This window comes from Curtobacterium sp. PhB172 (genome assembly GCF_003752545.1).
GTDB lineage: Bacteria > Actinomycetota > Actinomycetes > Actinomycetales > Microbacteriaceae > Curtobacterium.
In genome coordinates, this window is record NZ_RKIF01000005.1 from 505,582 (window position 1) to 562,570 (window position 56,989).

General features: G+C 70.7%; 56 protein-coding genes, 1 tRNA gene and 1 riboswitch (2 of these 58 running past the window's edge). Of the genes, 31 read left to right on the forward strand and 26 right to left on the reverse strand.

Going from position 1 to position 56,989, the window contains the following annotated elements:
- From EDF42_RS03490 to EDF42_RS03515, 6 genes are all read left to right on the forward strand, one after another.
- On the forward strand, nt 1-115 hold the final stretch of the coding sequence (locus tag EDF42_RS03490) for a DUF6350 family protein (protein WP_123671460.1). Its footprint begins 1,868 nt before the window's first position; only the last 115 of its 1,983 coding nucleotides appear in the window; its start codon lies beyond the left edge, outside the window; its stop codon occupies nt 113-115.
- A 41-nt stretch (nt 116-156) separates the two neighbouring features.
- Entirely contained in the window at nt 157-750 is a 594-nt protein-coding gene (purN, locus tag EDF42_RS03495; protein WP_123671461.1) for a phosphoribosylglycinamide formyltransferase, read from the forward strand.
- A complete protein-coding gene (gene purH, locus EDF42_RS03500; protein ID WP_123671462.1) occupies nt 747-2,381 on the forward strand; it encodes a bifunctional phosphoribosylaminoimidazolecarboxamide formyltransferase/IMP cyclohydrolase in 1,635 nt (544 codons plus the stop codon). Before purN ends, purH begins: the two co-directional genes overlap by 4 nt.
- 606 nt (nt 2,382-2,987) lie before the next feature.
- Nucleotides 2,988-4,796 carry an ABC transporter ATP-binding protein gene (locus tag EDF42_RS03505; RefSeq protein WP_123671463.1) on the forward strand — a complete coding sequence of 603 codons (1,809 nt, stop codon included), beginning with the start codon at nt 2,988-2,990 and terminating at the stop codon, nt 4,794-4,796.
- A gap of 110 nt (nt 4,797-4,906) precedes the next feature.
- The gene (locus EDF42_RS03510; RefSeq protein WP_123671580.1) at nt 4,907-6,715 is read left to right on the forward strand and encodes an ABC transporter ATP-binding protein; all 1,809 of its coding nucleotides are present in this window, start codon (nt 4,907-4,909) and stop codon (nt 6,713-6,715) included.
- Between the two features lie 37 nt (nt 6,716-6,752).
- Nucleotides 6,753-7,178, forward strand: a complete 426-nt coding sequence (locus EDF42_RS03515) for a DUF805 domain-containing protein (RefSeq protein ID WP_123671464.1) — start codon at nt 6,753-6,755, stop codon at nt 7,176-7,178.
- Nucleotides 7,179-7,217: 39 nt separating this feature from the next.
- On the opposite strand, the gene EDF42_RS03520 is transcribed toward EDF42_RS03515, so the two are convergent.
- A complete protein-coding gene (locus EDF42_RS03520) occupies nt 7,218-7,565 on the reverse strand; it encodes an MGMT family protein (RefSeq protein WP_235035781.1) in 348 nt (115 codons plus the stop codon).
- Nucleotides 7,566-7,579: 14 nt separating this feature from the next.
- The gene (locus EDF42_RS03525; RefSeq protein ID WP_111085338.1) at nt 7,580-8,035 is read right to left on the reverse strand and encodes a GNAT family N-acetyltransferase; all 456 of its coding nucleotides are present in this window, start codon (nt 8,033-8,035) and stop codon (nt 7,580-7,582) included.
- Nucleotides 8,036-8,120: 85 nt separating this feature from the next.
- On the opposite strand from EDF42_RS03525, the gene EDF42_RS03530 reads away from it, so the two are divergent.
- The 8 genes from EDF42_RS03530 to EDF42_RS03565 all read left to right on the forward strand — a co-directional run bounded on the left by EDF42_RS03530 (nt 8,121) and on the right by EDF42_RS03565 (nt 21,751).
- On the forward strand, nt 8,121-9,413 hold the full coding sequence (locus EDF42_RS03530) for an ROK family transcriptional regulator (RefSeq protein ID WP_123671465.1): 1,293 nt from the start codon (nt 8,121-8,123) through the stop codon (nt 9,411-9,413).
- Between the two features lie 116 nt (nt 9,414-9,529).
- The gene (locus EDF42_RS03535) at nt 9,530-11,935 is read left to right on the forward strand and encodes a lamin tail domain-containing protein (RefSeq protein WP_123671466.1); all 2,406 of its coding nucleotides are present in this window, start codon (nt 9,530-9,532) and stop codon (nt 11,933-11,935) included.
- A gap of 123 nt (nt 11,936-12,058) precedes the next feature.
- Complete coding sequence (locus EDF42_RS03540) at nt 12,059-12,901, forward strand: PhzF family phenazine biosynthesis protein (protein WP_123671467.1); 843 nt, start codon at nt 12,059-12,061, stop codon at nt 12,899-12,901.
- A gap of 146 nt (nt 12,902-13,047) precedes the next feature.
- Nucleotides 13,048-14,406 (forward strand): extracellular solute-binding protein, encoded by a 1,359-nt coding sequence (locus tag EDF42_RS03545; RefSeq protein WP_123671468.1) that lies wholly within the window; start codon nt 13,048-13,050, stop codon nt 14,404-14,406.
- A 107-nt stretch (nt 14,407-14,513) separates the two neighbouring features.
- Nucleotides 14,514-15,464: a carbohydrate ABC transporter permease gene (locus tag EDF42_RS03550; protein ID WP_111085332.1), complete on the forward strand. Its 951-nt coding sequence runs from the start codon at nt 14,514-14,516 to the stop codon at nt 15,462-15,464.
- On the forward strand, nt 15,464-16,363 hold the full coding sequence (locus tag EDF42_RS03555; RefSeq protein WP_333925055.1) for a carbohydrate ABC transporter permease: 900 nt from the start codon (nt 15,464-15,466) through the stop codon (nt 16,361-16,363). Before EDF42_RS03550 ends, EDF42_RS03555 begins: the two co-directional genes overlap by 1 nt.
- A gap of 37 nt (nt 16,364-16,400) precedes the next feature.
- Nucleotides 16,401-19,514, forward strand: a complete 3,114-nt coding sequence (locus EDF42_RS03560) for a glycoside hydrolase family 38 C-terminal domain-containing protein (protein WP_123340950.1) — start codon at nt 16,401-16,403, stop codon at nt 19,512-19,514.
- Nucleotides 19,515-19,615: 101 nt separating this feature from the next.
- Nucleotides 19,616-21,751 (forward strand): acyltransferase family protein, encoded by a 2,136-nt coding sequence (locus EDF42_RS03565; protein ID WP_221180997.1) that lies wholly within the window; start codon nt 19,616-19,618, stop codon nt 21,749-21,751.
- A gap of 37 nt (nt 21,752-21,788) precedes the next feature.
- Here EDF42_RS03565 and EDF42_RS03570 read toward each other — a convergent pair whose 3' ends face one another.
- Complete coding sequence (locus EDF42_RS03570) at nt 21,789-22,226, reverse strand: YdeI/OmpD-associated family protein (RefSeq protein WP_123340948.1); 438 nt, start codon at nt 22,224-22,226, stop codon at nt 21,789-21,791.
- A gap of 211 nt (nt 22,227-22,437) precedes the next feature.
- Between EDF42_RS03570 and EDF42_RS03575 the strand changes: the two genes are divergently transcribed.
- From EDF42_RS03575 to EDF42_RS03590, 4 genes are read left to right on the forward strand one after another with little or no spacing between them, the layout of a single operon-like run.
- Nucleotides 22,438-23,580 (forward strand): ABC transporter substrate-binding protein, encoded by a 1,143-nt coding sequence (locus tag EDF42_RS03575; protein WP_123671470.1) that lies wholly within the window; start codon nt 22,438-22,440, stop codon nt 23,578-23,580.
- Nucleotides 23,581-23,585: 5 nt separating this feature from the next.
- Nucleotides 23,586-24,566 carry an ABC transporter permease subunit gene (locus tag EDF42_RS03580; protein ID WP_260235043.1) on the forward strand — a complete coding sequence of 327 codons (981 nt, stop codon included), beginning with the start codon at nt 23,586-23,588 and terminating at the stop codon, nt 24,564-24,566.
- Nucleotides 24,563-25,477, forward strand: coding sequence for an ABC transporter permease (locus EDF42_RS03585; RefSeq protein WP_123671472.1), 915 nt, complete (start codon nt 24,563-24,565; stop codon nt 25,475-25,477). The genes EDF42_RS03580 and EDF42_RS03585 overlap by 4 nt, the downstream gene beginning before the upstream one ends.
- Nucleotides 25,474-26,544, forward strand: coding sequence for an ABC transporter ATP-binding protein (locus EDF42_RS03590; RefSeq protein ID WP_123671473.1), 1,071 nt, complete (start codon nt 25,474-25,476; stop codon nt 26,542-26,544). The genes EDF42_RS03585 and EDF42_RS03590 overlap by 4 nt, the downstream gene beginning before the upstream one ends.
- A gap of 164 nt (nt 26,545-26,708) precedes the next feature.
- Here EDF42_RS03590 and EDF42_RS03595 read toward each other — a convergent pair whose 3' ends face one another.
- On the reverse strand, nt 26,709-27,188 hold the full coding sequence (locus EDF42_RS03595; protein WP_123671474.1) for an NUDIX domain-containing protein: 480 nt from the start codon (nt 27,186-27,188) through the stop codon (nt 26,709-26,711).
- 59 nt (nt 27,189-27,247) lie between these two features.
- On the opposite strand from EDF42_RS03595, the gene nagB reads away from it, so the two are divergent.
- Nucleotides 27,248-28,033 carry a glucosamine-6-phosphate deaminase gene (gene nagB / locus EDF42_RS03600; RefSeq protein ID WP_111085323.1) on the forward strand — a complete coding sequence of 262 codons (786 nt, stop codon included), beginning with the start codon at nt 27,248-27,250 and terminating at the stop codon, nt 28,031-28,033.
- 9 nt (nt 28,034-28,042) lie between these two features.
- Here nagB and EDF42_RS03605 read toward each other — a convergent pair whose 3' ends face one another.
- A complete protein-coding gene (locus tag EDF42_RS03605; RefSeq protein ID WP_123671475.1) occupies nt 28,043-29,230 on the reverse strand; it encodes a MalY/PatB family protein in 1,188 nt (395 codons plus the stop codon).
- Between the two features lie 45 nt (nt 29,231-29,275).
- Here EDF42_RS03605 and EDF42_RS03610 point away from each other — a divergent pair, with 45 nt between their 5' ends.
- A complete protein-coding gene (locus tag EDF42_RS03610) occupies nt 29,276-29,563 on the forward strand; it encodes a hypothetical protein (RefSeq protein WP_123671476.1) in 288 nt (95 codons plus the stop codon).
- On the opposite strand, the gene EDF42_RS03615 is transcribed toward EDF42_RS03610, so the two are convergent.
- Nucleotides 29,505-30,080 carry a TetR/AcrR family transcriptional regulator gene (locus EDF42_RS03615; RefSeq protein ID WP_123671477.1) on the reverse strand — a complete coding sequence of 192 codons (576 nt, stop codon included), beginning with the start codon at nt 30,078-30,080 and terminating at the stop codon, nt 29,505-29,507. The genes EDF42_RS03610 and EDF42_RS03615 overlap by 59 nt on opposite strands.
- A gap of 77 nt (nt 30,081-30,157) precedes the next feature.
- Between EDF42_RS03615 and EDF42_RS03620 the strand changes: the two genes are divergently transcribed.
- Both EDF42_RS03620 and EDF42_RS03625 read left to right on the forward strand, forming a co-directional pair.
- Entirely contained in the window at nt 30,158-31,060 is a 903-nt protein-coding gene (locus EDF42_RS03620; protein WP_148067607.1) for an SDR family NAD(P)-dependent oxidoreductase, read from the forward strand.
- 42 nt (nt 31,061-31,102) lie between these two features.
- On the forward strand, nt 31,103-33,559 hold the full coding sequence (locus EDF42_RS03625) for a GH92 family glycosyl hydrolase (RefSeq protein ID WP_260235046.1): 2,457 nt from the start codon (nt 31,103-31,105) through the stop codon (nt 33,557-33,559).
- Between the two features lie 49 nt (nt 33,560-33,608).
- Here EDF42_RS03625 and EDF42_RS18610 read toward each other — a convergent pair whose 3' ends face one another.
- From EDF42_RS18610 to clpS, 13 genes are all read right to left on the reverse strand, one after another.
- Nucleotides 33,609-34,712 carry a hypothetical protein gene (locus tag EDF42_RS18610; RefSeq protein WP_148053893.1) on the reverse strand — a complete coding sequence of 368 codons (1,104 nt, stop codon included), beginning with the start codon at nt 34,710-34,712 and terminating at the stop codon, nt 33,609-33,611.
- Nucleotides 34,709-35,344 carry an ABC transporter ATP-binding protein gene (locus EDF42_RS03630; protein ID WP_123340939.1) on the reverse strand — a complete coding sequence of 212 codons (636 nt, stop codon included), beginning with the start codon at nt 35,342-35,344 and terminating at the stop codon, nt 34,709-34,711. Before EDF42_RS03630 ends, EDF42_RS18610 begins: the two co-directional genes overlap by 4 nt.
- Complete coding sequence (locus EDF42_RS03635; protein ID WP_221180998.1) at nt 35,341-36,366, reverse strand: peptidoglycan-binding domain-containing protein; 1,026 nt, start codon at nt 36,364-36,366, stop codon at nt 35,341-35,343. The genes EDF42_RS03630 and EDF42_RS03635 overlap by 4 nt, the downstream gene beginning before the upstream one ends.
- 38 nt (nt 36,367-36,404) lie before the next feature.
- The gene (locus EDF42_RS03640; protein ID WP_123340937.1) at nt 36,405-36,818 is read right to left on the reverse strand and encodes a hypothetical protein; all 414 of its coding nucleotides are present in this window, start codon (nt 36,816-36,818) and stop codon (nt 36,405-36,407) included.
- Between the two features lie 116 nt (nt 36,819-36,934).
- Nucleotides 36,935-37,279 carry a hypothetical protein gene (locus EDF42_RS03645; protein ID WP_123340936.1) on the reverse strand — a complete coding sequence of 115 codons (345 nt, stop codon included), beginning with the start codon at nt 37,277-37,279 and terminating at the stop codon, nt 36,935-36,937.
- A 495-nt stretch (nt 37,280-37,774) separates the two neighbouring features.
- Nucleotides 37,775-38,941, reverse strand: coding sequence for an N-acetylglucosamine-6-phosphate deacetylase (gene nagA / locus EDF42_RS03650; protein ID WP_123671481.1), 1,167 nt, complete (start codon nt 38,939-38,941; stop codon nt 37,775-37,777).
- The gene (locus tag EDF42_RS03655; protein ID WP_123671482.1) at nt 38,938-39,345 is read right to left on the reverse strand and encodes a YrdB family protein; all 408 of its coding nucleotides are present in this window, start codon (nt 39,343-39,345) and stop codon (nt 38,938-38,940) included. Before EDF42_RS03655 ends, nagA begins: the two co-directional genes overlap by 4 nt.
- 8 nt (nt 39,346-39,353) lie before the next feature.
- Nucleotides 39,354-40,259, reverse strand: coding sequence for a formyltetrahydrofolate deformylase (gene purU / locus EDF42_RS03660; RefSeq protein WP_395865101.1), 906 nt, complete (start codon nt 40,257-40,259; stop codon nt 39,354-39,356).
- 39 nt (nt 40,260-40,298) lie between these two features.
- Nucleotides 40,299-41,642 (reverse strand): MFS transporter, encoded by a 1,344-nt coding sequence (locus EDF42_RS03665; RefSeq protein WP_221180999.1) that lies wholly within the window; start codon nt 41,640-41,642, stop codon nt 40,299-40,301.
- 100 nt (nt 41,643-41,742) lie between these two features.
- Nucleotides 41,743-42,168 carry a MarR family winged helix-turn-helix transcriptional regulator gene (locus EDF42_RS03670; RefSeq protein ID WP_123340932.1) on the reverse strand — a complete coding sequence of 142 codons (426 nt, stop codon included), beginning with the start codon at nt 42,166-42,168 and terminating at the stop codon, nt 41,743-41,745.
- Between the two features lie 76 nt (nt 42,169-42,244).
- Nucleotides 42,245-43,171 (reverse strand): GNAT family N-acetyltransferase, encoded by a 927-nt coding sequence (locus tag EDF42_RS03675; RefSeq protein ID WP_123671483.1) that lies wholly within the window; start codon nt 43,169-43,171, stop codon nt 42,245-42,247.
- Nucleotides 43,168-43,644, reverse strand: coding sequence for a DUF2017 family protein (locus EDF42_RS03680; RefSeq protein WP_123671484.1), 477 nt, complete (start codon nt 43,642-43,644; stop codon nt 43,168-43,170). Before EDF42_RS03680 ends, EDF42_RS03675 begins: the two co-directional genes overlap by 4 nt.
- Entirely contained in the window at nt 43,641-43,946 is a 306-nt protein-coding gene (clpS, locus tag EDF42_RS03685; RefSeq protein ID WP_185003162.1) for an ATP-dependent Clp protease adapter ClpS, read from the reverse strand. The genes EDF42_RS03680 and clpS overlap by 4 nt, the downstream gene beginning before the upstream one ends.
- 37 nt (nt 43,947-43,983) lie before the next feature.
- Nucleotides 43,984-44,069: riboswitch (ZMP/ZTP riboswitch) on the forward strand.
- A gap of 53 nt (nt 44,070-44,122) precedes the next feature.
- Here clpS and glyA point away from each other — a divergent pair.
- The 3 genes from glyA (at nt 44,123) to EDF42_RS03700 (ending at nt 47,033) form a co-directional block, all read left to right on the forward strand.
- Entirely contained in the window at nt 44,123-45,427 is a 1,305-nt protein-coding gene (glyA, locus tag EDF42_RS03690; RefSeq protein WP_395865046.1) for a serine hydroxymethyltransferase, read from the forward strand.
- Nucleotides 45,424-46,356: a bifunctional 5,10-methylenetetrahydrofolate dehydrogenase/5,10-methenyltetrahydrofolate cyclohydrolase gene (locus tag EDF42_RS03695; protein WP_260235050.1), complete on the forward strand. Its 933-nt coding sequence runs from the start codon at nt 45,424-45,426 to the stop codon at nt 46,354-46,356. Before glyA ends, EDF42_RS03695 begins: the two co-directional genes overlap by 4 nt.
- Nucleotides 46,357-46,529: 173 nt before the next feature.
- A complete protein-coding gene (locus tag EDF42_RS03700) occupies nt 46,530-47,033 on the forward strand; it encodes a hypothetical protein (RefSeq protein ID WP_123671485.1) in 504 nt (167 codons plus the stop codon).
- 144 nt (nt 47,034-47,177) lie between these two features.
- Here EDF42_RS03700 and galK read toward each other — a convergent pair whose 3' ends face one another.
- Complete coding sequence (gene galK / locus EDF42_RS03705) at nt 47,178-48,314, reverse strand: galactokinase (protein ID WP_123671486.1); 1,137 nt, start codon at nt 48,312-48,314, stop codon at nt 47,178-47,180.
- Nucleotides 48,311-49,408, reverse strand: a complete 1,098-nt coding sequence (gene galT, locus EDF42_RS03710) for a galactose-1-phosphate uridylyltransferase (RefSeq protein ID WP_123671487.1) — start codon at nt 49,406-49,408, stop codon at nt 48,311-48,313. Before galT ends, galK begins: the two co-directional genes overlap by 4 nt.
- Nucleotides 49,409-49,472: 64 nt before the next feature.
- Between galT and EDF42_RS03715 the strand changes: the two genes are divergently transcribed.
- Nucleotides 49,473-50,318, forward strand: coding sequence for a DeoR/GlpR family DNA-binding transcription regulator (locus EDF42_RS03715; protein WP_185040745.1), 846 nt, complete (start codon nt 49,473-49,475; stop codon nt 50,316-50,318).
- Nucleotides 50,315-51,247: an aldose 1-epimerase family protein gene (locus tag EDF42_RS03720; protein WP_123671488.1), complete on the forward strand. Its 933-nt coding sequence runs from the start codon at nt 50,315-50,317 to the stop codon at nt 51,245-51,247. The genes EDF42_RS03715 and EDF42_RS03720 overlap by 4 nt, the downstream gene beginning before the upstream one ends.
- Nucleotides 51,248-51,436: 189 nt before the next feature.
- On the opposite strand, the gene EDF42_RS03725 is transcribed toward EDF42_RS03720, so the two are convergent.
- Both EDF42_RS03725 and EDF42_RS03730 read right to left on the reverse strand, forming a co-directional pair.
- Nucleotides 51,437-51,757, reverse strand: coding sequence for a hypothetical protein (locus EDF42_RS03725; protein WP_111085292.1), 321 nt, complete (start codon nt 51,755-51,757; stop codon nt 51,437-51,439).
- A gap of 187 nt (nt 51,758-51,944) precedes the next feature.
- A complete protein-coding gene (locus EDF42_RS03730; protein WP_148053892.1) occupies nt 51,945-52,760 on the reverse strand; it encodes an SGNH/GDSL hydrolase family protein in 816 nt (271 codons plus the stop codon).
- 143 nt (nt 52,761-52,903) lie between these two features.
- Here EDF42_RS03730 and EDF42_RS03735 point away from each other — a divergent pair, with 143 nt between their 5' ends.
- Entirely contained in the window at nt 52,904-53,458 is a 555-nt protein-coding gene (locus EDF42_RS03735; protein WP_185040747.1) for an SGNH/GDSL hydrolase family protein, read from the forward strand.
- 118 nt (nt 53,459-53,576) lie between these two features.
- Here the strand turns inward: EDF42_RS03735 and EDF42_RS03740 are convergent.
- Nucleotides 53,577-53,649 (reverse strand) — tRNA-Lys (locus tag EDF42_RS03740).
- Between the two features lie 53 nt (nt 53,650-53,702).
- Nucleotides 53,703-53,864 carry a DUF2207 domain-containing protein gene (locus tag EDF42_RS18615; protein WP_146249745.1) on the reverse strand — a complete coding sequence of 54 codons (162 nt, stop codon included), beginning with the start codon at nt 53,862-53,864 and terminating at the stop codon, nt 53,703-53,705.
- A 126-nt stretch (nt 53,865-53,990) separates the two neighbouring features.
- Here EDF42_RS18615 and EDF42_RS03745 point away from each other — a divergent pair, with 126 nt between their 5' ends.
- The 3 genes from EDF42_RS03745 to EDF42_RS03755 all read left to right on the forward strand — a co-directional run bounded on the left by EDF42_RS03745 (nt 53,991) and on the right by EDF42_RS03755 (nt 56,675).
- On the forward strand, nt 53,991-54,620 hold the full coding sequence (locus EDF42_RS03745) for a DNA-directed RNA polymerase subunit beta (protein ID WP_123671490.1): 630 nt from the start codon (nt 53,991-53,993) through the stop codon (nt 54,618-54,620).
- Nucleotides 54,621-55,209: 589 nt separating this feature from the next.
- Entirely contained in the window at nt 55,210-55,809 is a 600-nt protein-coding gene (sigK, locus tag EDF42_RS03750; protein ID WP_123340923.1) for an ECF RNA polymerase sigma factor SigK, read from the forward strand.
- A complete protein-coding gene (locus EDF42_RS03755; protein WP_123671491.1) occupies nt 55,806-56,675 on the forward strand; it encodes an anti-sigma factor domain-containing protein in 870 nt (289 codons plus the stop codon). The genes sigK and EDF42_RS03755 overlap by 4 nt, the downstream gene beginning before the upstream one ends.
- Before the next feature lie 224 nt (nt 56,676-56,899).
- On the opposite strand, the gene pstB is transcribed toward EDF42_RS03755, so the two are convergent.
- Nucleotides 56,900-56,989: the end of a phosphate ABC transporter ATP-binding protein PstB gene (gene pstB / locus EDF42_RS03760; protein ID WP_123671492.1), read on the reverse strand. It continues 690 nt past the right edge of the window; only the last 90 of its 780 coding nucleotides appear in the window; its start codon lies beyond the right edge, outside the window; its stop codon occupies nt 56,900-56,902.

Sequence of the window (56,989 nt, forward strand, 5' to 3'; positions counted from 1 at the left end):
CGAGGCCCCCGCCGCCGCTCCCACCCAGGCGGCCCGTCCGACGAACTGGGACGTCACCGACCAGATCCCCGACGAGGAGCTGCCCTGGTGGCGCCGCCCGAAGGACGATCGTTAGCGCCGACGTCACGACGCGCGGGTCCCGGTAGGGTTGGTGCCGTGCTCGAACTGGTCGTCCTGATCTCCGGTACCGGGTCGAACCTCCGAGCCCTGCTCGAAGCGACCTTCGACGCCGAGTACCCCGCCCGTGTCGTCGCCATCGGTGCCGACCGCGATGCCGAGGGTCTCGGTCTGGGCGAGGAGTTCTCGATCCCGACCTTCACGGTGCCGTTCTCCCGCTTCGACTCGCGCGCGGCCTGGGGCGACGAGCTCGCCGAGCAGATCCGCCCGTGGTCGCCCGACCTGCTCGTGCTCTCCGGCCTGATGCGCCTGCTGCCCCCGGCCGTGGTGTCCGAGTTCGCCCCGGGCATCATCAACACCCACCCGGCGTACCTGCCCGAGTTCCCCGGCGCCCACGGCGTGCGGGACGCCCTGGCAGCCGGAGTCACCGAGACCGGCGCGAGCGTCATCGCGGTCGACGACGGCGTCGACGCCGGCCCGATCCTGGCCCAGGAGCGCGTCCCCGTGCTGCCGGGCGACTCCGAGTCGACGCTGCACGACCGCATCAAGCCGGTCGAGCGCCGCCTGCTCATCCAGACCATCCTCGACATCGCCAACGGCACCACCGACCTGAAGGGCACCCCGAGCGCATGAGCGTGCACGCAGCCGACCCCAGCCTCTACCGCGACCGTGACGTGGTGCCGGTCCGCCGGGCACTCATCTCGGTGAGCGACAAGTCCGGCCTGCTCGAGCTCGCCGGCGCCCTCGCCGAGTCGGGTGTCGAGATCGTGTCGACGGGGTCCACCGCCCAGACGATCCGTGACGCCGGGTACGCCGTCACCGACGTCGCGAGCGTCACCGGGTTCCCGGAGTCGCTCGACGGCCGGGTCAAGACGCTGCACCCCTCGGTGCACGCCGGTCTGCTCGCCGACCTGCGCCTCGAGTCGCACGAGCAGCAGCTCGCCGACCTCGGGATCGCGGCGTTCGAGCTCGTCGTCGTGAACCTGTACCCGTTCGTCGAGACGGTGGCCTCTGGTGCCGACACCGCGACCGTGGTCGAGAACGTCGACATCGGCGGCCCCGCGATGGTCCGTGCGTCGGCGAAGAACCACCCGAACGTCGCGATCGTCGTCTCGCCGTCGTCCTACGCCGAGGTCGTCGAGGCCGTCCGCGCCGGCGGCACCTCGCTCGAGCTCCGCAAGCGTCTGGCGGCCCAGGCGTTCGCGCACACCGCGGCGTACGACACCGCGGTGGCGTCCTACTTCGCCAGCGACGTCGTGGCGGCCGCTGCGGCGCCGACGACCAGCGGCGACATCCAGACGCCCGGCGCCTTCGACGAGCACCTCGGCTTCACCGCCGACCTGTCGGCCACGCTCCGCTACGGCGAGAACGCGCACCAGGCAGCCGCGCTGTACACGAGCACCGACGGCGCCGGCATCGCGCAGGCGACGCAGCTGCACGGCAAGGAGATGTCGTACAACAACTACGTCGACGCCGACGCGGCCGTCCGTGCGGCGTTCGACTTCGACACCCCCGCCGTCGCGATCATCAAGCACGCCAACCCGTGCGGCATCGCGATCGCCCCGGCGGACGCCGCCGACCCGATCGCCTCGGCCCACGCCGCCGCGCACGCCTGCGACCCGCTGTCGGCGTTCGGTGGGGTCATCGCCGCGAACCGTCCGGTCACCGTGGCGATGGCCGAGACCGTGAAGGACATCTTCACCGAGGTCGTCGTCGCCCCGGGCTTCGACCCCGAGGCGCTCGAGATCCTGTCGCGCAAGAAGAACATCCGCCTGCTCACGCTGCCGGCCGACTTCGCCCTGGCGCCGCGCGAGGTCAAGCAGATCTCCGGCGGCTTCCTGGTGCAGGACGCCGACCGCTTCACGGCGTTCGACCAGTCCACGTGGACCCTGGTCGCCGGCGAGCCCGCCGACGACCAGACCCTCGCCGACCTGGCCTTCGCGTGGAAGGCGAGCCGTTCGGTCAAGTCGAACGCCATCCTGCTGGCGAACCAGGGTGCGAGCGTCGGGGTCGGCATGGGCCAGGTCAACCGGGTGGACTCGTGCCACCTCGCGGTGAACCGTGCCGGTGACCGCGCGACCGGCAGTGTCGCGGCGTCCGATGCGTTCTTCCCGTTCGCCGACGGCCTGCAGGTGCTGCTCGACGCCGGTGTGCGCGCGGTGGCCCAGCCCGGTGGCAGCGTCCGCGACGACGAGGTCATCGCCGCGGCGACGGCCGCGGGCGTCACGATGTACTTCACGGGCGAGCGCCACTTCTTCCACTGATGCGAGCACTGAGGCGAGCACTGAGGCGAGCACTGAGGCGAGCACCACTTCGTCCACTGCAGTGAACAAATCGCGGCACCCTATTGCGCGCTGAGAGTCACTGTGAATAGTCTGTAAGGCTCCGCGACAGGCAGCCGACGGTCCCTCGGGACCGGTGGCACCGCGGACACAACGGTGACGAAGACGACGACTGGAGTGACGATGGACAACATGACCGGAACCGTGGCGACGGCCGCCCGTGCAGGTCTCGTGTCCGTCGTGGGGACCACTCCCGCACGGCGATCCCTGATCGCACCGCGACCGCGCGTCGCGGCCGCCGTCTAGCCAGGCCGTTCCCACGGCCTCGCGGCGCCGCACGACCAGCGTCCGCGAACCACCCGCCTGAACCCGGGGGACGAGTGTCTCCCGGTGCCCTCCGGCCCGACCGACGTCACGCGAGTGACGGCGGAGGCGCGACCACGCGCTCGGCCGATGATCACCACGCAACGCCACACCGAGCCTCCAGGTCGAGGCCGCGCACGCACCGCACGCCAGCAGCACGCAAGCAGCAGGCGGCCAGGGCGCAGCGCGACCCGGGGACCCGGCAGACGCATGAGGACGCAACGCATGTCCAAGTCGCCCACCACGGCGCGCCCGTCCACCTTCCGCGCGATCGCGCGGATCTACCCCTACGTGAAGCCCTACCAGGGGCGCCTCATCGGCGGCATGGCCGCAGCGATGGGAGCCTCCTTGGTGGCGCTCGCAATCCCCTACGTCCTGCAGTGGCTCGTCGACGGCCCGCTGTCATCGAAGGACGGCGCACAGATCTGGCCCGCCGGCCTCGGTGTGCTCGCCCTCGGTGTGCTCGAGGCGTTCTTCATCGCCTCGCGCCGCCGGATGGTGATGCGGCCCTCGACGCGGATCGAGGCCAGCATGCGGAACTCGCTGTACGCGAAGCTGCAGGACCTGCCCGTCGCGTTCCACGACCGGTGGGAGTCGGGGCAGCTGCTGTCCCGTTCCGTGTCGGATCTGTCGTTGATCCGCCGCTGGCTGGCCTTCGGTGTCGTCCTGCTCGTCGTGAACGTCGTGACGATCGTCGTCGGCTTCGTCGTGCTGTTCACCTTCGGGTGGCTGCTCGGGCTGATCTTCCTGATCGCGTCGATCCCGCTGTGGATCAACGGGCTGCTGTTCGAGCGTCGGTACTCCGTCGTCGCGCGCCGCAGCCAGGACCAGGTCGGTGACCTCGCGACGAGCGTCGAGCAGTCGGTGCACGGCATCCGCGTGCTCAAGGCGTTCGGCCGCGGCGGGTCGAAGCTCGAGGAGTTCAGCGAGCAGGCCGAAGCCCTGCGTGGCACGGAGATCAAGAAGGCGAAGGCCATCGCGAGCATCTGGCTGTGGCTGCTGCTCGTGCCGGACGTCGCGTTCGCGCTGTGCCTGCTCGCCGGCATCTGGCTGGCGTCGCAGGGCGAGATGACCGTCGGTCAGCTGTTCGCGTTCTTCGCGACGGCGACCGTGCTGCGGTTCCCGATCGAGTCGATCGGCTTCCTGCTCTCGATGACGTTCGACACCCGCACGGCGGTCGACCGCTTCTTCGAGGTCATGGACTCCGAGAACACCATCACGGACCCGAAGGACCCGAAGACGATCGCGGAGCCGCACGGTGCACTGTCGTTCAACGGCGTGCACTTCCGGTACCAGGACTCCGCGCCGCAGTACCCGGACCTGATCAACGGCGTCGAGCTGCAGCTGCAGCCGGGCGAGACCATGGCGCTCGTCGGGCTCACGGGCTGCGGCAAAACGACGCTGCTCTCGCTGGTGCCGCGCCTGTACGACGTGACCGGCGGATCGGTGACGATCGACGGGGTCGACATCCGCGACCTCACCCGCGAGGAACTGCGCCGGCACGTCGGCGTCGCCTTCGAGGACGCCACCCTGTTCTCGTCGACCGTGCGTGAGAACGTGCTGCTCGGTCGACCGGACGTGCAGGGTGCCGAGGCCGAGGCACTCATGCGCGAGGCACTCGACATCGCGCAGGCGTCCTTCGTGGACGACCTGCCCGACGGCGTGGACACCCGGGTGGGCGAAGAGGGGCTTTCGCTGTCCGGTGGACAGCGACAGCGTCTGGCGCTGGCCCGTGCGATCGCCGCGCGGCCGTCGGTGTTGGTCCTCGACGACCCGCTGTCGGCGCTCGACGTCGACACCGAGGCGCGGGTCGAGGCCGGCCTCCGCCGCGTCCTCGCCGAGACGACGTCGCTCATCGTGGCGCACCGTCCGTCGACGGTGACGCTGGCCGACCGGGTCGCCCTGATGGAGAACGGCGTCGTCACCGCCGTCGGGACCCACCACGACCTGATGGCCACCAACGAGCACTACCGCTACGTCATCTCGTCGCTCGACGACGACGACGCGACCGCACGACAGGAGGCGATGGCATGAGCCAGCAAGAGAAGAACCTTCCGCTCGACACGTCGGCCGGGCCGGGAGGCGCGGATCCCGTCGTCGACGACATCGCCGACGCGCAGTCTGCCGCGCCCGTCACCGCCTCGATCACCACCCTGGGCGTGCGCGGCGAGGAGCGCGAGGACTTCACCAAGGCGGAGAGCAAGCGCCTGCGGCGTCGCTCCCTCGCCCTGCTCGGTTCCCTCGCGGCCCCGCTGAAGCTCCGCCTGGTGCTGCTCGGGATCGTCGTCGTGGTCTCCACGGCGGGCACCGTCGCGGGTCCGGCGCTCATCGCGTGGGGCATCGACAACGCCCTGCCCGCCGTGATGGACCAGAACGACTGGGTGCCGGCGTTCGGCGTCGTCGCGACGTACATCGTCGTGGCCGTCCTCGGCGCGGTGCTCACCGCCTGGTACACCGTGCTCGCCGCACGGATCAGCCAGGCGATCCTGTTCGACCTGCGCAAGCGGGTGTTCCTGCACACGCAGCGGCTGTCGCTCGAGTTCCACGAGACCTACACGTCCGGCCGGATCATCTCCCGCCAGACGAGTGACCTCGACTCGATCCGCGAGCTGCTCGACTCCGGCCTGAACCAGCTCATCCAGGGCGTGCTGTACATGGTGTTCACCGCCGTGGCCCTGGTGCTGCTCGACCCGACGTCCGGGCTCGTGCTCGCGGTGTCGCTGGTGCCGCTCTGGTTCCTGATCCGCTGGTTCCAGAAGAACTCGCAGACGCTGTTCCGCGCCACCCGCGTCACCTCGGCGCGCGTGATCGTGCACTTCGTCGAGACGATGACGGGCATCCGCGCCGTGCAGGCGTTCCGCAAGGAGTCCCGCAACAAGGACGAGTACGGCGGCTTCGTCGAGGACTACCGGCTGGCGAACACGAAGGTGTTCAACCTGTTCGGGACGTTCGACCCGGTGCTCGTGCTCATCGGCAACGCAACGCTCGCCGCGGTCGTCATCGTCGGCGGGTTCCGGATCGTCGGCGGGACGCTCGAGGTCGGTGCGCTGCTCGCAGTCGCGCTGTACGCCAAGCGCTTCTTCGACCCGGCGCAGGAGCTCGCGATGTTCTACAACGGGTACCAGTCGGCCTCGGCGGCGATGGAGAAGATCTCCGGCGTCCTCGAGGAACGACCGAGCGTGCCGGACCCCGTGAAGCCGACCAAGCTGGCCGACGCCACGGGCAAGATGGACTTCGACGAGGTCGTGTTCGCGTACAACGCGGGCAAGGTCGTCCTGCCGGAGTTCGACCTGCACATCCCGTCCGGGCAGACCATCGCGCTCGTCGGGTCCACCGGCGCCGGCAAGTCGACGCTCGCCAAGCTGATGGCGCGCTTCTACGACCCGTCGCACGGTTCCGTGCGGCTCGACGGCGTGGACCTGCGCGACCTCGACACGAAGGACATGCGCCGCGCGATCGTCATGGTCACGCAGGAGGCGTACCTGTTCTCCGGCACGGTCGCGGACAACATCGCGCTCGGCAAGCCGGGGGCCTCCCGCGCCGAGATCGAGGCGTCCGCCAAGGCGGTCGGCGCGCACGAGTTCATCATGGCGCTCCCCGACGGGTACGACACCGACGTGAACAAGCGTGGCGGTCGTGTCTCGGCGGGACAGCGGCAGCTGCTCTCGTTCGCGCGGGCGTTCATCGCGGACCCGAAGGTGCTCATCCTCGACGAGGCCACGGCGTCGCTCGACATCCCCTCGGAGCGGCTGGTGCAGGAAGGGCTCGAGACCCTGCTCGCCGACCGCACCGCGGTGATCATCGCGCACCGCCTGTCCACGGTCGCGATCGCCCACCGCGTGCTCGTGATGGAACACGGGAAGATCGTCGAGGACGGCACCCCCGCCGACCTCATCTCGGGTACCGGGCGGTTCGCCCAGCTGCACGCGGCCTGGCGCGACTCGCTCGTGTAGGACGCAGCCGGGCTGCACCACGTGGTTGGCTTGCTCCATGAGCAACGACAGCGTGCAGCCCGGCGGCGTCGCCCTGCGCGACCCCTTCTACGGCGCACCCTTCACCGAGGCCGTCCGGCGGTTCTGGCGGAAGTACACCGTGTTCACCGGACGGGCCTCGCGTGCCGAGTTCTGGTGGTGGTGGATCACGTCGCTCGCGATCGGACTGGTGCTGCAGCTCGTCCCGCAGGCGTTCACGCCGGACACCGCGCTGTTCGAGAACCCCGTCGGGTCCTACCTGTTCGTCCTCTGGGGTCTCGCGACCCTGATCGGGTCGCTCGCCCTCGGCGCCCGACGGCTGCACGACGCCGGTCTGTCCGGCTTCTGGCAGTTCCTGCACGTCGTGCCCGGCATCGGCTCGCTCGTCGTGTACGTGCTGTGCCTGATCCCGACCAGCCCGAAGGGCGAGCGCTTCGAGCGCTGACCTCCGGCGGACGGACGGCCGACGTGCGCGGGCCGCACGTCAGAACGGGTCGTCCGCATCCGTGGACGGCGACCAGCGGGCACGACGCATGTCGAGCCTCCAGGCCGCCGTCCCCTGCACGAGCGGCGTCCCCTCGGCGCGGTAGTGCTGGAGCGCACGGGCCTCGTGGTGCAGCGGCGGGTGCCCACCTGCGCGCACCACGCGCCACCAGGGCAGGTCGGCGCCCTCGTGCGCCATCACCTTGCCGACCGCACGCGACGCGCGTGAGCCGAGCGCTGCGGCGACGTCGCCGTACGTCATGACGTGACCCGGCGGGATCATCCGGACCACCTCGGCCACCGCCGCCCCGAAGTCCTGCTCCGGCGCGGGGGCGTCGTCCTCGGGCACGTCGTTGGAGAACGCTAGAGCGTCAGGACCGCGAAGTGGTCGCCGTACTGGGTCTCGCGGACGACCTCGAAGCCCACGGCGCGGAAGAACGCCTCGGGGCTGTCGTCGCCACCGGGCTCGTACACGACCGTCAGGCGTTCCTGCCCGCGGCTGCGCGCTTCGTCGGCCAGGCCGTGCACGGCGAAGCGGCCGACGCCGCGACCCTGCGCGGTGCCGGCGACGTTGACCCGCCAGATGGCGCTGCGCAGCTCTTCCTGCGCGTTGTCCGCGTCGAACGAACCGATGATGAGGCCCAGGACCTCGTCGCCGTCCAGGACCACACGGGTCCACGCGGAGCTCGGCTTGACGTCGGACTCGGCGACCCCGTAGGTGGTCGGCTGCACGAACTGTTCCTGGCCCGGCTTGAGCGTCAGGGAGTTCGCCGCGGCAGCGGTCTTCGCGGAGAGTTCTTCGAGACGCAGGTCGGCCATGCGGCCAGGGTAACGGTGCGACCCGTGTGGGGGCCAGCGCGGACGGCAGACCGAGACCGCACCGTTGCCGCGGTATGGTCGCGGAATGGCAGAACATCGGCGTGGAGCGAACCTCCCGTCGATCGGCGGGTTCAACCGCACGGTCGTGCTCGATGCCGTCCGACGGTCGCCGGACGGCCTGAGCCGCGTCGAACTCGCCTCGCGAACGGGCCTCAGCGCGCAGACCGTGTCGAACGTCACGCGGTTCCTGATCGAGGCCGGCATGATCGTCGAGTCCGGCACCGTCGTCGCCGGTCGGGGCAAGCCCCGCACCATCCTGCGGCTCGAACCCGGCAGCCGCTACGCCGTCGGCGTGCACGTCGACCCGGCCGTCGTCACCTACGTGCTCCTCGACCTGGCCGGTACCGTCGTCGCCTCGTCCACCACCTCGACCCCGACCGCCGACGACCCGTCCGAGGTCGTCCGCACCATCGGCTCCGCCGTCGACGGCCTGATCGCCGACGCGGGCGTGGACGTCGACGGAGTGCTCGGTGTCGGGATCGCCAGCCCGGGCCCCATCGACGTCGACGCCGGCATCGTCGTCGACCCGCCGTTCCTGCCCCGGTGGCGGGACGTGCCCCTGCGCGACGCGCTCGCCGAGGCCACGGGCTACCCCGTCCTGCTCGAGAAGGACGTCACGGCGGCCGCGGTCGGCGAGATGTTCCTGGCGGGGGAGTCGTCGGCGCGGAACTTCGCGTTCGTGTACTTCGGCACCGGGTTCGGCGTCGGGCTCGTCGTCGACCACGAACCCGTGCGCGGCGTCGGGTCGAACGCCGGGGACGCCGGGCACATCATGGTCGACCAGCGATCGCTCGCCGGCACCCCGGACGGGTCCGGCACCCGCGGCGAGGTGGGTGCGGCCGTGGCACCGGACCGACTCGTGCGGATCGCGCGGGAGCGGGGGGTGGCGTTGTCCGGCGGCGGCGCTGGTGCGGTGTCGCCCGTCTCGTCCGCCGGGTCCGTCCCGTCCGACGGGTCGGTCGACGCGGTGAACCGTGCCTGGGACGAACTCGCCGAGGCCATCGCCGACGGCGACGAGGCCGCGACCACGCTCGCCGCCGAGGCCGGCACCGTCATGGGCGACGCCGCCGTCGTCATCGTGAACCTGCTCGACATCGACCGGGTCGTGTTCGGCGGACCGTTCTGGTCGCGCATCGCGAGCGCCGCACTGCCGGCCGCCCGCGCGGCGATCGTCGGGTCGCCGTTGCTCGTGCCGAAGCACGCGGTCGACGTGGTCGAGAGCGACCGTGGTGCCGACGTCGCCGCGGTGGGAGCAGCGTGCCTGGTGCTCGACGCCGCGTTGTCACCACGGGCGAGCGGGCTGCTCATCCGCCGCTGACGTCGAGCGTTGCGGCGTCGAGCGCGACACCTGTCGTTCACCGGGCGGCCACCGGTCGGATGCCCGGGTGCTGAACAGTCGTGCAGGTCTCCCCTCCCCTCCCGAGAAGGACCTGCATGCGCACTCCTGCCCTGCGCCCCCGCTCCGTGCGGCTCGGTGCTGCCATCGTCACCGCGCTGGCCGTCGGCGCCGGCGTCGTCACGGCCGGCCCGGCACTCGCCGCCGTCGGTGACGACGACCCGAGCGTCGGCGCCGCCGCTCGGAACGGCCTCGTCGTCAACGAGGTCGAGTCGAACGGCGACGACACCGACTGGGTCGAGCTGAAGAACACGTCGTCGGCGTCGATCGACCTGACCGGTTACGCGTTCCTCGACGACGACAGCACCCACGACGCCTACGTCCTGCCCGCCGGCTCGACGATCGCCCCTGGCGGGTACTTCGTCATCGACCAGCTCTCGGCGACCGCGCCCGGGTTCGACTTCGGACTCGGCGGCGCCGACACCGCGCGGGTGTACGACCCCGCCGGCGACCTGGTGCTCCGGTACTCGTGGACGAGCCACGCGGTCGTCACGTACGGCCGGTGCGCCGACGGGACCGGTGCGCTGGTCGACACCACCGCGTCGACGAAGGGGGCCGCCAACGACTGCTCCTCGCCCGTGCGCATCAACGAGGTCGAGTCGCAGGACGGCACCCCCGGCGACTGGGTGGAGCTGACCAACGTCGGCAGCACCACGGTCGACCTGGGCGGGTACGTCCTGCGGGACAGCGAGGACGACCACGCGTACACGATCCCCGCCGGCACGACGATCGCGGCCGGGGGCTTCACCGTCCTCGACGAGATGGACTTCGGCTTCGGGCTCGGCAAGGCCGACTCCGCCCGGGTCTTCGATCCGCGGGGTGCGCTGGTCGACTCGTACTCGTGGACGGCCCACGCTGCCGCCACGTACGGCCGCAACCCGGACGGCACCGGCGACTTCGCCGACACCGCCGAGCCGACGAAGGGCACGGCGAACCGGTTCGCCGGAGTCGTCACCGCCGAGCCCTGGCCCGGCGGCCAGGACGAGAACGTGCTCGACGACGAGGACACCTTCACCGGTGACCTGAGCGGCATCGACTGGACCACGTCCAGCACGTCCGAGGACGGCCAGCTCTGGGCCGTGCAGAACGGCGACGGCCTGCTCTACCACCTGACCTCGGACGGTCAGGGTGGCTGGTCTCCGTCGAACGCCGCGGGCACGGACCTGCGGTACGCCGACGGCACGGGGACCCCGGACGCCGAGGGCGTCACCGTCACGAGCGACGACCCGGGCGCCGTGTACGTGTCGACCGAGCGGGACAACGACGTGTCGAAGACCAGCCGTCCGTCGGTCCTGCGGTACGCCACCACCGACGGATCCGAGTCGACCCTGCGCGCCACCGACGAGTGGAACCTCGCAGCCGACTTCCCGGGGCTCGGTGCGAACGCCGGCCTCGAGGGCGTCACCTGGATCCCGGACTCGTGGCTCACCGAGCACGGCTTCGCCGACGAGCACACCGGCGCGGCCTACGCGCCGTCGACGTACGCCGGACACGGCGAGGGGCTCTTCTTCGTCGGCGTCGAGGGCACCGCGAGCGTCTCCGCCTACGCCCTGATGGCGGACGGTTCGTTCCAGCGCGTTGCCACCATCGGTTCGCCGTTCGCGGTCGTCGCCGACGTGCAGTTCGACCCGACCCTCGACGCGCTCTGGGTGGTGTGCGACGACGCCTGCGCCGGACGCACCGCGCTGTACGAGCTGACCGACGGTGTCTTCACCGCCGCGAAGGTCTTCGAAGCGCCGTCGAACGCGAACCGGACGCTCGCCAACGAGGGCTTCGCGATCTCCGGCGTCTGCACCGACGGGGGGCGCGCAACGTTCACCGCCGACGACAACGACACGGACGGGTTCTCGCTCCGCACTGGGACGTACCCGTGCGAGAGCGGCGGCACGGACCCGGGCACCGACCCGACGCCGACGCCCACGCCTGCTCCGGGTGACGGCGGATCGACGCCTGCGCCGACCCCCGGGACCGGTGGATCGACGCCGACGCCGACGCCGACCCCGTCGCCGGACGCTCCGATCGCCCCGGTGGCTCCCTCGGAGACCGGCCTGACGGACACGAACCGTGGGAGCGTCTCGGCCCCGTCGTCGGCCCGCGCGGGGGAGACCATCACGGTCACGGTGGGCACGCGGTACGCCGGTGACCAGGTGAACGTGTGGCTGTACTCGACCCCGACGCTGCTCGGCACGGTGACGGTCGGCGCTGACGGCACGGTGCGCGTCACGATCCCGGCCGATGCTCCGGCTGGCGAGCACCGCATCGTGGTGACCGCTGCGGACGGCACGGTGCTGGGCTGGACCCCGATCACCATCACGGCGTCGGGCGAGCTCGCGTTCACGGGTGCCGAGGGCCTCGGGGCCGGTGCGCTCATCGCGCTCCTGCTGGTCGCGGCGGGTGCCGGCGTCCTGATCGTCCGCCGTCGCAAGGCGGCGGCCGCGGAGTAGCCCCCCACGCCCCACGGGCGCACTTCGTGAGCAGGAATGGTCGGGTTCGCTCAGCGGACCCGACCATTCCTGCTCACCATGCGTGATCAGCAGTCGGCGCTGTCCCCGCAGTAGCGTCGGAGCATGAGCATCGACGTCCTCCGGTACACCGCCTTCGCCGCCGAGCCCGGAGGCGGCAACCCCGCCGGACTGGTCCTCGACGCAGCGGCACTGACCGACGACGAGATGCTCGCCGTCGCCCGCGAGGTCGGCTACCCCGAGACCGCGTTCGTCGTCGGCGCCACGGCGACGGCCCCGCACGTCCGCTACTTCTCGCCCGCCGCCGAGGTGCCGTTCTGCGGGCACGCGACGGTCGCGCTCGCGGTGGCGCTCGCCGAACGGCAGGGGCTCGGCCGCCGGGTGTTCACGACGGCCGCCGGCGAGGTCGCCCTCGACGCCACCACCGGCCCGGACGGGGTGGTCCGGGTCGCGATGACGAGCGTCGAACCGGCGACGCGGGACATCGACCCGGCGCTCCTCGCCCGGTTGTTCGACCTGCTCGGGCTCACGGCCGACGACATCGCGCCGGGCTTCCCGGTGCTCGAGTCCTTCGCCGGCAACTGGCACCCGGTGCTCGTGCTGCACGACCGCGAGCTGTTCCACCAGTTCCGGTTCGCACCCGGCCTCCTCGCCGACCTCAAGCGCGAGGCCGGCTGGCAGGGGACGGTCACGGTGCTGCACCGTACCGGGGAGCGCGAGTACGAGGCACGGAACCTGTTCCCCGCCGGCCGCATCACCGAGGACCCGGCGACCGGTTCGGCTGCGGCGTCCACCGGGGCGTACCTGCGCGAGGTCGGTGCCGTCGAGCCGGGGGACCGCGTCGTCATCCGGCAGGGGCGGCACGTCGGTCGTCCGAGTCTGCTGCTCGTCGACGTCCCGTCCACTGGCGGGATCACCGTGACGGGGAGCGCGACCCCGATCCAGTGAGCAGAACAAGTCGGGTCGACCGCACGGACCCGACATCTTCTGCTCACCAAGCAAGAAACTCCTTGACACGGATAAGTCCATACGCTGGACTAATCCTGCGCGCGGGCGATGGAGCCCGCGGATGTCACCCGTGCAAAGGAGCACCGATGAAACGCACCCGCATCATCGCCGGACTCGCAGCCGTGGCCGTCGCCGCGGTCGGCCTGGCAGGCTGCTCAGCCTCGGGGTCCGCCTCGAGCGACACGATCAAGATCGCGTACCAGAAGTTCGGAGCCTTCCAGCAGCTCGACGCCCAGATGAAGGTCGTCAAGAAGGAGTACGAGAAGGACAACCCGGGCAAGAAGGTCACGCTCGTCCCGATCCAGGCCCAGGGCAACGACTACTACACGAAGCTCGCGCTCATGAACAAGGCGCCCGCGACGGCTCCCGACGTCATGTACGAGGACACCTTCCTCGTCAAGGCCGACGCCGAGGCCGGCTACCTCCTGCCGCTCGACAAGTACACGGCGAAGTGGAAGGACTGGGACCAGTTCTTCGACAACGCCAAGCAGGCCGGCCAGGGTGACGACGGCAAGATCTACGGCGTCCCGATGGGCACCGACACCCGCGCTCTCTGGTACAACAAGGACATCTTCAAGTCCGTCGGCCTGCCCGTGCCGTGGCAGCCGAAGACCTGGGACGACGTGCTCGCCGCGGCGAAGACGATCAAGGACAAGAAGCCCGACCTCATCCCGTTCAACATCTACTCGGGCAAGGCGCAGGGCGAGGCGTCGACCATGCAGGGCTTCGAGATGCTCCTGTACGGGGCGGACGGCTCCGGCAACACGCTCTACAAGGACAAGAAGTGGGTCACGGGCTCGAAGCAGTTCGAGGACTCGCTGCAGTTCGTGAAGGACGTCTACCAGGGCGGCCTCGGCCCGACACCGCAGCAGGCGCTCGACACGAACGTCGGCACGACCATCGCGCAGACGTGGCTGCCGAAGGGCAAGCTCGCGATCGACCTCGACGGTTCGTGGCAGTCCGGCACGTGGCTCGAGTCCGGCACTGCGCCGTGGGCCGAGTGGAACGACGTGATGGGTCAGGCGCCGATGCCGACGCAGAACGGTCAGGACCCGGGCTACAACTCGATGTCCGGCGGTTGGACCCTGGCGGTCGGCGCGAAGTCGAAGAACCCGCAGGCGGCGTTCGACTTCATCACGAGCTTCCTCGACAAGGACGGCTCGCTGAAGTACGACACCGAGAACAGCCAGATCGCCGTCCGCAAGGACGTCGCGGACGACACCGCCTACACCGACGCCAACCCGACGTTCAAGTTCTTCTCCGGACTGGTGGAGAACACGAACTTCCGCCCGGCGACGAGTGACTACTCGCAGGTGTCCAACGCGATCCAGGTCGCGATGGAGTCGGTCATGACCGGGCAGCAGACACCGAAGCAGGCGGCTGCCGTGTACGACAAGGCCGTCACGCAGGTGGTCGGCAAGGAGAACACCGTCTCGGCTGGTTGACGGACGTCACCCACTGACGGACGGGAGGCGCGGGGCGGCCCCGCACCGCGCCTCCCGTCCGTCCTTCCCCACCTTCGGAACCCCTCCGCACCCGGAAGGCACCCATCGTGTCCAGCACCCCCCTCGCGCCGACGCTGTCGGCGCCCGGTGCGCCGAAGCGCACCGATCCACCCGTGCCGCGCAAGCGGCGACCACTGCGGAACGTCGGTCGAGCGGTCCCGCTCCTGCCCGCCCTCGTCCTGCTCGTCATCTTCCTGCTCGGCCCCGTCATCTCGTCGTTCTACGGGTCGTTCACGAACTCCGCGCTCACCGGCGCCGGCGCTGCCGACCAGCAGTTCGTCGGCTTCCAGAACTACGTCGAACTGTTCCAGGACCCGGACTTCCCGAAGTCCGTCATCCTGACGGTCGTGTTCCTGCTCGCCTCGGCGGTCGTGGGACAGAACGTGCTGGGGCTCGGCCTCGCACTCCTGATGCGCTCCGCCAACAAGGCCGTCCGCGCGATCGTCGGCACCTTCGTCGTCGCCGCCTGGGTCCTGCCGGAGATCGTCGCCTCGTTCGCCGCGTACGCGTTCTTCAACGACGAGGGCACGCTCAACGAGTTCCTGAAGTCCATCGGCATCAGCGGACCGAACTGGCTCTACACGTTCCCGATGTTCGCCGTGATCCTGGCGAACATCTGGCGCGGCACGGCCTTCTCGATGCTCGTCTACTCCGCCGCCGTGCAGGAGGTCCCCGAGGAGATCACCGAGTCCGCCGAGGTCGACGGTGCCACCGGGTGGCAGCGCCTCGTCTACATCACGCTGCCGGTGATCCGACGGAGCATCTCGACGAACCTCATGCTGACGACGCTGCAGACGCTGTCGGTCTTCACCCTCATCTTCGTGATGACCGGGGGTGGGCCGGGCACGAACTCGTCGACCCTGCCGATCCTCGCCTACCAAGAGGCGTTCAAGTTCTCGCAGCTCGGCTTCGGGACCGCGATCGCGACCATCCTGCTCGTGGTGGGGGCGGTCTTCTCGATCATCTACATCCGAGCCCTCAAGCCGGAGGTGGACTGATGGCCATCACTGCCCCGTCCCTCGACCCGACCACCACCCGTTCGGTGACCGCTCCCGGTTCGCTGCACATGACGTCGCCCCGCGGCCGCACCATGCGATGGGTGGCGAACACCGTGCTGCTCGTCATCGCGGTGTGCTTCGCGGTCCCGCTGCTCTGGCTCGTCCTCGCCTCGGTCGACACCCAGGCGTCGCTGTCCGTGAAGCTGCCGACGCAGTTCACGCTCGACAACTTCACCAAGGTGCTCACGCCCGAGCTGTCGTTCATCCCACTCGCGAACAGCCTGCTGCTCTCCGGCGGCACGGCGGTCGTCACCGTGGTCTTCGCACTGCTCGCCGCGTACCCGCTGTCCCGCTACAAGATGCGGGTCAACAAGCCGTTCCTGTACAGCATCCTGTTCGGGACCGGCCTGCCGATCACCGCCATGATGGTGCCCGTCTACGCGCTGTTCGTGTCGCTCAACCTGATCGACAACGTGTGGGGCTGCATCTTCTTCCTCGCCGCGACGTCGCTGCCGATGGCGATCTGGATGGCGAAGAACTTCATGGACTCCGTGCCGATCTCGCTCGAAGAAGCAGCGTGGACCGACGGGGCGTCGATGATGACCACCCTGACGCGCATCGTCGTCCCGCTCATGCGTCCGGGCATCGCCGTCGTGTTCATCTTCGTGTTCATCCAGGCGTGGGGGAACTTCTTCGTCCCGTTCGTCCTGCTGCTCTCGCCCGACAAGGTGCCCGCCGCGGTGAGCATCTTCAACTTCTTCGGGCAGAACGGGGCGGTCGCGTACGGACAGCTCGCCGCGTTCTCCATCGTCTACTCCGTGCCCGTCATCGCCCTCTACGTGATCGTGTCCCGAGGCCTCGGCGGCGGCAACGCCCTCGCCGGCGGCATCAAGGGCTGATCCGCTGGCTCCGGCCGGCTCTCTCGAAAGGAACCACATGCACCAGGACGAACCGCTCGTCGAGGCCCGGATCGCCCGCCTCGTCCGCGACCGTGTCGACCCCGCCGTCCACCGCCGCTCGGCGCCGGTGACGATCGAGGCGTGGGAGGTGCCGGACGAGCCGGTGCCGTTCGACTCCGCCGTCCGGCAGGCGTACACACCGTTCACGGTGGGCAGCGCCTGGGGCGGCCGACCGTGGGGGACCACCTGGTTCCGGATCACCGGCACCGTCCCCGCCGACTTCGGCACGGCGCCGGGGACCACTGCGGAACTGCTCGTCGACCTCGGGTTCACGAAGCGGCACCCGGGGTTCCAGGCCGAGGGACTGGCGTACCGGCCCGACGGCTCCACGATCAAGGGCGTCGAGCCGCGCAACGACACCGTGCCGGTCGAGGTCGGCGCTGGGGAGTCGTTCGAGCTGTACGTCGAGGCCGGCGCGAACCCGGACATCGGCGGCGACTCGTTCCAGGGCGCGACGCCCCTCGGGTCGCGTTCCACGGCGGGTGACAAGCCGATCTACCGCGTGCGCGCCCTCGAACTCGTCGAGCGCGACGACACCGTGTGGGAGCTGCAGCAGGACTTCTGGGTCCTGCGTGGCCTGATGGCGGAACTCCCCACGGACGGCACCCGCGGCGCCGACATCCTGCACGCCCTCGAGCTCGCAGCCGACGCGCTCGACCCCGACGACGTCGCCGGCACCGCAGCCGATGCTCGTCAGGTGCTCGCACCCGTCCTGGCCGTGCCGGCCAGTGCCGCCGCACACCGGGCGATCGCCGTCGGCCACGCCCACATCGACTCCGCCTGGCTCTGGCCGGTGCGCGAGACGATCCGCAAGTGCGCCCGCACCTTCTCGAACGTCCTCGACCTGATGGACCGCGACCCGGACTTCACCTTCGCCTGCTCGTCGGCGCAGCAGTACGCGTGGATCCGCGACGGCTACCCGTCGATCTGGGCCCGCATCAAGGAGCGCGTCGCCGAGGGCCGGTGGATCCCGGTCGGTGGCATGTGGGTCGAGTCGGACACGAACCTGCCCGGTGGTGAAGCGCTCGCCCGACAGTTCGTCGCCGGCAAGCGCTTCTTCCTCGAGGAGTTCGGCATCGACACCCCCGAGGCCTGGCTGCCCGACTCGTTCGGCTACTCCGGCGCCCTGCCCCAGATCGTCCGCGCCGCCGGCTCGAAGTGGTTCGTCACCCAGAAGCCGTCGTGGAACGAGACGAACGTCATCCCGCACACCTCCTTCCACTGGGAGGGCATCGACGGCTCGCGCGTCCTGACGCACCTGCCGCCGGCCGACACCTACAACTCCGACGTCTCTGCCGCCGACCTGCACCGCGGCGAACGGAACAACAAGGAGCGTGGCGTCGCGAACACCTCGATGCTGCTCTACGGCTTCGGTGACGGCGGCGGCGGACCCACCCGCGAGATGGTCGCGGCCGCCCGACGCCAGCACGACCTGGACGGCTCGCCCCGCGTGCAGCTCGGTACCCCCGCCCAGGTCTTCGAGGAGCTCGAACGGGTGCTGCCGACCCCCGGCGTGTGGTCCGGCGAGATGTACCTCGAGTTCCACCGCGGCACCTACACGTCGCAGATCCGCACGAAGCAGGGCAACCGCCGCTCCGAGCACCTGCTCCGCGAAGCCGAGCTGTGGGCGTCGACCGCGGCCGTGCGCCTCGGGCTGGACTACCCCTACGAAGAGCTCGAGCGCGCCTGGCACACCGTCCTGCTGCAGCAGTTCCACGACATCCTGCCGGGGTCCTCGATCGCCTGGGTCTACGAGAACGCCGAGGAGAACTACGCGCAGATCGCCCAGGTGCTCGAGGGGCTGATCGGCAACGCGACGACCGCACTCGCGAACGGGGGCGCTGCGGCGCTCGCCGGGGTCGGGGCCTCGTCGTCGGCCGCCGCCGGCGGCAGCAGTGCGCTGCTCGACGCGCCGTCCGGTGCCGACGCCGTCGGCGGCAGTGGCTCGTCCGGGAACGTCGTGCGCTTCAACGCCTCGCCGGTCGCGGCGGGAGACGCGGCCGCCCTGGGTGGTTCGCTCGGCTCGGAACCGCGACCCGTGCCTCCCGTCCGCTCCGGCGACCACTTCGTGTTCGACACCGGCGTCGTCACGGCGACCATCGACGGCGCCGGCCACGTCGTGTCGCTCGTCGACCGCGCCAGCGGACGCGACGCGATCGCACCGGGTGCGGCCGCTGCCGAGTACACCGTCTTCCGCGACACCCCGAACCAGTGGGAGGCGTGGGACATCGACCGTGCGTACCAGCGCAACGGCACCGTCCTGTCGGCGTCGTCGGTCGCGATCGACGGCTCCTCGCTCGTGGTGGAACGGTCCTTCGGGTCGTCGACGCTCACGACCCGGTACTCCGCCGTCGAGGGCGAGCCGGAACTGACCATCGAGACCGAGGTCGACTGGCACGAGCACCAGAAGCTGCTGAAGCTCGCGTTCCCGGTGGACGTCCGTGCGTCGTCCGCGTCGAGCGAGATCCAGTTCGGCCACATCGACCGGCCGACCCACCAGAACACCTCGTGGGACCACGCCCGCTTCGAGACGTCGGCGCACCGCTGGGTGCACGTCGCCGAGCCCGGGTTCGGCGTCGCGGTGGCGAACGACTCCACGTACGGACACGACATCACGCGCTCCACACGGCCCGACGGCGGCACCACGACGCTCGTGCGCGAGTCGTTGCTGCGCGGGCCGACGTTCCCGGACCCGAACGCCGACCAGGGGCACCACGTGTTCCGGACGGTGCTGCGGGTGGGGGCCTCGGTGCTCGACGCCGCCGACTCCGGCTACCGGTTGAACCTGCCGGTGCGCGCTGTCGCCGGTTCGACCGGGGTTCCGCCGCTGGTCTCGCTGTCGTCGCCGCAGGTGCTCGTCGAGGCCGTGAAGCTCGCCGAGGACCGCTCTGGTGACGTGGTCGTGCGACTGTACGAGGCCTCCGGCGGTCGGGCGACCGACGTCGGGGTGTCGTTCGGGTTCGACGTCGCTTCGGTGGCGACGGTGGACCTGCTGGAACGCCCGCTGGGGGACTCGTGGGACTCGGGGGAGCCGGTCGTGCTCACGCTCCGGCCCTTCGAGATCGTGACCCTGCGGGTACGTCGGGCCTGAGGCAGCGGGGCCGGCGGAAGACCGCGGCGCCGGACGGGACACGGGTGCGTTCCGTCCGGCGCCGCCTTCTGTGTGTATAGCAGATGTGATATTCTCGTTTGGTGACAGCGCCTTCGACCCGACCCGATCGCATGCGGTTCCGTCCTGACCTCGAGGGCCTGCGCGGCTGGGCGGTCATCGTCGTCGTGCTCGACCATCTCTGGCGCGTGCCTCTCGGCGGTCCGCTCCGCCCCGATCTGTTCTTCGTGCTGTCCGGCTTCCTCATCACCCGCCTGCTCGTGCTCGAGATGCGCCGGACCGGTCGCATCGCGCTCACCGCCTACTTCCTGCGCCGGGCCCGTCGGATTGTCCCCGTCGCCGTCGTCGTGGTGGTCGTCACGGTCGGGGTCGCCGCGCTCATCTGGTACCCGCCACGAGCGATCGCCGTCGGGCAGGACGCCGTCGCAGCGCTCGGCTTCGTGACGAACTGGCACGAGATCGTGGCAGGCAGCTCCTACCTCACCGACGACACCGTCTCGTCGCCGCTCCTGCACTTCTGGTCGCTCGCCATCGAGGAGCAGTTCTACGTCGTCTGGCCGCTCGTCGTGGGCGGCGCGCTGCTGGTCGGTCGGCGGTGGTTCCGCGGTGACGGCACCGTGTTCCTGACCGTCGTCGTGAGCGTCCTGCTCGTGGCGCTCTGCGTCGCGTCCGCGGTCCGCACAGCGACGGACGGCGATGCCGCGTACTTCGACACCCTCGCCCGCGCGTGGGTGTTCCTGCCCGGAGCACTCGCGGCGATCGCGGTCGACCACGTGCGGATCGCGAGCCGGGCGCTCCGGAGCGGACTCGTCATCGGGGGCGTGCTGCTCGTCGCCGGAGCCCTGTTGTTCGTCGACCCGCACACCGGGTACCCGTGGCCGAAGGGGTGGATCGTCGTCGGCGGCACGGTGCTCATCGTGCTGATCGGCACCGGTGACGACTCGGTCGCCTCGCGGTTCCTGTCCTTCCCGCCGGCGCGGTGGCTCGGGCGGATCTCGTACTCGCTCTACCTCTGGCACCTGCCGGTCATCGTGCTCGTGCTCGCGGTGACGGGGCGTTCGGTCGTCGCGGAGTGGTCCGTCCTCGTGGGCAGCGTCGTCGTCGGGTGGGTCTCCTACCGGTGCATCGAGCGGCCGATCATGACCTCCGCGCGGTTGTCCGAGTACATCCGACGGTCAGCGGCCCCGCGGGAGCGCTCCTCCCGGCCGCTCCGGGACGTCTCTGTCGTTGCCGTCATCTCCTGTGTGCTCGCCGGCGGGACCGTGGCGCAGTACGTCGCGCCGTCCTGGCTGTCGACCTCCGACCGCATCGTCGCGGCCCTCGGCAGCGACACCGCGGCGGCAGACACCGCCGATGCGCTCGGTGAACGCAGCGCCGCGGTCGCGCAGGCGGTCCGGTCGCACGAGTGGCCGCAGACTGCCTCGGAGCAACTCGCGCGGCTGTCGAGCGCCGACGCCGCCCCCGCCATGCTCGACGGCAGCTGCATCGTGTTCGTCGGTGCCCCGGTCGGATCGCTCGACGGGTGCACCCTGCAGCCGGGGACCCCGGCCACCGGCGCCGTCCGGCACGCGGTCGTCATCGGGGACTCGACCGCCGCGTCGTGGACACCGGGACTCCTCAAGGCGCTCGGCCCCGAGTGGCGTGTCACCGTCCTCACCGCGACCGGGTGCAGCGCCGTCGGTGTCGACGGCTGGCCGCAGTCGCAGCAGTGGCGGACGGGATGCGACCGTGCCCGCGCCGCGATGCTCCGACTGGTCGATCGCACCCGGCCGGACGTGGTCGTCCTCGGTGCCGCCTCGGGGCCGTTCGCCGACGCCGCCGAGCACGACGCAACACCGCTCCCCGAGGCTGGCGAGGCGTGGCGAGCCTCGGCAGATCGAGTCCTGGCGCGATTCGTGGCTGCCGCTGACGACGTCGTCGTGCTGCAGGCACCGCCGTCGCTGCCTGACCCGCGGGCCTGCGCATCACGGGTCCGATCGGCCACGGACTGCGTCGGACCGCCGCCGTCCGCCGGATCCTCCGCCTGGGTCGCGGACGCGGCACTCCAGGACGCAGCCGAGACCACAGGCGCCCGGTTCGTCCGGACGACGGAGTGGTTCTGCGCCGACGGCGGCTGCCCCGCCCAGGTCGGTGGGGTCGTCCAGCGGTTCGACACCGTCCACCTGACCGAGGGCGGCTCGCAGTCCGTCGCACCCGAGCTCCGAGCTGCCCTGCGCTGACGCAGTCCGCTCCGCCGGTCGGCTGCGGGCCCGGCCGTCAGGAGCGGAGCGCCTCCACGGCCTTCGCGATCCGCCGTGCTCGGGTCTCCGGCGCCTTCGCCTGCGACACCGGGTCGGCGAGCGCTCGCTGCCGCGAGTTCGACAGCGTGTCGAACGCTGCACGCACCCCAGCGTCCTGCAGTGCCGCCGCCAGGTCGTCGGGCAGGTCGATGACCCGGGGCTGCGTGTCGACGACGAGCGTGACCTCGACGGTGTCCCCGGCAGCGACCCCGGCGGACTCGCGGTGCTCGGCGGACAGCGGCACCAGGAACTGCTCGTCCATGACCCCGACGGTGGACCGGTAGGTGTAGCCGCCGTTGATCGTGACCACCACCGGCGGGCGCTTCCCCGAGCCGAGCGCATCGATCACGGACGGCGGGACCGGGAGCCCTGTCGCCGTCTTCCTCGCCAGCAGGACCGTCGTCGTGAACTGCATCCGTGCCTCCAGTGCGATGTGGACGCGACCATGCGTCCGAGGTGGGAAACCAGCAGAACGGTACAGGCGTACCCGCTGTTCCGCCACCGTTCACCGCCGCAGCACGGGCCGGAAACCGGCCGCCTCCACGATCGTCCCGGGCCGTGAACCGCGGCCCCACCCGCAGCACCCACCCGAAGCACCCGCAGCACCCACCCGAAAGGCACCTCCCGTGCAGCACAAGCGCACCATCGCCGGCATCGCCCTCGCCGCCGCAGCGATCGTCACCCTCGCCGGATGCTCGGCCACGAGCTCGGCCAGCACGACGAAGGACGACACGAACTGGAAGACCGCCACGAGCGCCGAGGCCTCCGGCGGCATGGACGCCCTGGTGAAGGCGGCGAAGGCCGAGGGACAGCTCAACGTCATCGCGCTGCCGCCGTCGTGGGCCAACTACGGCAAGATCATCGACGGCTTCACGAAGAAGTACGACATCAAGATCAACTCCGCGAACCCGAACGGCTCCAGCGCCGACGAGGTCGCCGCGGTGAAGTCGCAGAAGGGGCAGTCCACCGCTCCCGACGTGCTCGACCTCGGCAACGCCGTGCTGCAGGAGAACCTCGACCTGCTGACGGACTACAAGGTCGCGAACTGGAGCGACATCCCGGACACGCTCAAGGAGCAGGACGGCGCCTGGACCCGCGACTACACGGGCCTGATGTCGATCGGCTACGACTCGTCGAAGATCACCGACGCACCGAAGGACCTGACGGACCTGCTCGGCTCCGAGTACAAGGGCAAGGTCTCCATCGCGGGCGACCCGACGCAGGCGAACCAGGCCGCATCAGCCGTGTACCTGGCAGCGCTCGAGAACGGCGGCTCGGCCGACGACATCACCAAGGGCGTCGACTACTTCGGCAAGCTCAAGCAGGCCGGCAACTTCCAGAACGTGCTGCCCACGCAGGCCACGGTCGCCTCGGGTGAGACCCCCGTGGTCATCCAGTGGTCGTACAACAACCTCGCGTGGGGCCCCGCCGCCGGTGCGAGTGGCAACAAGGACTGGAAGACCGTCGTGCCCGAGGGGCAGGCGCTCGGCTCGTACTACTCGCAGGCGATCAACAAGGACGCCCCGCACCCCGCCGCTGCTCGCCTGTGGCAGGAGTACATCGCCAGCCCCGAGGCGCAGAACCTGTACCTGCAGGCCGGTGCGTTCCCGTCGACCCTCGCCGCCCTGGAGAAGTCCGGCAAGGTCGACCAGGACGCCCTCGACGCCGCCGGTGGCGCGCCGAAGGACTACGTCGAGCTGACCGACGCACAGGTCGCGGACGCCGCGAAGGTGCTGTCGGCCAAGTGGTCCTCGACCATGGGGTCCTGACCAGCATGACCACCGCATCGGCGGGCGCGCCCGCGCCAGCGGCGAGCGCACCGGCGACGAGCGCGACGAGCCCCGTGCTCCCGACGTCCGCACCAGCGTCCGCCGATGCCGTCCGACGCGGCGCCGGACCCCGTGTCCGGCGCCGCGTCGGCCTGGCCTGGCTCGGCCTCACCCCGTTCGCCGCGTACGTCCTGCTCTTCCTCGCCGTCCCCGCGGTGATCGCGGTCGGCAGCGGGTTCTTCACCGACGACGGCGCGTTCACCCTCGCGAACCTCGCAGCGTTCGCCGAGCCCTCCGTCCTGCGGGCCTTCGGCGGCTCGTTCGGCCTGTCCGCCGTGTCCGCCGTGATCGGCGCCGTCATCGGAGCGCTCGTCTGCTGGGCGCTGTCGGCACTGCGGCCCGACGGGCTCGTCCGGTCGATGATCGACTCGGCCGCGAGCGTCCTCGCCCAGTTCGGCGGCGTCATGCTCGCGTTCGCGTTCATCGCCACGATCGGCGTACAGGGCCTCGTCACGACGTGGCTGGTGTCCCTCGTCGACGTCGACCGCAACGCGACCGGCGCTTTCCTCTACACGGTGCCCGGTCTCGTGATCCCCTACGTCTACTTCCAGGTGCCGCTGATGGTCCTCACGTTCATGCCCGCGCTCGAGGGCGTGAAGACGCAGTGGGGCGAGGCCGCCGCCACCCTCGGCGCCTCCCGTGCCACGTACTGGCGCCGGATCGCCCTGCCCGTGCTCGCACCGGCGTTCTGGGGCTCGTTGCTCCTGCTCTTCGCGAACGGGTTCTCGTCGTTCGCCACCGCCGCGGCACTCATCTCGCAGGGCGGCATCGTGCCGCTCACGATCCGCACGCAGCTCACCAGCGAGACGCTCATCGGCCTGCAGAACGTCGCCGGGGTGCTCGCCTTCGGCATGGTCGTCGTGATGGCGGTCGTGATGGGCGCGTACTCGTTGCTGCAGCGCCGGGCCGCAAGGTGGCAGCGATGAGCGCGGCTACGCCGGTGGGGCCGTCGCGTCCGACGTCGGTCGCGTCCGGTCGGACGGGAGGCACGCCCCGCGTCGGCCGCTTCGGCACGGCCCCGTCACGGGGCACCGCCACGGCCGTGCTCACGGTCGTCGGGATCGTCTTCGCCGTCCCGCTGGCCGCGCTGGTGCAGTTCACCTTCCGCCAGGGCACCGACGACGGTCTGACCTTCGCGCACTGGGCGGCCATCGTCGACCCGGTCAACGCGTTCACTTACCAGCCGGTGTTCGACGGCCTCGGGGCATCGCTGCTCATCGCGGTCATCACCGTCGGCATCGTGCTGTTCGTCCTGCTGCCCGCCCAGATCATCACGGCGCTGCGCTACCCGAAGCTCCGCCGCGTGCTCGAGTTCGTCTGCATCGTCCCGATCACGGTCCCCGTCGTCGTGCTCGTCGTCGGCTTCATCCCCGTGTACCAGGTGGTGTCGCGGGTCTTCGGGTCCGGCGCGTGGACGCTGGCCTTCGCGATCGGCATCGTCACGCTGCCGTTCGCGTTCCGCCCGATCGCCGCCGCCATCACCGCGACGGACATGACGGTGCTGTCCGAGGCCGCCCGGTCGCTCGGCGCCTCGTGGTGGACGGTCACCTGGCGGGTGCTCTTGCCGAACCTCCGCCGGGGCATCACCGCCGCGTGCTTCCTCACCATCACGGTGGTCCTCGGGGAGTACACGCTCGCCGCGTTCCTGTCCCGCACCACCTTCCAGACCGCCCTCGTGCTCGTGCAGCAGACCGACCCGTACGTCGCCGCGATCTTCTCGGTCGCGGCCCTCGTGTTCGGCTTCGTCCTGCTCGTCGTCATCGGCCGCATCGGGACGGGCCGTCGTGCCGGCCGTGCCCGCACCGTCCGCACCACCCGTGTCAAGGAGTCCGCATGACCGTCACCGCACCGGCAGCCCCGGCGTCCCTCGCCTCCACCGGCGCCGTCGTCGAGCTCGAGGCCGTCGAGAAGCACTACGGCACGCACCGGGCCCTTGCCGGACTGTCGCTCCGCGTCGAACCGGGCGAGTTCGTGTCCCTGCTCGGCCCGTCCGGCTGCGGCAAGACGACGGCGCTCCGAGCGCTCGCCGGCCTCGAGGCCATCGACGCCGGCGCCATCCGCATCGACGGCCAGGACGTCGCCGCCACCCCGGTGAACAAGCGCGACATCGGGATGGTGTTCCAGCAGTACTCGTTGTTCCCGCACATGACGGTGCGGCAGAACGTCGCGTTCGGCCTCGAGATGCGCCGAGTCCCCGCCGCCGAGCGCAGGAGCCGCGTCGTCGAGGCACTCGACATGGTGCACCTGGGCGAGTTCGCCGAGCGCTACCCCCACCAGCTGTCGGGCGGCCAGCAGCAGCGCGTCGCCCTCGCCCGAGCCCTGGTCACGCGGCCCCGCGTCCTCCTGCTCGACGAGCCGCTGTCCGCCCTCGACGCCAAGGTGCGCGTCTCGCTCCGCGAGGAGATCCGCCGCATCCAGAGCGACCTCGGCATCACCACGGTGTTCGTCACCCACGACCAGGAGGAGGCGCTCGCCGTCTCCGACCGCATCGCCGTGATGAACGCCGGCGACATCGAGCAGATCGGCACGCCGGAGGAGCTCTACCGTTCTCCGTCGTCGGCGTTCACGGCGGACTTCGTCGGCCAGTCGAACCGTCTGCAGGGCGACCTGCGCGGCGGCGACGTGTTCGTGTACGGGTTCCGCGTGCCCGCACTCGACGCCTCGGTCGCCGACGGGCCGGTGCTCGCCTACGTCCGACCGGAGGACGTCGCCTTCGCCCCGGAGGGCATCACCGGCACCGTCGTGTCGTCGAGCTTCCTCGGCTCGATCCGCCGCACCACGGTCCGGCTCGACGACGACACCGTCGTGACCGTGCAGCACGAGGTCGGCGACCGTCGCGCCGCCGGCGAGTCCGTCGCCGTCCGCCTGCTCGGCGCTCCCGTGGCGGTGGCCCCGCTCGCCTGACCGCCAAAGCGACAGTCCTCGCCGGGCCGGGCCGGTCCCCTCCGCGATGGCGACAGTTCCCCGCGGAACGTCGGCGGCACACTGTCGCTTTCGCGGGGTGGGCGCGACCACGGGCGGCCTGGAGGCGCGTGGCGGGGCCGCCCCGCGCCTCCAGGCCGGCGGGGTCAGCGCTGGAAGCGCGCCTCGCGCTCGTCGGCCAACGCCGCCGCGATGCGGGCACGCATGTTCGGGTGCATGTCGGGCAGGTCGTCGAGTCGCGCCCAGAACGCCTCGGTGTTCTCGCCGTCGGCGGGGTTCGGCGTGCCCGAGACGTACCGGCAGGCGAACACCAGGTCGAGGTACTGCGCCCGGTCGCCGTTCGGGTACGTCAGCTCCGGCAGCACCTGCACCCACGCCAGCCGTTCCGCGACGGCGACGACGTCCGCCTCTTCCAGGACCTCGCGTTCGGCGGCGACGGCCGGTTCCTCGCCCGGGTCGATGATGCCGGTGACGGGCGTGAGCGCGCCGTTGTCCGCCCGTCGGACCACGAGGAGTTCTCGATCGTCCCCGTCGCCCCGGGTGACCACCGCCGTCACACCGGTCATCCAGAGGGGATCGGTGCCGATCTTCGAGCGGAGGGACAGGACGAAGTCGGGGGTGGGCATGGGCCCACGCTACCGATCCCGCCCTGTCGGAGACTGGTCATGACCAGTAGCATGGGCGTGTGGAGATCATCATCCTGCCCACGCCGGCTGAGGTCGGTCGCGTCGCCGCGGCCAAGATCGCGTCCGTCGTCGCCAAGAAGCCGTCCGCCGTCATCGGTCTCGCCACCGGATCCAGCCCGCAGGGCATCTACACCGACCTGCAGCGTCGGGTCGGTGCGGGCGAGATCTCGTTCGCCGAGGCTCGCGGGTTCGCCCTCGACGAGTACGTCGGCATCCCGCTCGAGCACCCGGAGTCGTACGCCAGCGTCATCGCGCGCGACGTCGTGGCGCCGCTCGGGTTCGACCCCTCGCGGGTGCGGGTGCCCGACGGTCGTGCCGACGACCTCGAGTTCGCGGCGAAGGAGTACGACGCCGCGATCCGTGCCGCCGGCGGGATCGACGTGCAGATCCTCGGCATCGGCGCGAACGGGCACATCGGGTTCAACGAGCCGACGTCCTCGTTCGCCTCACGCACCCGGATCAAGACCCTGGCGCCGTCGACCCGTGACGCCAACGCGCGGTTCTTCGACTCGCCCGAGCAGGTCCCGACGCACTGCATGACGCAGGGGCTCGGCACCATCCTCGACGCCCAGCAGCTCGTCCTCGTCGCGCAGGGCTCCGCCAAGGCCGACGCGGTCGCCGCCGCGGTCGAGGGGCCGCTCAGCTCGTTCGTCCCCGGTTCGGCGCTGCAGCTGCACGAGCACGCGACGGTCGTCGTCGACGAGGAAGCCGCGGCCGGCCTGCAGCTCGCCGACTACTACCGCTACACGTACGCGAACAAGCCGGCCTGGCAGGTGTTCGAGTAGGACCGATGATCAGCCGTCTGCACGCTGCCGGAACGCGGTGTGCAGGCGGCTGAGGCCGTCGTCCAGGGTCTCGGCCGAGCACCCGAAGTTCAGCCGCGCGAAGCCCTGACCCTGGCGTCCGAACGCCGGGCCGGAGGCGAGCGCCACCTTCGCCTCGTCGACCAGCAGCGCCGCGGGGTCGTCGCCCCACGGCAGCGCCCGCAGGTCGAGCCACGCCAGGTACGACGCCTGCGGCTGCCGGTACTCGGCGCCGGGCAGCACGTCGCCGATCCGCTCGGCCAGGGTGCGGCGGTTCGCGGCCAGTTCGGTGAGCAGGGACGCGAGCCACGGTCCGCCCTCGCTGAACGCGGCGACGCTCGCGGTGTACCCGAGGATGCCCGTGCGCTCGACGACCTCGCTCGGCAGTGCGTCGAACCAGGCACGGGCCCGCTCCGAGGCGCCGACGATCAACGCGCACTTCGTCCCCGCGAGGTTCCAGGCCTTGCTCGCGCTCGTCAACGACACCCCGAGCGCGGCGGCCTCGGGGCAGGACTCCAGGAACGGCGTGAAGACCGCGTCGGCGTGCACGAGCGGCGCGTGGATCTCGTCCGAGACGACCACGGCGTCCCACTCGGCGGCGAGCTTCGCGAGTGCGACGAGCGACGAGCGGTCGTGCACCAGGCCGAGGGGGTTGTGCGGGTTGCAGAGCAGCACGGTACGCGCGCCGTCGGCGAACGCCTGCGCGAGGCCGTCCAGGTCCATCCGCCAACCGGCCGTGGTGTCGAACGGGTCCGCGGGGCCGTCGGGTGCGAGCAACGGGACCTCGGTCACGGTGCCGCCGGCCTCGGACACGTACTCCCAGAACGGCGGGTACACGGGCGGCATGATGACGACCTGGTCGCCCGGCTCGATGATCCGGCGGAGCATCTCCACCGCAGCGACCGACACGTCGGTGGTGGTGCGGACGAGGTCGGGGTCGACGCGCCAGGCCCACCGGCTCTCGGCGAAGTCCGCGAACGCCTCGGGCAGCGCACGACCGTGGCCGACGTACCCGGTGTCGCCGTTGGTGACCGCGGCGACGAGGGCGTCGCGCACCGGCTCCGCGAGCATCGAATCCATCTCGGCGACGAACATCGGCAGGACGTCCGGCGGGTACGCGGTGTACTTCTCGCTCGTACGGCTGCGGTGCGCATCGAACACGGAGACCATGACGCTCATGCGCCCATCCTGACAGTGCCCGCCGCCGCCCGGCAGGATGAACCCGTGGAACCCCGCTCGCGTACCGTGCTCCGGGCCGCCCGTGATGCGGTGCTGGTGGTGGCCGGCAGCGTCGCGATCGGCCTGGTGATCGTGATCGCCGGACTGGGATGGCTCGACGACATGCCCTACCGGGGGTCCTCGACCGAAGCGGCCTACATCGCGGTCGCGGTGGCGGCGGTGGCCGTCTGCGGGTTCGGGGCGCTCGTCGGCCTCGCCGCGATCAGGGCGTCGGTCAGCTCGTCGGACGGAGCCCGGCGAGCAGGATCTCGACGTAGCGCTCCGGATCGCTGACCCGGGTGCCGCCGGCGACGGCCGCCTCGCGCAGCCCGCACAGCAGCCGGCGGAGGTCGTCGGCGTCGACGTCGGTCCGGACGATCCCCTCGGTGCGTCCCCTCGCGAGCAGCGCGTCGACGGACACCACCAGGTCGCCGGCGAGGGCAGCGGTGTCCGCACAGGAGAACCCGCCGTTGGTCAGCAGGTCACCGAGGGCTGCGTCGTCCACCATGCTCCGGAACGCGGCTGTGACGACCCCGCGGAGCGCATCGGCTGCGTCCGGCAGCACGACGGCGTCGCGGACCTGGTCGAGCATGTCCTCGAGCGCGTCGATCGCGAGCGCTTCGAGCAGGTGCTGCTGGCTCGGGAAGTGCCGGTAGGCCGTCCCGACCCCCACTCCGGCCTCGTGCGCGACGGCGTTGAGCAGGGCCGGTTCGCCCCGGTCGACGAAGGTGCGGGCGACGTCGAGCAGTGCCGTCCGGTTGCGCTGGGCATCGGAGCGCAGCGCCTCGGGTCGGGCCATCGCGATCGTCATGTGGACACTCTATCCGGTTGTGCTAGCGTTCCGGATGAATCATCCGATTGGGTGCGCCGAACGAGCAGGAGACGACGATGGACAGCTTCGAGTGGGAACCGGCAGCGATGCCCGACCAGCACGGCAGGACCGTGGTGGTCACCGGCGCGACCGGTGGGCTCGGCCTCGTCGTCGCCACGACCCTCGCCTCGGCCGGCGCCCGCGTCGTCGCCGGGGTGCGCGACCTCGACAAGGCGGCTCGCGTCCTCCCCGTGGGACTCGACCTGGAGGCGCGGCTCGTCGACACCGCGTCCGTCGCGTCCGTCACGGCGTTCGCCCGGCAGCTCGCCGAGGACGGCATCGCCGTGGACGCCCTCGTCAACAACGCCGGTGCGACGATCGGCACCTTCGGGCGCACCGATGAAGGAATCGAGCGCACCTGGGCGACGAACGTCGTCGGGCCGGCCGTGCTCGCCGAGGCGATGCTCCCGCTGCTCGGCGGGCCGTCTCCCCGCGTCGTGCTCGTCGGCTCGAACCTGTCGCAGCGCACCCGCCGCGTGTCTGGTCCCGGCGGGGTCGACGGTCCGGACGACTACTCGCAGTTCGGTGTGTACACCGACTCCAAGACCGCGGCCGCAGCGCTGAGCGTCGACCTCGGTGAACGACTCCGTGCTGCCGGTTTGGACATCCGGTCGGTGATCGCGCACCCCGGCATCGCGGCGACGGGGATGAACGACCAGGCGGAGACCCTGACACAGCGCCTCGGCGGCATGGTCGCACGCAGTCTGGCGCGGACTGCCACGGACGGCGCTCGCTCGACGCTCTGGTCGGCGACCGCCCCGGACGTCCCCGAGGGGGTGTTCGTCGGACCGGCACTCCGGCGTGGTGACCGGCGACTGCACGTCGTGCCGGTGAAGGGCCCGGCGGCGGACCCGGCGTTCCGCGCTCGGGTCCGGGCCTTCGTCGAGGGGCGACGTGAACAGCAGGAGAGGGCTCGGTGACGGATCGCGCGTCCCCCGTCCGAGGGGGCTAGCGTCGCCGACGTGAACCGTTCTCGCGTGCACCGTCGCCCGCTCGTCCGCCCGCTCCCGTTCGCCGCGGTGGCCACGATCGCCGCGCTGCTGGGGACGGGGGTCGTCGCCGCGCCGGCCGTCGCTTCGCCCTCGGGGCAGGCAGCGCAGGCGGGGAGGACCGTCTCCGACCCGGCTCGGTACGTCGACCCGTTCATCGGCACGAGCGGCGACGGCAACACTTGGCCCGGCGCGACCGCACCGTTCGGCATGCTCCAGTGGAGCCCCACCGGCACCGCGGGCGACCAGACCTCGACGCCGGTCGCGAACGGGTACTCGTACGACGTGAACCGGCTGCGCGGGTTCAGCCTGACGCACCTGAACGGCGCCGGCTGCGCGCCGGGAGCCGCCGGTGACGTGCCGATCATGCCGGTCACGACCCCGATCACGACCTCGCCGTCGGCCGACAGCACCGACGCGGTCTACGCCGCCGGCTACTCGCACGACGACGAGTCCGCGAGCCCCGGGCGCTACGGCGTCGCGCTCGACAACGGCGTCCGCACCGACCTCGCCGTCACCACCCGGGCCGGCATCGGCGAGTTCGCGTTCCCGGCCGGCGGGGCCGCGAACCTGCTCTTCCGGACCTCGAACTCGATCAACGGCAGCGAGGCCGCGACCACCCGCGTCGACGCCCGCACCCGCACGGTGAGCGGCAGCGTCCTGACCGGCGGCTTCTGCAGCCGCCGCGCGAACGGCGGCGGTGCCACCAACCCGGACCGCCGCAGCTACTACCGGCTGTTCTTCACAGCCACCTTCGACAAGGCGTTCACGAGCACCGGCACCTGGCAGGACGGCACGGTCCGACCGGGAGGCACGGCCTCCTCCGGCGGGGAGGGCTACCTGACCGGCGCCGACCGTGCCGGACGCGGCTCCGGCGCGTGGGTCGGGTTCGACGCGCGTCGCGGTGCGACGGTGCACGCGAAGATCGGCATCTCGTACGTGAGCGCCGCAGGAGCGATCGCGAACCGCGACGGCGAGGTGACCCAGCGCTCGACCGTCGCCAGCGTGGCGGCCGGCACACGGGCCTCCTGGAACCGCGAACTGTCGCGTCTGCGCGTCGGAGGCGGCACCGCGGACCGCACCACCCAGCTGTACACGTCCGTGTACCACGCGCTCATGCAGCCGAACACGCTGAACGACCGCGACGGCCGCTACCTGGGGCCGGACCAGCGGGTGCACCGCATGGACCGAGGGCACCGCGCCGTCTACGGCACGTACTCCGGGTGGGACCAGTACCGGGCGCAGATCCAACTGCTCGCGCTGCTGCGGCCGGACGTCGCCGGGGACATGGCGCAGTCGATGCTGCGGTTCGCCCAGCAGAACGGTGGGGTGTGGGACCGCTGGCTCCACCTCGGGGCGCCGACGCACGTGATGACGGGTGACCCCTCGGCCGCGACCCTCGCCACCTGGTACGCGATGGGGGTCCGGAACTTCGACGTGCGGGCCGCCTACGCCTCGCTGAAGCACCAGGCGACCGTCGAGAACGCCGACGCCGAGAGCGACATCGGGTGCCCGGGCCAGTGCCTGGCCCAACGCCCGGCGCTCGACGAGTACCTGCAGCGCCAGTACGCCGCGAACGACGACTGCTCGTGCTGGGGCGGCGCTGCCGAGACGCTCGAGGACTCGATCTCGGACAGTGCGCTCGGGTACTGGGCGGGCTCCCTCGGGCTGCGCTCGGACGCCCGGATGTTCGCGGAGCGCGGGACCTACTGGAAGAACACCTTCAACGCGGCCGTCGGTTACCAGGCCGCTCGTCAGGCCGACGGATCGTGGACGCCCGACTGGTCGCCCTCGACCGGCACCGGGTTCGCGCAGGGGACGAGTGCGCAGTACACCTGGCTCGTGCCGCAGGACGTACAGGGACTGTCGACGGCCTTGGGTGGCGACGACGCGGCGGTCGCGCGACTCGATGCGTTCTTCCACGACAGCACTGGTGCGTTCGCGGTGACCGGCGGCGACGCCACGAAGTTCGACCCGACCAACGAGCCCGACATCCACACGCCGTGGATGTACAACGCGCTCGGGAAGCCGTGGAAGACGCAGGAGACCGTGCGCCGGGTCGTCGACGACGCCTACACGACCGGCCCGAGCGGGCTGCCGGGCAACGACGACCTGGGCACGATGAGCGCCTGGTACGTCTTCGCGTCGATCGGGTTGTTCCCGCAGACACCGGGGCGTGCGGAGATGCTCATCGGCAGCCCGACGTTCAGCACCGTCGACATCCGGCGGTCGAGCGGGGAGCGGATCGTCGTCCGGTCCTCCGGCACCGCGCCGTACGTGCACGGCGCTCGGTTGGACGGGCGCACCCTCGAGAAGTCGTGGGTCCCGGCGTCCTTCGTCACCCGCGGCGGCACCCTGTCGCTCCGGGTCGGCGACACGGCGGACACGACGTGGGCGAGTGGCGAGCGGGGGCGCCCGATCGACCGCTGAGGCGGGGCCGCACGGTGAGCGGTCTCGCCTGAGGGTGATCTCGTCGTATCTACGGTGATCGCATCTCCGACGCGGGATCGAGTCTGGAGGCAACTGCTGCGGGGACCAGTGCGAGTCCAACGGTGACGGTCACCAAGATGGCTGCGAACGCCATGGCGAGTGCCCCGGGCGGAGCGGGGAGTCCTGAAAAGCGCAGTCCGATGATGGTCGCGATGCCTCCAAGGGCTGCTCCGGTTGCGGACGCGGCCAGAGTGTGTCCGGCGATGAGCGCAATGATCATCGGTCGGGACGCGCCGAGGGCGCGTCTCCTGCCGAAGTCTTTCCGCTGCAGGAGCACGAGTCCGGCCTGAACGATCGCCACCAGCATTCCCGAGCCGACAATCGCGGTCAAGATCAGGCTTCGGCTGAAGGAATCGAGTTGAAGTCCGATGGGGCCCGAGAGTCGCGCGACGGCGTCGCTGGTGCGGATCCTTACCGTTGGTGATGGATTATCAGGAAGGGCGGCGCGCATGACGCGTGCCAGAGGCGCCACGCGTTCGGCCGAGCGGGCGACTATGACGATTCGCGTGACGTCTCCTGGTCTCGAATCAGGAGTCGGGACAACCAGTCCGGTTAGCCCGCTGGCGGCCGCTCGGGACGAGTCGAGGTGGCCTACGACGGCGTTGGTGGAGCCAGATGCGTTCACGACCGTGGCGGGGAGCGACCCAATTCCGAGCAGGGCGATCGCATTCTTGGTGGCGAACGCGGAGGTATCCGCGTCACCGCGCGGAGGCTCGGGAAGGCCGAGCTGCGACCAATTGTGCGCCCAGATGCGGCGGCTCGGGACTGCCACTCCACCTGGTATGGCTCGGTTCCTCATGTCTGTGGCGGGTCCCGACGCGATCGCTGACTCGACCCCGTCCACGCCGTCGAGGACCGCCAACGTGCTTGAGCGAAGATGATCAGCGGGCGCGCCCTGAACCGTGAGGGTTCGTGCTTCAACGCTGGCGAGCTCGGCGAGTACCGAGTCGGCAAGGCTCGAGCTCTGCGCTGTCGCGATCATCGTCAGCCCGAGCCCTGCTCCCGTTATCAGAGCAATGATGCTCGAAAGGAGCCACTTCGTCCGAGCTATGACAGCGACCTCTGAGCAGGTCAGAGCCCAGGTCAGGATCACAATCGGACCTCGCGATCGCTCGCTCGAATCACACGCTGGTCATGGGTGGCTACGACTACTGTGTTACCCGCCCGGCCGTACGCGCTCAGCGTGTCGACGACTGCCGCAGCGCTGTCGCTGTCGAGACTCGCTGTGGGTTCGTCCGCGACGACGATCGGTGGGCGCAGAATCAGGGCACGAGCGAGTGCGATCCGTTGTGCCTGGCCTCCCGAAATCTGCCTTGGGAGCGCGTCGGCGCGCTGATCGACGCCGAGGGACCCGAGGAGGTCCAACGCGTCCCCGCGCAGATACTTGCGGTGCGTCGCTTGCGCGTAGAGGGCCGGCTCCGTGACGTTCGCAAGGACGGTCCGACTCGGGTCGAGCGCGGCGTCTTGGAACAGGTAGCCGAATGCTTCTGCTCGGAGCATCGAACGTCGTCTGTCCGAGATCCGTGCGGTATCTAGGCCAGCAATCGAAACCGTGCCGGCCGTCGGCTTCAGGAGCAGGCCGATGATGAACAGCAATGTCGATTTGCCCCGACCCGAGGGGCCTGTGAGTGCGACCATTTCTCCGATGTCGAAAGTGGTCGAGACCTGGTTGATGATCGGATGGCGGCGGTCGTAGGAATGCGAGACAGCGTCCACACGAATCATTCGGACGCATCCGAACTGATCCGCACCCGCATGCTGGGCTCGATCCCGTCGACGACAGCTCGTCCCGATGCGGACGCGAGGATGGTCACGAGGTGACGATGCCCTGTCGCATCGACAACGTACATATCGGTGCCGGCGGAACGTATGGCGGCAATGGGTACGACAGTGCCCTCAGTGCGGGGGACTAGGACGACTTCTCCCCGGACCTGCACAGAGTCCTCCGATCCGGGTACGAACGGGCAGTCTTCGCCACACGACGAGCCATCGCTCTGACCGAGAACGGCCTTGCCGGTGCCGTCCTCACCGACTTCAGTGGAGCGGATCACACCGGACCAGGTCGATCCCTGCGCGGCGAGCGTCGACGTTGCGCCGTCTCGAACGCTGGCAAGAAGGTCCGCTGAGAGCGCTGCTTCAATCCGTGGATCGGAAGCGAGCTCGACTACCGCTGGCTCGTTGCCGGCGAGTAGCGCGCCCACGCTGACATTTTGCGTGTCCAGCGACAGCCGTGCGGGGAGAGTGGACACGAAGAGCACACGGCCTCTGGCGACGGCGCCAGTTGCCTCTTCGCCTTCGGACAGTTGCCAACCCTTCAAAGCCGATTTCGTTGAGGGGCCGAAGATCCCGTCGGGAGAGGAGCGCAGCCAACCCTGGACGGCGAGCATTGCCTGCAGTTGCCGGACGTCCGGTCCGGTCATCCCTTCTTCGAGGTCCCGGAAGGCCGGTGTCGAGCCGGCCGCCACGTGAACCGGACGGAGGTCGACTGAATAGAGTTCCTGCCCGGTGTGCGCCATCGCGGTGTCTTCGAGTGCAACGGAGGTCACCGTTCCGGTCAGGAGGTTGCGGGCGACCGGAGTCCGGCCCCAACGCACCTCAGCTCGGATCGCGGCAGACTGGCCAACGACCCCAGCACGTGCCGTGGCGACGGCGTAGGGCTGCGCCGTTGGGGGTGGAGCAACGTCGGTCTGGATACGCCACGACGACAAGAGCGCGATTCCGAGCGTCACGAAGGTGGCAATAATCATCAACACCATCGGCCACTTCGGAGCCGCACGTCCACCGACTAGTAGGTCGGTTCCGGCGTCGGGCATGATCTTGCCGCCTCAGCGAAGTCCTCATCTGGAACCTCGGCCCACGGATACCACGGGTCGGAGTCGTAGTGGTCCTCGAAGGTGTCGAAGGTCGGCGCAGTCGAGATCGTCCAACCAGCTTCGCGGAGACAGGCTGCACCCTGCACCGATGCCTCGTACGCCTGCCTGAGCTGCGTCCGTGACGGAGACGCGTCAGGATCGATGCCGAGGCGCTTCAGGCACTGGTCATCGTCATGGCGGTAGTCGGCCTCGGTGCCCGGTTTGAGGTCGACACTGATCGATGCGTCTTCCTGGACCGACACCGCCCACCCTGCTTTGGTCAGACACTTCGCTCGCGCCTCCGCAAGATCGACGGGTTCCGGGTATTTGCTGCGGACGCTGCTCACCGCTGAGGAGGTATCGGCAGACGGTGCGGACGTGGTCGTTGTGCACCCGCCCAACATGGCGGCGGCGCAGAGCGCAAGCAACCCGGCGGAGCTTCGACACACCCGCCCGACCACGCTCATCGGCATCGAACCGATGCCGACTTCATGGCGGAGCCGAACACCTTGCCTCCATCGGAGTAGTACTCCCAGACGTGGTGCGAGTCCCAGCTTGCGTACGTCGAGGAGTACCCCATCGTGACGGAGTTCGTGTGGGCCCACGGTGTTGAGTGACCCTTCGCACCGTAGATGTCGTGTCGCACATTGCCCCGCGAGTTCGACACGGTGTGCACCTCTTTGCCGCTGGGCTGACAGTTGAGCTTTCCGGTGCCAGCCTGCGCGGCATTCGCGGGCGTCGGCGTAGCAAGCAGGCCTACCGTCAGGGCGGCCGTGGCAGCCACGCTGAACATCATCTTCGTGATCATTACTCCCTCTCATATCCGGCCTCAGTGCCGAGCTTCCGACATCATCCATCTAGCGCGTAATATGTGCAAGATCAGTGCATCACAGGCGTGTCGTGCGATGGAGGGAGGTGTGTTCCGCAAGTGGGCTATGACCCCGTCGAGGGAACGAGGGAACGAGGGAACGAGGGAACGAGGGAACGAGGGAACGAGGGAACGAGGGAACGAGGGAACGAGCGACGTTGCGGAATGTGCTGACGCATGTGCGCGGCCGCCCCCTATGATTGCCCCACAGGGGCACCGGGTCTGAACGCGCCGACTGGGAGACCGAGGGCGCCAAGAGCCCGGCCTGCGACACCGAACCAGCGCGCCCGAGTACCGGCCGCGCTCCGCGCAACGACCTGGATCAGGGTGCTGCTGCTCATCGCTGCGGTGTTCGTGTCGCCGTCCGATTCGTGATCGTCGACGCCATCGGGGTCGTCGCCTCCGTGGTCGGTGTGGTCGCCCTGCTGCTCCGGCTCAGCGCAGCTCGCGCCCGCCGCCCCACACCCGCTGCACCTCGAGCGCCGGTGACAGCGCCACGAGGTCGGCCGCGTACCCCGGCGCGAGCCGCCCCAGCCGGTCGCCGAGCCCCAGTGCCGCGGCCGGCACGCTCGTCAGGGCCGCGACGGCCTCGGGCAGCGTCCGTCCGGCGAGCGAGACCGCGTTCCGCAACGCCACGTCCTGCGTCAACGTCGACCCCGCGATGGTGTCGGTCCCGGCGACGTGCGCGACCCCGTCGGTCACGGTGACGTCGAGCGATCCCAGCCGGTACGAACCGTCGGCAGCGCCCGCAGCACCCATGGCGTCGGTGATGAGCGATACCCGGCCCGGGGCAGCCCGGAGCAGGGTGTCCGCGACGACCGGGTGCACGTGCACGGCGTCGAGGATGAGCTCGAGCGTCACCCGGTCGTCGGCCACCGCGGCACCGATCGGCCCCGGTGCACGGTGGTGCAGCCCCGGCATGGCGTTGAACGCGTGGGTCAGCAGCGTCGCGCCGGCGTCGAACGCTGCGCGGGCCTGGTCGTACGTACCGACGGTGTGGCCGACGGCGACGGTGATCCCGGCGGCGACGAACCGGCGGACGGCGTCGAGCGCGCCCGGCAGTTCCGGCGCGATGGTGACCTGGCGGATGACGCCCTCGCCGGCCTCGAGCAGTGCGTCGACCGCTGCGGGGGACGGGTCGATGAGGAACGACTCGTTGTGGGCGCCCTTGTTGTGCGGGGACAGGAACGGCCCCTCCAGGTGCACGCCGAGCACGAGTGGGTCGGTCGCCATCACGGAACGGATCCGCGCGAGCGAGTCCGCGAGGGCGGGGACCGGGTTCGCGACGAGGGACAGGACCGACCGGGTCGTGCCGTGCGCCCGGTGGACGGCCAGCGACTCGGCGAAGGAGTCGTCCTCGTACGACTCGGTCGCACCGCCGTGCCCGTGCAGGTCGGTGAACCCGGGCGTCAGGACCGCGTCGCCCAGGTCGACGACCTGGTCCGCCGCGGGGGCTTCGGGGCCGGAGCCGACCGCGTGCACCACGTCACCGGCGAGCAGGACCCAGCCGTCCGCCGTGGACCCGGCCGCGTCGACGACGCGGGATGCGCGCACCAGGGTGTGCTGCGCCTCCCGGCCGGCCTGGAGGCCCGTGGCGGTCATGCGGTCTCCCTGCGGAACGCGATCACGCCGCTCAGGGCGGCGATCACGATGAAGACGAAGCCCACGACCGGGTGGCCGATGGAGATCCAGGTCGCGCCCGCGGCGATGACCAACGCGACCTCGACGATCGTCTTGCCGACGATGTCGGTCTCGATCGGCGACGCCGGCGAGCGGAAGAAGTACCAGACGACGGCCGCGAACAGTGGGGCGCCGACCATGAACAGGTAGCCGGGCAGGGGGAGTTGCCACGACCAGTAGCCCCAGAACGCCAGGGAGAGCAGACCGAACGTGCAGACCAGGACGCGGAGCACGCGCCAGACGTCGAACGGCCGTCGCTGCCTGCCGGCGGGTGCCGGGCCGGGGACTGCTTCCCAGTCGACGGGGGACTGCGGGGCGTTCGTCATGGTGCTGCCTACTTGAAGATGATGGTGCGGGCGCCGTCGAGCAGGACGCGGTCCTCGGCGATCCAGCGCACTGCCTGGGTGAGGGTGCGGGACTCTTCGTCCTGGCCGATGGAGACCAGCTCGGCGGGGTCCTTCGTGTGGTCGACACGGACGACGTTCTGCTCGATGATCGGGCCCTCGTCGAGGTCGCTCGTGACGAAGTGCGCCGTCGCGCCGATGAGCTTCACGCCGCGGGCGTGCGCCTGGCGGTAGGGGTTCGCGCCCTTGAAGCCGGGCAGGAACGAGTGGTGGATGTTGACCGCACGGCCCTCGAGTGCCGCGCAGAGCTCCGGCGACAGGATCTGCATGTAGCGGGCGAGGACGACGAGTTCGATGTCGTGCTCCTCGACCGCGTCGAGGACACGGCGCTCCATGGCCGCCTTGCTGTCCGCGTCGGTGACCGGACGGTGCTCGAACGGCACCGAGTAGAACGACGCGAGCTCGGACAGGTCCGGGTGGTTGGACAGCACGAGGGGGACCTCGATCGGCAGCTGCCCACCGCGCTGGCGGTAGAGCAGGTCGTTGAGGCAGTGGCCGGCCTTCGACACGAGGACGAGGCTGCGCAGCGGGCGACCGACGACGTCGAGCTGGACGCGGGCGTCGTACCGGGCGGCGACGGGGGCGAGAGCCGCCTCGAAGGTCGCGCGGTCCACCGGCGCCATGACCTGCAGGCGCATGAAGAACGTGTTCGTGTCGACGCTCGAGAACTGCTGCGACTCGGTGATGTTGCCGTTGGCAGCGACGACCGCTCCGGAGACGGCGTGCACGATCCCGGGCTGGTCGTCGCAGACGAGCGTCAGGGTCCAGTGCGTGGGGGTCGGGTCGGTCACCGGATCAGGGTACCGGGCGCGGCGAGCGCGGTGCTTCGTGAGCAGAAATGGTCGAGTGCCGTCACCCGACCCGACCATTTCTGCTCACGAAGCGGGCGCGGGACGTGAGCGGTCGGCGCGGAGGCGGCGGTCGGCCAGGGTCAGGACCGTCAGGAGCACCGCGACGCCGAGGATCACCCACGCCAGCACGTGCAGGTCCGGTGTGGTCGGGGTCTGGCCGAACACGCCACCGATGAGGGACGAGGCCCCGATCGCCCCGATGTACACCGCCGTGCGGGACAGCCCGGCCGCGGTGCCGATGTACGACGCGGGCACGAGCCGGTACAGCGCCGCCTGGTTCGACACCGACGCCAGGGCCTGCGGGACGCCGAACAGCGCCGGCGCCAGGGCGAGCAGCGCGACCGGCGACCCGGTGTGCAGGAAGAGCAGGAGTGCCCCGCCGACGATCGGCACCACGGCCGCGACGATCAGGGGCCCGCGGACGGCGGTCTTCCGGGCGACGACGAACGACGCGATCCCGGCCACGATCGCGGCGGGGAGCTGGATGTACCCGGCGACGTCGCTCGAGTACCCGGCGACGTCCTGCACCCACTGCGAGAACCCGTAGGTCATCGTGTACGCGAGCAGGTAGGTCAGGAACAACCGCACGTAGGTGCGGGACAGCGCCCCGTTCCGCGCGAGCATCCGGACGTCCACGAACGGCCGGACCGCGCGCAGCTCCCACAGCACGAGAGCGACGAGCAGCACGATCGCCACCGCGAGCAGCCACCACAGCCCGGCGGACAGGTCGAGCAGGAACACGAGCAGCGCGGAGACGGTCCCCGTCATGAGCAGCATGCCGAACGGGTCGAGCGCCTGCAGGACGGGCAGGGCCTCGTCGTCACGCGGACGGAGACGGTCGGACGGCAGCCACATCGACGCCACGACGATGCCGAACGCCGCCAGGGGCACGTTCACCAGGAAGATCGCGTGCCAGCCGAACGCGGCGATCAGCGCGCCGCCGAGCGGAGGCCCGGCCGCCGCGGACACGAGCGAGGTGATGGACAGCGCTCCGAGCACGAGCGGCGGGGTCGGCTTCCCGATCCGTGCCGAGTGCTGTCGGAGGGTGGTGAGTGCCGCCGGGTACGCCGACGAGGTGCCGATGCCGATGAGGACACGGGCGAACACCGCACCGCCGAAGCCGGTCAGGAACTCGGGCACGACCCCGGCGACACCGACGATCACGAGCCCGGTCAGGAACACCTTCTTCGGGCCGAAGCGGTCGGCGAGCTTGCCCATCGTCGGCTGCGCGATCGCACTCGCCAGGTACAGGGCGGCGACGAGCCAGATCGCCTGCGCCGCACCGATCCCCAGGTCGCGGGAGATCGGCGTGAGCGCGACGGACACCATCGTGGTGTTGATCGGGTTGAGCAGCGGCCCGACGAGCACCGGGATGAGGAGCTTCGGGTCGAAGCCACTGCCGGTGCTGCCCGGGGCGACGACGGGGGTGGGAGTGGTCGAGGTGGACGTGGGAGTGCTTCTTCCGGGGTCAGCGTTCGGTGAGCGGGGCGAGGATCGCGATCGCTCGGGCGACGGTGTCGCGGTCGGCGTCGGGCAGCGCGGCGAGCCGGTCGGTCAGGACGCGGGTGCGGGTGGTCCAGGCGTCCTCGCGGGCACGGGCACCCTGGTCGGTCGCGCGGACGAGCGCACGGCGGCCGTCGGCGGGGTCAGGACGCCGTTCGACGAGGCCGAGGTCCTCGAGTGCCTGGACGGTCGCGCCCATCGACTGCGGCCGGACGCCCTCGGCGCGGGCGAGCTCGGCGACCGTGCTCTCGCCGTACCGCAGCAGGCGGCCGAGCGCGGCGGTCTGGGACGCCGTGACCTCGTCGGCCTTGCCGGTCAGCAGCGTGCGACGGATCCGGCCGTACAGCGTCAGCAGGTCACCGGCGAGCGCGGTCGGATCGGGCGATTCCATACCGGCACGGTACTACTTCGACAGCACGACTTGCAAGGCTGCCTTGCGATTTCGACGCTCGCCGCTCCGGATCGACTCAGCGCTCGAGCACGATGCGGCGCCTCGTCACCACGAAGCCGGCCCGCTCGAACGCCCGGCGCATCGGGGTGTTCGCCGCGTCCGTCGTGCCGACCACCTTCGGCTCCCCGGCCTCGGCGTGCACGCGCAGCCCCTCGGCGAGCAGGCCGTCGACCACACCGCGCCCACGGTGCTGCGGCAGCACGCCGATGAAGCTGATCGCCGCGTCGTACGCCGTCCGCGTCGCCAGGACGAACCCGACCACCAGGCCGTCGGGGTCGAGCGCGACCCGCCAGCCGTCGCGCGACCCCGGCAGCGAGCGGTAGAACTCGAGGTCGTCGGCGGCGGCGCCCCGCGGGCCGAGTTCGTCCACCGAGGCCACGGTGTGGGCGTCGAGGCTCCCCACCGCGACGCGGGCGAACAGGTCCACGAACTCGTCGTCGTCACCGGACCGGAAGCGCAACGAGGACGGCATCGGCACTCCGTGGTCCGGTGTCCACGCCACACTCACCCGCTCCGTCGACCGTCCGAGCCCCGCCGACCGAGCGGCCGCCGTGCGCCACGACACCGCGGCGACGGCTTCCGGATCGTCGTGCCAGTCCACCGCGACGTCGACGATCCACTCCGGTCGCACCCCGAACGCAGCGGTCCCCGCCGTGATCAGCCCGGCGGCGATCGCCACCCGCTCGTCCTCGGGCACCTCCGGAGCCACCAGCAGGTCGTCGAGCGTCGACGGCACCTCGGCGTCCGCGCCACCCCACCAGAGCGCCCGTGCCACCGGGCGTCCGTCGCGCACGGCCAGCCACGACCACCCCGGGCGGTAGTTGTCCGTGCCGGACTCGGCGCGGTACCGGTCCGGACCGATCCACGCGACCGGTTCCGACGTCGAGAACGCGAGCAGGGCCTCCCGGTCGTCCTCGGTGGTCGCGCGGAAGGTGACCGTCACCGCGGGTCGGTCATCGTCGTGATCAGGTGCTCCTGCACGTAGCCGAGCCAGTCGTAGACGTCGCGCAGGCCGACGCCCGCGTCGGCCTCGACCGAACGCTCCTCGTCGTCGGCGTCGACGATCCCGAGGCGGTCGGCGATCGTCAGCCGCAGGTCGGTCAGCGTGCGGAGCCAGGCCTGCTCGTCCTCGGGGTCGAGGGCGCCGTCGCGGGTCCCCGTCAGCCACTCGTGCACGGTCGTCGCGTTCGAGGTCTTCTGCGCCAGCAGGTCGGACTGCGTGTACTTGCGGAACTCCGCGCTGGCGTCGTCGTCGTCCGGGTAGGCGTCCGGGAACATCCGAGTCGCCACCGGGTCCGCCGCCAGGTCGCCGTCGAGCACCTGGCGCAGCTGCTCGGTCAGGGACGTCAGCAACCCGCGCTCGCCGGAGGACATGCCGAGGTGGACGCCGTCGGCCCGGCGGACGAAGGGGATCACGCTTCGGGGGCCTTGTCGACGGTCGCCTGCAGGCCGTAGCCGTGCATCGACTGGACGTGGGCCTCCATCGCCTCGCGCGGACCCGTCGCCACGATGGCCCGACCCTCCGTGTCCACCTGGTGCATGAGCCGCTCCGCCTGCGCGCGACCGAAACCGAAGTGCCGCTGGAAGACGTAGGTGACGTACGACATCAGGTTCACCGGGTCGTCCCACACGACGGTGACCCACGGGGTGTCCGCGCGCGCACTGGTCCGTTCGTCCGGGGTGGTCCGTTCGTCCACGTCGGGCGAGGTCAGGGTCATGCATCCAGGGTGACACAGGGCGGGCGGCTCGGTACGATCGTCACGTCGCGACTGGCGTTGGATGGGTCACCATCGGGGAGCGACACCTGACACGGTGCGCGGCCGTACGCCTGGGCTGCACCGACCGATCGTCCGTGCGCGACCCACCGGTCGTCGCCAACCCACGTAGGAGAACCGTGTCCATCACCGATCTGCCCGCCGTCGACGGCTCCGTCGACACCGACCGCGCAGCCTTCAACGCCCCGCTCACCGAGGTCGACCCCGAGATCGCCGCCGTCCTGCAGCAGGAGCTCGGCCGTCAGCGCGACACCCTCGAGATGATCGCGTCCGAGAACTTCGTGCCGCGCGCCGTGCTCGAGTCCCAGGGCTCCGTCCTCACCAACAAGTACGCCGAGGGCTACCCGGGCAAGCGCTACTACGGCGGCTGCGAGTACGTCGACGTCGCCGAGCAGCTCGCCATCGACCGTGCCAAGGCGCTGTTCGGGGCCGAGTACGCCAACGTCCAGCCGCACTCGGGCGCCACGGCCAACGCCGCTGTCCTGCACGCCATCGCCTCGGCCGGTGACACCATCCTCGGCCTCGAGCTCGCGCACGGCGGTCACCTGACCCACGGCATGAAGCTCAACTTCTCCGGCCGCATCTACAACGCCGTGGCGTACGGCGTCGACCCCGAGACGTTCGAGGTCGACTACGACGACATCCGCGCCAAGGCCATCGAGCACCAGCCGAAGGTCCTCATCGCCGGCTGGTCCGCGTACCCGCGCCAGCTCGACTTCGCGAAGTTCCGTGAGATCGCGGACGAGGTCGGCGCGAAGCTCTGGGTCGACATGGCGCACTTCGCCGGCCTGGTCGCCGCCGGTCTGCACCCGTCCCCGGTCCCGCACGCCCACGTCGTCTCGTCGACCGTGCACAAGACCCTCGGCGGCCCCCGCTCGGGCATCATCCTGTCCAACGACGAGTCGCTGTTCAAGAAGCTGAACTCCGCGGTCTTCCCGGGTCAGCAGGGCGGCCCGCTCATGCACGTGATCGCCGCCAAGGCCACCGCGTTCCTGCTCGCCGGCACCCCCGAGTTCAAGGCCCGCCAGGAGCGCACCATCCGCGGTGCCCGATTGCTCGCGGATCGGCTCACGCAGCCGGACGCCCGCGCGGCCGGCGTCGACGTCCTCACCGGTGGCACGGACGTGCACCTGGTGCTCGTCGACCTGCGCACCTCCGAGGTCGACGGCAAGCAGGCCGAAGACCTGCTGCACGAGGTCGGCATCACCGTGAACCGCAACTCCGTGCCGTTCGACCCGCGTCCGCCGATGGTCACCTCGGGCGTCCGTATCGGCACGTCGGCGCTCGCCACGCGTGGCTTCGGCGACGCCGAGTTCACCGAGGTCGCGGACATCATCGCGCTGACCCTCATGCCGAACCCGGACATCGCAGCGCTCTCGGCCCGGGTGAAGACCCTGACCGACGCGTTCCCCCTCTACGCGTGAGCGACGCCCTGAGCCCCCTGCCCGTCGAGCGATGGGCGGGGGAGGGCACTGCCGTCCGCATCGACGGCACCGCCCTCGCCGCCCGGACCCTCGACGAACTGCGGGTCCGCATCGACCGGTTGCACGAGCACGGCATCCGTCCGGGGCTCGGCACGATCCTCGTCGGCGAGAACCCGGGCTCGCTGTCCTACGTCGCGGGCAAGCACCGCGACTCGGCGCAGATCGGGCTCGACTCGCACCGCATCGACCTGCCCGCGACGGCGTCCGCCGCGGACATCCGCGCCGCGATCCTGCAGATGAACGACGACCCCCGGGTCACCGCGTTCATCGTGCAGCTGCCGCTGCCGGAGGGCATCGACCCGACGCCGATGCTCGAGCTGATGGACCCGTCGAAGGACGCCGACGGCCTGCACCCGACGAACCTCGGTGAGCTCGTGCTCGCCGTGCCCGGTGGCGCCGGCACCATCGACGCGCCCCTGCCCTGCACCCCGCGGGGCATCGTCGCGATGCTCGAGGCGTACGACATCCCGATCCGCGGCGCGCACGTCACGATCATCGGGCAGGGCCTCACCGTCGGGCGTCCGCTCGGCCTGTTGCTGACCCGCCTCGAGGCGACGGCGACGCTCACACACTCCCTGACGGCGGACGTCGCCGCGGAGTGCCGTCGCGCCGACATCGTCATCGCGGCCGCCGGGGTCGCCGGGCTCGTCAAGCCGGACTGGGTGCAGCCCGGTGCGGCCGTGATCGACGTGGGCATCACCCGCGTGGTGAACGACGAGACGGGGAAGGCCAAGCTGCACGGTGACGTCGACCCCGCCGTCGCGTCCGTCGCGGGCTTCATGTCGCCGGTGCCCGGCGGCGTCGGCCCGATGACCCGCGCGATGCTCATGAAGAACGTGGTCGAGGCGGCGGAGCGCCACCTGAAGTAGGTGCGCGCGGCGGGCCGTGTGGCGCGCGTTCGCATCGTGAGCAGAAGTGGTCGGGTCCCGTCATGGGGCTCGACCATTTCTGCTCACCAGATGCGGCCGGGAGGCGCGGCTCGCCCCCGCCCCGCGCGTTCGGGGGACGGGTGCGGAGCCAGTCCCAGTGCTACGGTCACCGCATGGGGGAGAACGTCCAGACCGCGCCCGTGATGGCGCATGCCGGTCGGAAGCTGCGTCCGCGTGCGTGGGGACTCGCACTCGTCGGGATCGTCGCACTGGTGCTGTCCCCGAACTTGGTGCTCTGGAGCACGTCGTCGGGGTACGGCGGGGTCGACGCAGACGACAACTGGATCGACAACGGCGGCAAGGTCCTCGAGACCGCGCCGGTCACGGTGCAGGTCGAAGGGCACGTCGCCCCGGCCGCACTCGCACTGCTGCTGCTCGTGGTCGTCGTCGGGATCGTCCTGCCGCCGACGCTCGCGCGCTCCGGGCACCGCACCCTCGGCGACATCGTGCGGTACTCGGCGTACCTGGCCGTCCCGGTGTGCATCGTCGTCGGCGTGCTGGTCTACACGGTGTGGCAGAGCCAGTTCGTGATGGACCAGGTGCAGCACGAGGTGCTGCACCCGCACGGCTTCCCGTGGGGCGGCGTCACCGTCACCACGGGACACATGACCCGCTGACGCCCGAGTCTCGGCCGCGCTGCCCCGAGTCTCGGCCGCGCTGCCCCGAGTCTCGCGGTGAGCGACCGTTCTCGGGGGCGGCACCGCGAGAACGGTCGCCCAGCCCGAGTCTCGCCCGTACTGGCCCGAGACTCGGCGAGGGGCTCAGTCGCGGCGGGCGCCCTGCGCGGCGTGCACCGTGAAGACGTTCGGTTCGCGGTGCCCGGCGGCTGCGAAGGCGGCGGTGACGGCCTCGGCGATCGCACCACGGGCCTCCCGGTCGACCAACGCGATCGCCGCACCACCGAACCCACCACCGGTCATCCGCGCACCGACCGCACCGTGCTCGACCGCGGTCGCGACGGCCAGGTCGAGTTCCGGAACGGAGATCTCGAAGTCGTCGCGCATCGACTCGTGCGACGCGACGAGCAGCGAACCGATCGCCCGCGGGCCCTGTTCGCGCAGCGTCCGGACGGTGTCGAGGACGCGCTGGTCCTCGGTCACGACGTGGCGCACGCGGCGGAAGGTCTCGTCGTCGAGCAGCTCCTGCGCACGGGGCAGGTCGTCGACGCTCAGGTCACGCAGGGCCTCGACACCGAGCACCTGCGCACCCTTCTCGCACGAGGCCCGACGAGCTGCGTACCCACCGGTGGCGTGGGCGTGCTCGACCCGGGTGTCGATGACCAGGACCTCGAGCCCGTTCGCCTCGAGCGCCAGGTCGACCACGGCGGTGTCGAGCGTGCGGCAGTCCAGGAACACGACGGCGTCCTGCTCGCCGAGCAGGGAGGCGGACTGGTCCATGATCCCCGTGGGGGCACCGACGGCGTGGTTCTCGGAGTACTGGCCGACGCGCGCCAGGGTCTTGCGGTCGAGGCCGAGCTCCCACAGGTCGTTGAAGGCGAGTGCGACACCGCACTCGATCGCGGCGCTGGAGGACAGGCCCGCACCGACGGGGACGTCGGACTCGATGAAGACGTCGAACCCGGTCTTGTCGGACAGGTCCGCGCCGGCCTGCTCGCGGAGCGCCCAGGCGATGCCGAAGACGTACGCCGACCATCCGGTCATGTTCGACGGGTCGAGGTCGTCGAGCGACAGCTCGAGCACCGTGTCGGCGTCGAACGCAGACGAGACGCGCAGCAGACGGTCCGGCCGCGGGGCGATCGACGCGGTGGTGCGCCGGTCGATCGCGAACGGCAGGACGTACCCGTCGTTGTAGTCGGTGTGCTCACCGATCAGGTTGACCCGACCGGGGGCGGAGTACCGCACCGCCGGCTCGTACCCGTAGACCTGCTGGAACGTCATGCTCGCTCGATTCCCTGTCGGATGAACTCGGCTGCCTTCTCGGGCACGAGGTCCCCGATCCAGGCGCCCATGGCGGCTTCACTGCCAGCCAGGAACTTCAACTTGTCCGCCGCCCGACGCGGCGACGTGATCTGCAGCATGAGCCGCACGGTGTCCCGCCCGACGTGCACCGGTGCCTGGTGCCAGGCGGCGATGTACGGGGTCGGGTCGCCGTAGAGTTCGTCGATGCCCCGCGTCAGGCGCAGGTGCAGGTGGGCCAGTTCGTCCTTCTCGGCCTCGGTCAGACCGGCGAAGTCGGGGACGTGGCGGTGCGGCAGCATGTGGATCTCGATGGGCCAGCGTGCGGCGAACGGCACGAAGGCCGTGAAGTGCTCGCCCTGCAGGACGACCCGGTCCGAGGCCCGCTCGTTCGCCAGATGCTGTTCGAACAGGTCCGGCCCGAAGCGCTCGATGGAGTCGAGCAGGCGCTGCGTGCGGGGCGTGACGTACGGGTACGAGTAGATCTGCCCGTGCGGGTGGTGCAGCGTGACGCCGATCGCTTCGCCGCGGTTCTCGAACGGGAACACCTGCTGGATGCCGGGCATGGCGGAGAGCGCGGCGGTCCGGTCCGCCCAGGCCTCGACCACGGTGCGGGCACGCGACTCGGAGATCGACGCGAAGGACCCCTCGGTCGCGGGCGAGAAGCACACGACCTCGCACCGGCCGACGCTGCGGAGCTGCCGGTTCAGGCCGACGTCGGACAAGGACTGGAGCGAGGACGGAGCGTCATCGGCCTCGAGCAGGGGGCCGAACGACGGCGACCGGTTCTCGAACACGGCGACGTCGTAGGTGCTCGGGATCTCGGACGGGTTCTGCGGTGTCTGCGGCGCGAGCGGGTCCTGGTCGGCCGGCGGCAGGAACGCACGGTTCTGCCGGCTCGCTGCGATGGAGACCCACTCGCCGGTCAGGACGTCCTGGCGCATCCGCGCGGTCTCGGGCCGAGGGTCGAGCGCGCGCTCGTCGATGGCACGCTCAGCGGGCAGGGTGCTGTCCGCATCGTCGAAGTAGAACAGGTCGCGGCCGTCCGCGAGCTTCGTCACGCGCTTGGTGATCACCGGAACAGCCTAGCGTCGATCCGAAGCGTTGCGAAAGTCTTCGGAAGCAAGCGAAACTAGAGCCGTGACCGACGACGACCTCTCCTTCCTGGCCGGATCGCTGCCCGCGCCGCTGCGGCAGGACCGCATCGTCTCCATCGTCGAGGGTGCACCCGGCATGGTCCGGACCGCCGCGCTGGCCGCGTCGCTCGGCACGAGTGAGGTGACGGTCCGGCAGGACCTCGCGGTCCTCGACCAGGAGGCCCGGATCCGCCGGGTGCACGGCGGAGCGGTCCGCCTCGGGGCCGGGTCCACCGAGCGCCCCTTCGAGGAGACCGCCGTCGAGCACCAGGTGGCCAAGGCCGCCATCGGCCGTGCGGCCGCAGCGCTCGTGCGGTCCGGCGAGTGCGTCGTGCTCGACGTCGGCACCACCCCGGCCGCGGTCGCCGAGGCGCTCGTCGCCCGCACGGAGCTGTCCGACGTCACCGTCGTCACGAACTCGCTGACGACCGCACTGGCCCTCGAACGCGCCGTGCCGCGGTTCACCGTGATCGTCACCGGCGGCACCCTCCGACCGCTCCAGCACTCGCTCGTCGCACCGTTCAACAACACCCTGTTGCCGGTGATCGCCGCCGACATCGTGTTCCTCGGTGGCACCGGTGTGGACGTCGCGCACGGTCTGACCAACGTCAACCTGCCCGAAACCGAGGCCAAGCGGGTGCTCGCGGCCACGGCTCGGCGTACCGTCGTCGTCGCGGACGGGTCGAAGTTCGGCCGGGCCCACATCGGGGTCGTCCGCGCGCTCGAGGACATCGACGTCGTCGTCACCGCCGAGGCCGAGGCGGACGCGGTCGCCACGATCCGGGCGGCCGGCGTCGAGGTCGTCGTCGCGGACGGCGAGGACACATCCGGAAGGAACCACACCCCATGACCGCAGCACCCACCGGTGGCCAGTACCGCCTGCACCACGCCGGACCGGACGGCGTCGTCGAGGCCGTCGTGACCGAGGTCGCCGCCGGCATCCGAGAACTCCGCGTCGCCGGCTTCGACCTGACCGAGCCGTTCCCCGTCACCGAGCAGCCGCCCGGCGCCAACGGCATCGTGCTCGTACCGTGGCCGAACCGCGTCGCCGGCGGGGTCTGGGAGCTCGACGGCAAGCGGCAGCAGCTGGACGTCTCGGAGCCGAAGTACGGCAACGCCTCGCACGGCCTGCTCCGCTTCGCGCCGTACCGCGTGGTGTCGCAGACCGAGACGGGGATCGTGCAGGAAGCCACGATCCACCCGCAGCACGGCTGGCCGTTCACCCTCGAGACCCGCGTGCACCACGAGCTCGTCGACGACGGCATCCGGGTGACGCACGAGATCACGAACCGCTCCGGTGTCCGCGCGCCCTTCGCCGTGGGGGCGCACCCGTACCTGCGCGCCGGCGACACCCCGGCCGACGACCTCGTCGTCACGCTCGACGCCGCCACCGCCTTCACCGTCGACGAGCAGAAGGTGCCGAACGGGTCCGTGTCGGTGGAGGGCACGCCGTTCGACCTGCGACGGGGGCAGCGTGCCGGTGACGCAGATCTCGACACCGCGTACTCCGACATCACCCCGGACGCCGACGGGGTCCGCCACACGACGCTGCACGGCCCCGAGGGCGACGGCGTGCAGCTCTGGCAGGACGCGTCGTTCCCGTACGTGCAGGTGTTCACCTCCCGGGAGTACCCCCGCGGCGACGGGAAGGGTCTGGCCGTGGCGGTCGAGCCGATGACCGCTCCGGCCAACGCCCTGAACTCCGGCGAGGGCTTGCGGTGGCTCGAGCCCGACGAGACCTGGACGGGCACCTGGGGCATCCGCCGCGTCTGGTCCTGACCGTCCCCCCGCAACCCGTCTCGCGAAAGCGACTCCGTCCCGCCGAAGGTTCGCGGCACAGTGTCGCTCTGGCGGAGTTGTCGCGGGTGGGGCCGGCGATCTGTCGCTTCGGCGGGGGAGTCACCGCTCCACTGGAACCGCGAACGTCGCCCCGGTGCGGGGCGGCGTTCGTCGTCTCGGAGCTGCGGGTCAGCCGCGGCGCATGCGGAGCGCCTCGACCGCGAGGGACTCGCTGGCGTAGCGCCCGACCTCGTGCGCCCAGGCCGGGTCGTCCCCGCGCAGGGCGATGAAGTCCTTGCGCTGTCGGCACACGTAGCCGAGCACCGCGGTGGCCGTCGCGACCTCGATGAAGTCCTTGCGGATGTGCCGGGTCGTGACCTGCGCGTTGCGACGGAGCGTGTCGAGCAGGAGCTCGTTGCTCATCGTCGTGTTGGTCGCGGCGGCGAGCTCGACGATGCGGCGCGCGTCCCCGGTGCTGCTGGTCTGCGTGGCTTCGATGGGCTCGATCACGGTGTACCCCGTTCGTTCGTGGTGGTGCGGTGCTGCAGGATCCGGTGATCGGATCCGGGAACGACACTATCGGCGGCAGCCCAACAGTCGGCTGTGCGCAGGCTGATGTGTGCAGGGGATCTGCCATGAGCCAGCTGGGGGCGACTTGTACCCCGGTGTACTGATCGGGTGCTCGCCGATCACGCTGTCAGGAGCAGCGGTCGGACGGGTCGGCGCTGGCGAGCTGTTCGAGCGCGCCGTCGATCTTGTCGGCCAGGTACCGGTAGCCGTCGTCGTTGAGGTGCTGCCCGTCGCCCGCCGCGTAGCTGCCGCTGTTCATCGCCGTGAACCACTGCCGGTCGACCGCGTCCACGAACGGCACGCCGGCGTCCCGAGCGCCGGCCGCGACCGCCGCCGAGATGGCGACGGTGGTTTCCGCGCGGGGCTGCGGGGCCGACGGCCCGATCGCGACGACGACCGCATCGGGCCACTGCCGCTTCGCCGTCCGCAGTGCCTGCTCGACACGTTCCTCGAGTGTCGACGCGCTCACCAGCCAGTCGTTCTGGCTGCCCTGCACGATGACCAGCCGGGGGTCGAGCGATGCGTTCTGCTCGATCCGCGCACGATAGGTCATGGTGGGGGAGTGCGACCTCCCGGTGTTCACGTAGCCGCTCCCGGCGACACCGTCGATGGTGGCGTCCCAGCCGCGCTCCGTCGCGAGGTCTTGCGCCCACCCGTGCACGCCGTCTGACGAGCCGCGGCCGACGGTGTACGAGTCGCCCACGATGAGCACCTCCGCGCCTCGGGCCATGGCCGACGACACCCGGGAAGCCGAGACGGTCGACGTCGCCGGGATCGTCAGGCACGCATCGGACACCGCCGGCAGCATGACGAGGAACCCGCCGACGCCGAGTGCCATCGCGCTCAGGGCGACGGCCGGCAGGTGCCGTCGCCTCTTGCGTCGTCGTCTGCGCGGCAACGAACGGGGACCGTCCGGCCATCCGCCGTCGGTTCGTCGGGCCACGGCCGGGATTCTACGCGGCACGGTCCGGACGCCTGCTGACCGGTGAAGGAGTGTCCTCGAACGCGGGCGAGCGCCCGCGGTCCGAGCCGCTGATCGTGGTTTGCTGATCGGGCTCGCACCTGACACCGACCCTGGGAGCCCCCGTGACGACCGTCACCTACGCCGGCGACAGCATCACCAACCCGGAGAACTCGTTCTCGTGGACACGGTTCCTGACCGGGACGGACCTGCGGCTCGTCGCGGGCGTCGGGATCAGCGGTGCGACGTCGGCGACGGTCCGCAACGCCGCCGCGCCCGTGGACGCGGACGTCCTCGTCGTCATGGTGGGGACGAACGACATCCGCCTCGGTGTGGGCCGGTCGACGATCCGCGACAACATCGCCGCGATCGTCGGCATCGTGGGCGCCGACCACGTCGTCGTCGCGCAGGTCGCGCCGTCGAACCTCACGGACTACGGCACCGACCACATCGACCGCGCCGCCGGCGGCTTCGCCCACAACCGCGACCTGGCACGCTTCACCGCCGACAACGGCTGGCTGCTGGTCGATCCCTGGTTCCCGGTCCGTCGCCTCGACGGAACGTACGCGACCGGAGCCGCCGATGCTGACGGCGTGCACCCCACCGTGGCGACCGGCACCGCTGCCGGGGCGCTCCTGTCCAACACGATCCGCATCGCCGCTGGCGGGGCATCCGCCTGACGAGCGCGCTGCACTCCTGGTGTCCGTGTGCCCCGTGGGGGCGGCGTTCGGGAGGCTGTGGGCCCCGTGGGGCTCGAACCCACGACCCTCGGATGAAAAGCCGGCGTTCAGGAGAGTGTGGGCCCCGTGGGGCTCGAACCCACGACCCTCGGATTAAAAGTCCGGTGCTCTACCAACTGAGCTAGAGGCCCTCACCCGCAAGGCTAGCGGGTGAGGGCCTCTGGGAAGAACCTGGTGTCGAGGGTCAGCCGCGACGCCCGGTGAGCGTCCGCAGCAGCCACAGGACGACCGCCACGATGAGCAGCACGATGCCAACCCACAGCAGGAACTTGAGGCTCGCGGTGAAGCCACCGACGAACAGCAGGATGACCGCGATGACGGCCAGGATGATGAGCAACGGGTTCATGGGGGAGTCCTCTCCTTCACGTTCGGGAGGAGCGCCTCCCGACGAGACACCGTACCCGCGGCGCTGCCGTTGCGTTCTGCGCGAACGGAAGGCGGGCGTGTCACCGGCCGTGCCTACACTGACGCGGTGCCTCGCGATCACCACCGTCCTGTCCACTTCACCGATGCCGAGTTCGCCGCGATCCAGGGCGGCGAGGACCCGGCCGTCGTGAACCGTGTCGCGCACGAGACCGCGAACGCGCTGCTGCACCGGGTGCGTCAGGACCCGGACCCCGCGGTGGTCGAGCGGCTCGTCACCTACACGGACGTGCACGGCATCGACGCGATCGCCGAACTCTGGGCACGGGTGGGTGCGCACACCCTGCCGGGTGCCCTGTGGCGGGTGTACCTCGTCCGCACGGTGATCCGGCAGAACCCGGAGGAGATCGCGTACTTCTTCCAGCGCGGCACCGAGCGCATCGGCACGATCGACCAGGCCGTCGCGGGGGCGGAGCAGCCGACCGGTCCTGCCGAGATCCTCACCCTGGCGGACCGCATCCTGCACGGGCTGTACACGGGCGACTTCGCCGTGGCGCTCGACCGTGGGGCGGCGTTCTGCCGGCTGACCGCGGCCGGTGCGACTGCGGTGGCGGACGACTCCGACCTCACCGCGACCAGCCGCGCGAGCGAGTTGACGACGCGCGCGCTCCGTCTGACGGAGCTGGCGGCCGACCTGACCGAGGCGGCGGCGCTCTGGCGTCGCGAGAGCCTGGACTAGCGAGCGAACGCGCCGGACCCGCACCGGGCCTCCCGGCAGAACGCGAAGGGCAGAACGCCGAAGCGCAAGCAGACAGCCGCAGGGCAGAGAAAAACCGGGCCGCAGAAGCGCCTCTCGGCGCGAGGCCGCTCGAAGCGGCGAATTTTGGAGCCCGGGGCTTGCTGCGGCCCGGCGACACCAACTCTACGACGCGTCGGCTGTGTCCGCTGCCCTGTTCACTCTCGGTGGACAGATCCGGACCCGGGCGTGCCCGACAGAGGGCCCGGACGCGGCGTCCCGACAACTTCTCGGCATCCGATCCAATCCACCACGGGCACCGCGCCGAATCATCAGCGTGACGGACTTGATGACCGTCACGAACGCGAGAGGCCGGGCGTGACCCGGACCGGTATCCGCCGGTCAATTCCCTGTGGGTCACGCTGGCCTCTCGTCTCGACCGCACGACGCGGCGGCTTCGTCCTACCCGGGGCGCGGCCGCAGCACAGCACCACCAGCACCACCGCACCACCAGCACCACCGCATCACGCAGCACCCCTGACAGAACGGCCACAACCGGTCGCCGACGCACCCGAGAGGAGGGAAACCTGCAATGCTTGCCCTCGTGGATAGCGACACCGAACGCTGGAGCTCGTCAGAGCCAGCCCAGGCATCGCCGGACGACCTCTTGGCGCGGGTTGCCTCCGGTGACCAAGCCGCCTTCGCGGACCTCTACGACGCCCTCTCCGGCCGGGTCCTCGGACTCGTGACGCGGCTCCTCCGGGACCGCGCCCAGTCCGAAGAGGTCACGCAAGAGGTCTTCCTCGAAGTCTGGCAACAGGCCACCCGGTTCGACCGGAAGCGCGGGACCGCCTCCAGCTGGGTCCTGACCATGGCGCACCGCCGAGCGGTGGACCGGGTCCGGGCGTCGCAGGCCTCGCACGACCGGGACACGAAGATCGGTATCCGCGACCTCGAGTCCGGTTTCGACCAGGTCTCCGAGTCGGTCGAGATCCGCATCGAACACGAACGTGTCGGCAGGGCCCTGGCCAAGCTGACCGAGTTCCAGCGGCAGGCCGTGCAGCTCGCGTACTACGGAGGCTTCTCGCACAGCGAGATGGCCGAACAACTCGGTGTCCCCATCGGCACCGTCAAGACCCGTCTCCGTGACGGGATGATCCGACTCCGAGACGAGATGGGGGTGACCTCATGACCGAACGACACGACGACCCCGCCCTGCTGACGGGTTCCTACGCACTCGACGCGCTGTCCGACGATGAGCGCATGCTCCTCGAGGACGTCCTCACGACGTCGCCCGAACTCCAGGCCGAGGCCGACTCGCTGCGCGAGACCGCGCTGCAGCTCGCCTTCGCCGCCGCTCCGATCGAGCCGCCGACGTCGCTCCGCGCGTCGCTGCTGGCCCAGATCGCGACGACCCCGCAGGCTGCACCACTGGCCGAGACGGCTCCTGCCGTCGACACGACCTCCGTCCAGGAGGCCCGTCCCGAGCCCGCCAGGCACGTCGCCTCGATCGCCGACGGCTCCACCACCGGTGGCCGGGCGACCTCCGAAGCTCGCCGCCGCTGGTTCCAGCGTCCGGCAGCCATGCTCACCAGTGCTGCTGCGGTCGCCGTGGTCTTCCTCGGTGTCGGCCTGGGGGTCGGCGTCGCGAACGGTCCGGCCGACGGACCGGGCACCGGCACCACGCAGGCGTCGAGTGGCCTCGACCGCATCTACGCCGCGTCGGACTTCCAGCGCAGCACCACCAAGGTCGAGGGCGGCGGCACGGCCACGGTCGTGTGGTCGGGCGACCTCGGCAAGTCCGCGGTCATCCTCGACGGTGTCGCCCAGGCGCCGAAGGGCAAGACGTACGAGCTCTGGTACATCGGCTCCGAGAACGAGGGCGGCACGATCAAGTCGGCCGGCCTGGTCGACGGTGTCGCCGACGGCGTGCACTCGGCGGTGCTGACGGGCTCGATGTCCGACGGCGCGACGATCGGCATGACGGTCGAGCCGGCCGGTGGTTCGGAGCAGCCGACCACGACGCCGATCATGGCGGTCCCGACCACCTCGGCCTGACCCTCCCGGGAAGACCGACCCCGCCCCGGTTTCGTCGTTCCAGCGCGTATGCAACATGGAGCGCCTGCAACGAGCGACGAGGTCGACGTCGCACGACATCGAGGGTGTCGTTCTGCGTCGGCACGAGCACCGCCCCCAGCGCAACCACGAAGGCCCGGTGCGCGTCCGTGGCGGACGTGCACCGGGCCTCCCGGTCGTCCGTCAGGCCGACGGACGGACAGCGATCAACCGAAGCGACCCGAGACGTAGTCCTCGGTGGCCTGGACGGTCGGGTTCGAGAACATCGTGGTGGTGTCGTCGAACTCGATGAGCTT

Coding starts and splice junctions, on each gene's coding strand:
- purH (WP_123671462.1), top strand. CDS start 747: ATGAGCGTGCACGCAGCCGACCCCAGCCTCTACCGCGACCGTGACGTG.
- EDF42_RS03505 (WP_123671463.1), top strand. CDS start 2,988: ATGTCCAAGTCGCCCACCACGGCGCGCCCGTCCACCTTCCGCGCGATC.
- EDF42_RS03515 (WP_123671464.1), top strand. CDS start 6,753: ATGAGCAACGACAGCGTGCAGCCCGGCGGCGTCGCCCTGCGCGACCCC.
- EDF42_RS03525 (WP_111085338.1), bottom strand. CDS start 8,035: ATGGCCGACCTGCGTCTCGAAGAACTCTCCGCGAAGACCGCTGCCGCG.
- EDF42_RS03530 (WP_123671465.1), top strand. CDS start 8,121: ATGGCAGAACATCGGCGTGGAGCGAACCTCCCGTCGATCGGCGGGTTC.
- EDF42_RS03535 (WP_123671466.1), top strand. CDS start 9,530: ATGCGCACTCCTGCCCTGCGCCCCCGCTCCGTGCGGCTCGGTGCTGCC.
- EDF42_RS03540 (WP_123671467.1), top strand. CDS start 12,059: ATGAGCATCGACGTCCTCCGGTACACCGCCTTCGCCGCCGAGCCCGGA.
- EDF42_RS03545 (WP_123671468.1), top strand. CDS start 13,048: ATGAAACGCACCCGCATCATCGCCGGACTCGCAGCCGTGGCCGTCGCC.
- EDF42_RS03555 (WP_333925055.1), top strand. CDS start 15,464: ATGGCCATCACTGCCCCGTCCCTCGACCCGACCACCACCCGTTCGGTG.
- EDF42_RS03560 (WP_123340950.1), top strand. CDS start 16,401: ATGCACCAGGACGAACCGCTCGTCGAGGCCCGGATCGCCCGCCTCGTC.
- EDF42_RS03570 (WP_123340948.1), bottom strand. CDS start 22,226: ATGCAGTTCACGACGACGGTCCTGCTGGCGAGGAAGACGGCGACAGGG.
- EDF42_RS03580 (WP_260235043.1), top strand. CDS start 23,586: ATGACCACCGCATCGGCGGGCGCGCCCGCGCCAGCGGCGAGCGCACCG.
- EDF42_RS03585 (WP_123671472.1), top strand. CDS start 24,563: ATGAGCGCGGCTACGCCGGTGGGGCCGTCGCGTCCGACGTCGGTCGCG.
- EDF42_RS03590 (WP_123671473.1), top strand. CDS start 25,474: ATGACCGTCACCGCACCGGCAGCCCCGGCGTCCCTCGCCTCCACCGGC.
- EDF42_RS03595 (WP_123671474.1), bottom strand. CDS start 27,188: ATGCCCACCCCCGACTTCGTCCTGTCCCTCCGCTCGAAGATCGGCACC.
- EDF42_RS03605 (WP_123671475.1), bottom strand. CDS start 29,230: ATGAGCGTCATGGTCTCCGTGTTCGATGCGCACCGCAGCCGTACGAGC.
- EDF42_RS03615 (WP_123671477.1), bottom strand. CDS start 30,080: ATGACGATCGCGATGGCCCGACCCGAGGCGCTGCGCTCCGATGCCCAG.
- EDF42_RS03620 (WP_148067607.1), top strand. CDS start 30,158: ATGGACAGCTTCGAGTGGGAACCGGCAGCGATGCCCGACCAGCACGGC.
- EDF42_RS03630 (WP_123340939.1), bottom strand. CDS start 35,344: ATGATTCGTGTGGACGCTGTCTCGCATTCCTACGACCGCCGCCATCCG.
- EDF42_RS03635 (WP_221180998.1), bottom strand. CDS start 36,366: ATGATTATTGCCACCTTCGTGACGCTCGGAATCGCGCTCTTGTCGTCG.
- EDF42_RS03645 (WP_123340936.1), bottom strand. CDS start 37,279: ATGATCACGAAGATGATGTTCAGCGTGGCTGCCACGGCCGCCCTGACG.
- nagA (WP_123671481.1), bottom strand. CDS start 38,941: ATGACCGCCACGGGCCTCCAGGCCGGCCGGGAGGCGCAGCACACCCTG.
- EDF42_RS03655 (WP_123671482.1), bottom strand. CDS start 39,345: ATGACGAACGCCCCGCAGTCCCCCGTCGACTGGGAAGCAGTCCCCGGC.
- EDF42_RS03670 (WP_123340932.1), bottom strand. CDS start 42,168: ATGGAATCGCCCGATCCGACCGCGCTCGCCGGTGACCTGCTGACGCTG.
- clpS (WP_185003162.1), bottom strand. CDS start 43,946: ATGACCCTGACCTCGCCCGACGTGGACGAACGGACCACCCCGGACGAA.
- EDF42_RS03700 (WP_123671485.1), top strand. CDS start 46,530: ATGGGGGAGAACGTCCAGACCGCGCCCGTGATGGCGCATGCCGGTCGG.
- galK (WP_123671486.1), bottom strand. CDS start 48,314: ATGACGTTCCAGCAGGTCTACGGGTACGAGCCGGCGGTGCGGTACTCC.
- EDF42_RS03720 (WP_123671488.1), top strand. CDS start 50,315: ATGACCGCAGCACCCACCGGTGGCCAGTACCGCCTGCACCACGCCGGA.
- EDF42_RS18615 (WP_146249745.1), bottom strand. CDS start 53,864: ATGAACCCGTTGCTCATCATCCTGGCCGTCATCGCGGTCATCCTGCTG.
- sigK (WP_123340923.1), top strand. CDS start 55,210: ATGCTTGCCCTCGTGGATAGCGACACCGAACGCTGGAGCTCGTCAGAG.
- EDF42_RS03755 (WP_123671491.1), top strand. CDS start 55,806: ATGACCGAACGACACGACGACCCCGCCCTGCTGACGGGTTCCTACGCA.